Source organism: Bacillus sp. Hm123 (assembly GCF_051842975.2).
Taxonomy (GTDB): Bacteria; Bacillota; Bacilli; order Bacillales; family Domibacillaceae; genus Bacillus_CE.
Map to the genome: position 1 here is coordinate 147,253 of NZ_CM200277.1, position 56,622 is coordinate 203,874.

58 protein-coding genes, 8 tRNA genes, 3 rRNA genes and 2 pseudogenes (1 of these 71 only partly in view) are annotated in these 56,622 nt (G+C 39.0%); 58 read left to right on the forward strand and 13 right to left on the reverse strand.

The window, feature by feature from the left end; translation table 11 throughout:
- Window positions 1-10 precede the first annotated feature (10 nt).
- The 4 genes from ACSVDJ_RS00875 to ACSVDJ_RS00890 form a co-directional block, all read right to left on the reverse strand.
- Window positions 11-139, reverse strand: a complete 129-nt coding sequence (locus ACSVDJ_RS00875) for a hypothetical protein (RefSeq protein WP_439170821.1) — start codon at window positions 137-139, stop codon at window positions 11-13.
- Window positions 136-891 (reverse strand): hypothetical protein, encoded by a 756-nt coding sequence (locus tag ACSVDJ_RS00880; RefSeq protein ID WP_439170823.1) that lies wholly within the window; start codon window positions 889-891, stop codon window positions 136-138. The genes ACSVDJ_RS00875 and ACSVDJ_RS00880 overlap by 4 nt, the downstream gene beginning before the upstream one ends.
- 71 nt (window positions 892-962) lie before the next feature.
- Window positions 963-1,310 carry a hypothetical protein gene (locus ACSVDJ_RS00885; RefSeq protein ID WP_439170824.1) on the reverse strand — a complete coding sequence of 116 codons (348 nt, stop codon included), beginning with the start codon at window positions 1,308-1,310 and terminating at the stop codon, window positions 963-965.
- A gap of 195 nt (window positions 1,311-1,505) precedes the next feature.
- Window positions 1,506-2,138, reverse strand: a complete 633-nt coding sequence (locus ACSVDJ_RS00890) for a hypothetical protein (protein WP_439170825.1) — start codon at window positions 2,136-2,138, stop codon at window positions 1,506-1,508.
- 106 nt (window positions 2,139-2,244) lie between these two features.
- On the opposite strand from ACSVDJ_RS00890, the gene ACSVDJ_RS00895 reads away from it, so the two are divergent.
- From ACSVDJ_RS00895 to salA, 14 genes are all read left to right on the forward strand, one after another.
- The gene (locus tag ACSVDJ_RS00895; protein ID WP_439170826.1) at window positions 2,245-2,553 is read left to right on the forward strand and encodes an IS1/IS1595 family N-terminal zinc-binding domain-containing protein; all 309 of its coding nucleotides are present in this window, start codon (window positions 2,245-2,247) and stop codon (window positions 2,551-2,553) included.
- A gap of 179 nt (window positions 2,554-2,732) precedes the next feature.
- Window positions 2,733-3,839, forward strand: a complete 1,107-nt coding sequence (locus tag ACSVDJ_RS00900; protein ID WP_518619766.1) for an IS4 family transposase — start codon at window positions 2,733-2,735, stop codon at window positions 3,837-3,839.
- 337 nt (window positions 3,840-4,176) lie between these two features.
- Complete coding sequence (locus tag ACSVDJ_RS00905; RefSeq protein WP_439171290.1) at window positions 4,177-4,560, forward strand: DUF1413 domain-containing protein; 384 nt, start codon at window positions 4,177-4,179, stop codon at window positions 4,558-4,560.
- Window positions 4,561-5,569: 1,009 nt separating this feature from the next.
- Window positions 5,570-6,739 (forward strand): acyltransferase, encoded by a 1,170-nt coding sequence (locus tag ACSVDJ_RS00910; RefSeq protein ID WP_439171291.1) that lies wholly within the window; start codon window positions 5,570-5,572, stop codon window positions 6,737-6,739.
- 112 nt (window positions 6,740-6,851) lie between these two features.
- Window positions 6,852-7,975, forward strand: a protein-coding gene (locus ACSVDJ_RS00915) for an IS3 family transposase (protein ID WP_518619624.1) whose coding sequence is annotated in 2 segments (ribosomal slippage) — window positions 6,852-7,131 and window positions 7,131-7,975 — 1,125 coding nt in all. Because the reading frame shifts where the segments join, the coding sequence is not laid out codon by codon here.
- A gap of 52 nt (window positions 7,976-8,027) precedes the next feature.
- Window positions 8,028-8,792: a LytR/AlgR family response regulator transcription factor gene (locus ACSVDJ_RS00920; RefSeq protein ID WP_439171264.1), complete on the forward strand. Its 765-nt coding sequence runs from the start codon at window positions 8,028-8,030 to the stop codon at window positions 8,790-8,792.
- A 106-nt stretch (window positions 8,793-8,898) separates the two neighbouring features.
- Window positions 8,899-10,128 (forward strand): GHKL domain-containing protein, encoded by a 1,230-nt coding sequence (locus tag ACSVDJ_RS00925; RefSeq protein ID WP_439171266.1) that lies wholly within the window; start codon window positions 8,899-8,901, stop codon window positions 10,126-10,128.
- A gap of 78 nt (window positions 10,129-10,206) precedes the next feature.
- Entirely contained in the window at window positions 10,207-10,902 is a 696-nt protein-coding gene (locus tag ACSVDJ_RS00930) for a YhfC family glutamic-type intramembrane protease (protein WP_439171268.1), read from the forward strand.
- Complete coding sequence (locus ACSVDJ_RS00935) at window positions 10,899-11,288, forward strand: DUF3887 domain-containing protein (RefSeq protein ID WP_439171269.1); 390 nt, start codon at window positions 10,899-10,901, stop codon at window positions 11,286-11,288. The genes ACSVDJ_RS00930 and ACSVDJ_RS00935 overlap by 4 nt, the downstream gene beginning before the upstream one ends.
- A 144-nt stretch (window positions 11,289-11,432) precedes the next feature.
- Window positions 11,433-12,263 carry a GNAT family N-acetyltransferase gene (locus ACSVDJ_RS00940; RefSeq protein ID WP_439171270.1) on the forward strand — a complete coding sequence of 277 codons (831 nt, stop codon included), beginning with the start codon at window positions 11,433-11,435 and terminating at the stop codon, window positions 12,261-12,263.
- A 179-nt stretch (window positions 12,264-12,442) separates the two neighbouring features.
- On the forward strand, window positions 12,443-12,937 hold the full coding sequence (locus ACSVDJ_RS00945) for a PH domain-containing protein (RefSeq protein ID WP_439171271.1): 495 nt from the start codon (window positions 12,443-12,445) through the stop codon (window positions 12,935-12,937).
- Window positions 12,934-14,442, forward strand: coding sequence for a PH domain-containing protein (locus tag ACSVDJ_RS00950; RefSeq protein ID WP_518619774.1), 1,509 nt, complete (start codon window positions 12,934-12,936; stop codon window positions 14,440-14,442). Before ACSVDJ_RS00945 ends, ACSVDJ_RS00950 begins: the two co-directional genes overlap by 4 nt.
- 105 nt (window positions 14,443-14,547) lie before the next feature.
- Entirely contained in the window at window positions 14,548-15,252 is a 705-nt protein-coding gene (gene cwlD / locus ACSVDJ_RS00955) for an N-acetylmuramoyl-L-alanine amidase CwlD (RefSeq protein WP_439171274.1), read from the forward strand.
- Between the two features lie 86 nt (window positions 15,253-15,338).
- On the forward strand, window positions 15,339-16,391 hold the full coding sequence (gene salA, locus ACSVDJ_RS00960) for an iron-sulfur carrier protein/transcriptional regulator SalA (RefSeq protein ID WP_439171275.1): 1,053 nt from the start codon (window positions 15,339-15,341) through the stop codon (window positions 16,389-16,391).
- Between the two features lie 49 nt (window positions 16,392-16,440).
- Here the strand turns inward: salA and gerD are convergent, their stop codons facing one another.
- On the reverse strand, window positions 16,441-17,016 hold the full coding sequence (gene gerD / locus ACSVDJ_RS00965) for a spore germination lipoprotein GerD (protein ID WP_439171277.1): 576 nt from the start codon (window positions 17,014-17,016) through the stop codon (window positions 16,441-16,443).
- Between the two features lie 142 nt (window positions 17,017-17,158).
- Between gerD and ACSVDJ_RS00970 the strand changes: the two genes are divergently transcribed.
- On the forward strand, window positions 17,159-17,770 hold the full coding sequence (locus ACSVDJ_RS00970; protein WP_439171278.1) for a KinB-signaling pathway activation protein: 612 nt from the start codon (window positions 17,159-17,161) through the stop codon (window positions 17,768-17,770).
- Between the two features lie 14 nt (window positions 17,771-17,784).
- Here the strand turns inward: ACSVDJ_RS00970 and ACSVDJ_RS00975 are convergent, their stop codons facing one another.
- The gene (locus ACSVDJ_RS00975; protein ID WP_518619777.1) at window positions 17,785-18,513 is read right to left on the reverse strand and encodes a polysaccharide deacetylase family protein; all 729 of its coding nucleotides are present in this window, start codon (window positions 18,511-18,513) and stop codon (window positions 17,785-17,787) included.
- Window positions 18,514-18,644: 131 nt separating this feature from the next.
- On the opposite strand from ACSVDJ_RS00975, the gene ACSVDJ_RS00980 reads away from it, so the two are divergent.
- The 13 genes from ACSVDJ_RS00980 to rocF all read left to right on the forward strand — a co-directional run bounded on the left by ACSVDJ_RS00980 (window position 18,645) and on the right by rocF (window position 25,892).
- The gene (locus ACSVDJ_RS00980) at window positions 18,645-18,887 is read left to right on the forward strand and encodes a hypothetical protein (RefSeq protein ID WP_518619780.1); all 243 of its coding nucleotides are present in this window, start codon (window positions 18,645-18,647) and stop codon (window positions 18,885-18,887) included.
- A gap of 247 nt (window positions 18,888-19,134) precedes the next feature.
- Window positions 19,135-20,689 (forward strand): 16S ribosomal RNA (locus ACSVDJ_RS00985).
- Window positions 20,690-20,857: 168 nt separating this feature from the next.
- Window positions 20,858-23,790, forward strand: a 23S ribosomal RNA gene (locus ACSVDJ_RS00990).
- Between the two features lie 194 nt (window positions 23,791-23,984).
- Window positions 23,985-24,100: ribosomal RNA gene (gene rrf, locus ACSVDJ_RS00995) — 5S ribosomal RNA — on the forward strand.
- Together the 16S, 23S and 5S rRNA genes with 8 tRNA genes alongside form the textbook arrangement of a ribosomal RNA operon.
- A gap of 6 nt (window positions 24,101-24,106) precedes the next feature.
- Window positions 24,107-24,181: transfer RNA gene (locus tag ACSVDJ_RS01000), tRNA-Asn, on the forward strand.
- Between the two features lie 2 nt (window positions 24,182-24,183).
- Window positions 24,184-24,256: transfer RNA gene (locus ACSVDJ_RS01005), tRNA-Thr, on the forward strand.
- 18 nt (window positions 24,257-24,274) lie between these two features.
- Window positions 24,275-24,349 (forward strand) — tRNA-Glu (locus tag ACSVDJ_RS01010).
- Window positions 24,350-24,354: 5 nt separating this feature from the next.
- Window positions 24,355-24,430, forward strand: a tRNA-Val gene (locus tag ACSVDJ_RS01015).
- A 16-nt stretch (window positions 24,431-24,446) separates the two neighbouring features.
- Window positions 24,447-24,522 (forward strand) — tRNA-Thr (locus ACSVDJ_RS01020).
- A 13-nt stretch (window positions 24,523-24,535) separates the two neighbouring features.
- Window positions 24,536-24,620, forward strand: a tRNA-Tyr gene (locus ACSVDJ_RS01025).
- 64 nt (window positions 24,621-24,684) lie between these two features.
- Window positions 24,685-24,759 (forward strand) — tRNA-Gln (locus ACSVDJ_RS01030).
- A 4-nt stretch (window positions 24,760-24,763) separates the two neighbouring features.
- Window positions 24,764-24,836: transfer RNA gene (locus ACSVDJ_RS01035), tRNA-Lys, on the forward strand.
- A gap of 156 nt (window positions 24,837-24,992) precedes the next feature.
- Window positions 24,993-25,892 carry an arginase gene (gene rocF / locus ACSVDJ_RS01040; protein WP_439170735.1) on the forward strand — a complete coding sequence of 300 codons (900 nt, stop codon included), beginning with the start codon at window positions 24,993-24,995 and terminating at the stop codon, window positions 25,890-25,892.
- 27 nt (window positions 25,893-25,919) lie between these two features.
- Here the strand turns inward: rocF and ACSVDJ_RS01045 are convergent, their stop codons facing one another.
- The gene (locus ACSVDJ_RS01045; protein ID WP_439170734.1) at window positions 25,920-26,108 is read right to left on the reverse strand and encodes a Spo0E family sporulation regulatory protein-aspartic acid phosphatase; all 189 of its coding nucleotides are present in this window, start codon (window positions 26,106-26,108) and stop codon (window positions 25,920-25,922) included.
- 147 nt (window positions 26,109-26,255) lie between these two features.
- On the opposite strand from ACSVDJ_RS01045, the gene sigW reads away from it, so the two are divergent.
- The 9 genes and pseudogenes from sigW to ACSVDJ_RS01090 all read left to right on the forward strand — a co-directional run bounded on the left by sigW (window position 26,256) and on the right by ACSVDJ_RS01090 (window position 36,589).
- Window positions 26,256-26,819: an RNA polymerase sigma factor SigW gene (gene sigW, locus ACSVDJ_RS01050; protein ID WP_439170732.1), complete on the forward strand. Its 564-nt coding sequence runs from the start codon at window positions 26,256-26,258 to the stop codon at window positions 26,817-26,819.
- 20 nt (window positions 26,820-26,839) lie between these two features.
- Window positions 26,840-27,448 (forward strand): anti-sigma factor family protein, encoded by a 609-nt coding sequence (locus ACSVDJ_RS01055; protein ID WP_518619784.1) that lies wholly within the window; start codon window positions 26,840-26,842, stop codon window positions 27,446-27,448.
- 137 nt (window positions 27,449-27,585) lie between these two features.
- Window positions 27,586-28,422, forward strand: a complete 837-nt coding sequence (cdaA, locus tag ACSVDJ_RS01060) for a diadenylate cyclase CdaA (RefSeq protein WP_439170730.1) — start codon at window positions 27,586-27,588, stop codon at window positions 28,420-28,422.
- Window positions 28,415-29,398, forward strand: a complete 984-nt coding sequence (locus ACSVDJ_RS01065) for a CdaR family protein (protein ID WP_439170729.1) — start codon at window positions 28,415-28,417, stop codon at window positions 29,396-29,398. Before cdaA ends, ACSVDJ_RS01065 begins: the two co-directional genes overlap by 8 nt.
- Before the next feature lie 37 nt (window positions 29,399-29,435).
- Window positions 29,436-30,785 (forward strand): phosphoglucosamine mutase, encoded by a 1,350-nt coding sequence (gene glmM, locus ACSVDJ_RS01070; RefSeq protein WP_439170728.1) that lies wholly within the window; start codon window positions 29,436-29,438, stop codon window positions 30,783-30,785.
- Window positions 30,786-31,210: 425 nt separating this feature from the next.
- A complete protein-coding gene (gene glmS / locus ACSVDJ_RS01075; RefSeq protein WP_439170726.1) occupies window positions 31,211-33,013 on the forward strand; it encodes a glutamine--fructose-6-phosphate transaminase (isomerizing) in 1,803 nt (600 codons plus the stop codon).
- 246 nt (window positions 33,014-33,259) lie between these two features.
- Window positions 33,260-34,039: an alpha/beta fold hydrolase gene (locus ACSVDJ_RS01080; RefSeq protein ID WP_439170725.1), complete on the forward strand. Its 780-nt coding sequence runs from the start codon at window positions 33,260-33,262 to the stop codon at window positions 34,037-34,039.
- A 434-nt stretch (window positions 34,040-34,473) separates the two neighbouring features.
- A pseudogene (locus ACSVDJ_RS01085) lies at window positions 34,474-35,656 on the forward strand (multidrug effflux MFS transporter).
- A gap of 534 nt (window positions 35,657-36,190) precedes the next feature.
- Entirely contained in the window at window positions 36,191-36,589 is a 399-nt protein-coding gene (locus ACSVDJ_RS01090) for a RidA family protein (protein WP_439170724.1), read from the forward strand.
- A gap of 213 nt (window positions 36,590-36,802) precedes the next feature.
- On the opposite strand, the gene ACSVDJ_RS01095 is transcribed toward ACSVDJ_RS01090, so the two are convergent.
- The gene (locus ACSVDJ_RS01095; RefSeq protein WP_439170723.1) at window positions 36,803-37,813 is read right to left on the reverse strand and encodes an alpha/beta fold hydrolase; all 1,011 of its coding nucleotides are present in this window, start codon (window positions 37,811-37,813) and stop codon (window positions 36,803-36,805) included.
- Window positions 37,814-37,947: 134 nt separating this feature from the next.
- Between ACSVDJ_RS01095 and ACSVDJ_RS01100 the strand changes: the two genes are divergently transcribed.
- Window positions 37,948-38,829 carry a LysR family transcriptional regulator gene (locus ACSVDJ_RS01100; protein WP_439170744.1) on the forward strand — a complete coding sequence of 294 codons (882 nt, stop codon included), beginning with the start codon at window positions 37,948-37,950 and terminating at the stop codon, window positions 38,827-38,829.
- Between the two features lie 234 nt (window positions 38,830-39,063).
- Here the strand turns inward: ACSVDJ_RS01100 and ACSVDJ_RS01105 are convergent.
- A pseudogene (locus ACSVDJ_RS01105) lies at window positions 39,064-39,219 on the reverse strand (DJ-1/PfpI family protein); the annotation flags it as partial.
- Between the two features lie 275 nt (window positions 39,220-39,494).
- Here ACSVDJ_RS01105 and ACSVDJ_RS01110 point away from each other — a divergent pair.
- Entirely contained in the window at window positions 39,495-40,931 is a 1,437-nt protein-coding gene (locus tag ACSVDJ_RS01110; RefSeq protein WP_439170721.1) for an alpha/beta hydrolase family protein, read from the forward strand.
- A 53-nt stretch (window positions 40,932-40,984) separates the two neighbouring features.
- On the opposite strand, the gene ACSVDJ_RS01115 is transcribed toward ACSVDJ_RS01110, so the two are convergent.
- Window positions 40,985-41,986: a MerR family transcriptional regulator gene (locus ACSVDJ_RS01115; protein WP_439170720.1), complete on the reverse strand. Its 1,002-nt coding sequence runs from the start codon at window positions 41,984-41,986 to the stop codon at window positions 40,985-40,987.
- 407 nt (window positions 41,987-42,393) lie between these two features.
- Here ACSVDJ_RS01115 and ACSVDJ_RS01120 point away from each other — a divergent pair, with 407 nt between their 5' ends.
- The 13 genes from ACSVDJ_RS01120 (at window position 42,394) to ACSVDJ_RS01180 (ending at window position 50,696) form a co-directional block, all read left to right on the forward strand.
- Complete coding sequence (locus ACSVDJ_RS01120) at window positions 42,394-43,050, forward strand: uridine kinase family protein (RefSeq protein WP_439170719.1); 657 nt, start codon at window positions 42,394-42,396, stop codon at window positions 43,048-43,050.
- Between the two features lie 75 nt (window positions 43,051-43,125).
- The gene (locus tag ACSVDJ_RS01125; protein WP_439170718.1) at window positions 43,126-43,296 is read left to right on the forward strand and encodes a YfhD family protein; all 171 of its coding nucleotides are present in this window, start codon (window positions 43,126-43,128) and stop codon (window positions 43,294-43,296) included.
- Window positions 43,297-43,534: 238 nt separating this feature from the next.
- A complete protein-coding gene (locus ACSVDJ_RS01130; RefSeq protein ID WP_439170716.1) occupies window positions 43,535-43,855 on the forward strand; it encodes a DUF1700 domain-containing protein in 321 nt (106 codons plus the stop codon).
- Between the two features lie 42 nt (window positions 43,856-43,897).
- Window positions 43,898-44,059: a hypothetical protein gene (locus ACSVDJ_RS01135; protein ID WP_439170715.1), complete on the forward strand. Its 162-nt coding sequence runs from the start codon at window positions 43,898-43,900 to the stop codon at window positions 44,057-44,059.
- A gap of 331 nt (window positions 44,060-44,390) precedes the next feature.
- Complete coding sequence (locus ACSVDJ_RS01140) at window positions 44,391-44,927, forward strand: copper resistance CopC family protein (RefSeq protein WP_439170714.1); 537 nt, start codon at window positions 44,391-44,393, stop codon at window positions 44,925-44,927.
- Entirely contained in the window at window positions 44,924-46,021 is a 1,098-nt protein-coding gene (locus tag ACSVDJ_RS01145; RefSeq protein WP_518619793.1) for a CopD family protein, read from the forward strand. The genes ACSVDJ_RS01140 and ACSVDJ_RS01145 overlap by 4 nt, the downstream gene beginning before the upstream one ends.
- Before the next feature lie 298 nt (window positions 46,022-46,319).
- Complete coding sequence (locus ACSVDJ_RS01150) at window positions 46,320-46,994, forward strand: Crp/Fnr family transcriptional regulator (RefSeq protein ID WP_439170711.1); 675 nt, start codon at window positions 46,320-46,322, stop codon at window positions 46,992-46,994.
- 67 nt (window positions 46,995-47,061) lie between these two features.
- On the forward strand, window positions 47,062-47,730 hold the full coding sequence (gene pnuC / locus ACSVDJ_RS01155; protein WP_439170710.1) for a nicotinamide riboside transporter PnuC: 669 nt from the start codon (window positions 47,062-47,064) through the stop codon (window positions 47,728-47,730).
- A gap of 17 nt (window positions 47,731-47,747) precedes the next feature.
- Window positions 47,748-48,464, forward strand: a complete 717-nt coding sequence (gene deoD, locus ACSVDJ_RS01160) for a purine-nucleoside phosphorylase (protein WP_439170709.1) — start codon at window positions 47,748-47,750, stop codon at window positions 48,462-48,464.
- Window positions 48,465-48,710: 246 nt separating this feature from the next.
- Window positions 48,711-49,076 carry a VOC family protein gene (locus ACSVDJ_RS01165; RefSeq protein WP_439170708.1) on the forward strand — a complete coding sequence of 122 codons (366 nt, stop codon included), beginning with the start codon at window positions 48,711-48,713 and terminating at the stop codon, window positions 49,074-49,076.
- Window positions 49,077-49,143: 67 nt separating this feature from the next.
- Complete coding sequence (locus tag ACSVDJ_RS01170) at window positions 49,144-49,806, forward strand: ankyrin repeat domain-containing protein (RefSeq protein WP_518620572.1); 663 nt, start codon at window positions 49,144-49,146, stop codon at window positions 49,804-49,806.
- 41 nt (window positions 49,807-49,847) lie between these two features.
- On the forward strand, window positions 49,848-50,417 hold the full coding sequence (locus ACSVDJ_RS01175; RefSeq protein ID WP_439170705.1) for a DUF4256 domain-containing protein: 570 nt from the start codon (window positions 49,848-49,850) through the stop codon (window positions 50,415-50,417).
- A 69-nt stretch (window positions 50,418-50,486) separates the two neighbouring features.
- A complete protein-coding gene (locus ACSVDJ_RS01180) occupies window positions 50,487-50,696 on the forward strand; it encodes a hypothetical protein (protein WP_439170704.1) in 210 nt (69 codons plus the stop codon).
- A 130-nt stretch (window positions 50,697-50,826) separates the two neighbouring features.
- Here ACSVDJ_RS01180 and ACSVDJ_RS01185 read toward each other — a convergent pair whose 3' ends face one another.
- Entirely contained in the window at window positions 50,827-51,753 is a 927-nt protein-coding gene (locus ACSVDJ_RS01185; RefSeq protein ID WP_439170702.1) for a helix-turn-helix transcriptional regulator, read from the reverse strand.
- An 88-nt stretch (window positions 51,754-51,841) separates the two neighbouring features.
- Here ACSVDJ_RS01185 and ACSVDJ_RS01190 point away from each other — a divergent pair, with 88 nt between their 5' ends.
- Together ACSVDJ_RS01190 and ACSVDJ_RS01195 are read left to right on the forward strand one after the other, a co-directional pair.
- On the forward strand, window positions 51,842-52,285 hold the full coding sequence (locus ACSVDJ_RS01190) for a VOC family protein (RefSeq protein WP_439170701.1): 444 nt from the start codon (window positions 51,842-51,844) through the stop codon (window positions 52,283-52,285).
- A gap of 118 nt (window positions 52,286-52,403) precedes the next feature.
- On the forward strand, window positions 52,404-52,559 hold the full coding sequence (locus ACSVDJ_RS01195) for a DUF1540 domain-containing protein (protein WP_439170700.1): 156 nt from the start codon (window positions 52,404-52,406) through the stop codon (window positions 52,557-52,559).
- Window positions 52,560-52,671: 112 nt separating this feature from the next.
- On the opposite strand, the gene ACSVDJ_RS01200 is transcribed toward ACSVDJ_RS01195, so the two are convergent.
- Window positions 52,672-52,923 carry a hypothetical protein gene (locus ACSVDJ_RS01200; protein ID WP_439170699.1) on the reverse strand — a complete coding sequence of 84 codons (252 nt, stop codon included), beginning with the start codon at window positions 52,921-52,923 and terminating at the stop codon, window positions 52,672-52,674.
- Window positions 52,924-53,087: 164 nt separating this feature from the next.
- Between ACSVDJ_RS01200 and ACSVDJ_RS01205 the strand changes: the two genes are divergently transcribed.
- From ACSVDJ_RS01205 to ACSVDJ_RS01220, 4 genes are all read left to right on the forward strand, one after another.
- Window positions 53,088-53,642, forward strand: coding sequence for a cupin domain-containing protein (locus ACSVDJ_RS01205; RefSeq protein WP_439170698.1), 555 nt, complete (start codon window positions 53,088-53,090; stop codon window positions 53,640-53,642).
- A 409-nt stretch (window positions 53,643-54,051) separates the two neighbouring features.
- Entirely contained in the window at window positions 54,052-54,987 is a 936-nt protein-coding gene (locus ACSVDJ_RS01210) for a DUF5692 family protein (RefSeq protein WP_439170696.1), read from the forward strand.
- 303 nt (window positions 54,988-55,290) lie between these two features.
- Complete coding sequence (locus tag ACSVDJ_RS01215; protein WP_439170695.1) at window positions 55,291-55,752, forward strand: VOC family protein; 462 nt, start codon at window positions 55,291-55,293, stop codon at window positions 55,750-55,752.
- 118 nt (window positions 55,753-55,870) lie between these two features.
- Window positions 55,871-56,353 carry a hypothetical protein gene (locus tag ACSVDJ_RS01220; protein ID WP_518619802.1) on the forward strand — a complete coding sequence of 161 codons (483 nt, stop codon included), beginning with the start codon at window positions 55,871-55,873 and terminating at the stop codon, window positions 56,351-56,353.
- A 78-nt stretch (window positions 56,354-56,431) separates the two neighbouring features.
- On the opposite strand, the gene ACSVDJ_RS01225 is transcribed toward ACSVDJ_RS01220, so the two are convergent.
- Window positions 56,432-56,622 carry the 3' portion of an amino acid ABC transporter permease gene (locus ACSVDJ_RS01225; RefSeq protein WP_439170692.1) on the reverse strand. It continues 532 nt past the right edge of the window, so only the last 191 of its 723 coding nucleotides appear in the window; its start codon lies off the right edge, out of view; its stop codon occupies window positions 56,432-56,434.

Here is a 56,622-nt window from a genome sequence, read left to right on the forward strand (position 1 = left end):
CTTGCAATACCTAACGATTCAATGCTTGCTTGATATAATGCTCTAATTTAGCGATGTCCTTAACCTGTGGTACTTTAATGCTAAAGAGTTCCGCCCCATTTGTCATGAATCCAGAGCCTTGCCCATGTTTTTCTTTCATTTCATCTTTGAAGTCGTTGAATAACATGCTTTTTCCTTTACGTAGTTATAGCTAGATTCACTATTTACGTACACTATTGTAATTTGAATATAGTCGCCGAAATCAGTAATATAATCCACCACTAAACATGGAACGTCGTCGTAAAAGAAAGTGCGATTCTCTAATATTTGTTTTTTATGTAATTTGGATGTAATGAGAGATTGTAACATCTTTTCACTAAATAAAATTTTGTCATTTTCAATCGGTTCGGAGGACTTTTTAAGTAATTTAAAATGTAGCTTTGCCACCCGGCTTTCTATATTATATGATGGATGAATAGAAATATCAGTTAATCCTTGGAGGACTTTTACGTCTAAGCATTCGTCCATTTGCCTTAGAGGATTGAATATGAACTTTGATATTTCATAATACATAAATTCTATTTCTTGCTGCTGTTGAATTACGTTACCTCGATTTTTTTCTTTAAAATCACACCATACAAGATAATATATAAACCCGACAGCTAATATTGGAATGAAATATTTCACAGCTAATGAAATAGTCAAAATAATTACTGCTAGTGGAACTAATATATTGATTAGCCAATTTTTCAAAAAGAAATAAAGCAAAGTATTCTTCGCCATATCAATATTGACTTTGTCTCCATTGGCTCTTGAAAGCTGTTTTTGGTAAATATCAATTGCTTTCGTTGTTTCTTTGGGTAATTGAATCAAAAAGTTTAAGATAGATTCAATTATTTTTAAGAATTTCATATATTTTTTCTCCTTTAATATTAGCTCCACTATTAAGCTAATAAATAGTTTAATAGTGGAGTTTTATAGTTTTAAGCCTTAGCTACTTGTCGAATGATTAAAGCTTTGCTCGCTTTACATGTGAGTTCAAATGATTTACTTCTATCAGAGAAATAGAACTTCCCTACGAAATTTTCGAACGTCATGTAAATAGGTTCTTTTAGTGCTGATAGTTCCTCATCAGTCAATAATGGAGGGTGATTTTCTACCTTGATTTGAATTTTCTCAAATCCATTATCTTCTAGTAAAACTTCGTATGTGTAACCTTTTTGTACTTTGGTATTAAAATCTACCAAAGGTTTGATACCGATAAGCCTACCTTTGTCAGTCTTAGCTATACTTTCAAAAGAAAGGTTTACGTTGTTTGGCTTAATGCTCATGTTTTCTCCTGCTTTCTTTATTTATTTGATTTTTGGACATTGTTGCTTTACAACCATTATTAAATTTTGGTTGCTTCATAATAACCCTTTACGACTCCTTTCTTATTACAAGAAGAGTGCAATAGATTGTATTCGATTTATTGGCTCTTCCTCTTGTTAACAGATTAAGGTAGTTAATGTTGCGAATAGAGACATTTAAAAATCATCACAACTGATTGTCGTGCATTTTAGTTTTTTAAGCCTTCTACTAACGGTACTTTTGTTGAAAGTGCTTTTTCCTGGTTGCTCACTACTTGCTCTTCTAAAGGTATTAATATTAATCTCTTTAGCTATCTGTGTTTGATTTTTTTTATCGAAAAGAACTTTTCTAAGGATAATTCTATCTAAGCTATCCTCCAAATCAGAGATAACCATTTCTAGCTCTTCAATAGTTAATATAAGATCGTTATTTAAAACTTTGCTGATTTGTCTTTTAGCAATAGCTGCCTGTTGTATAGCCTGCTCACTAAGATATAGTTTTGGAAATTTACGGCTTTTTAACTTTCTTAAATCATGTTTAATAAATGAATTTTCTTTTTTATCAATGTAATAGGTAGTTAAGTGATATTTAAGTGAAGGGTCATCAATTTCTTCTATAATCTTTATTAGGTCTGTTTTTTTGTTAATGGCTTTTTCTAATGAAGAGGGAGAATTCCTATTATTTAAATCTTTAATTTCGTAATCTAGATATAGGAGTTGTCCTAGTGGATTATTAAAGCTTTGTAACAACACCTTTTCTTGAAGTGATTCATTAGAATTACTAAGATTAGTTTTTTTATTTTTATTCATAAAAAAGCCCCCAAATTTTTTAGATTTGAGGTTGATAAAGAATGTCAGTTAAAATGTGTTGAAAAGTGTGGGAAGTGTTGAAAAAATGTGGGTTCTAAACAAAGAAATGGAAGCGATAAACTTGAAATGTATTTATTGTGGTTGTCTAGCACATAAACATGGAAAGACCGATAATGGAAAACGGAGATATAAATGCTCGAATTTAATACATTGTGGTAAAACTTTTACTGAGGTTGGATATAAGAAAGTTTTTATTATCGAGTGCCCAAAATGTAAAAAAGAAATAGAGGGATTTAGATCTGGACGAGTGTGGTATGTTGATGCAAAGGGGATCAGGAAACATAGATATCAATGTTCCGTATGTGGGGTAAAGACAGTTAAATTTTGTAGGGTAGAAGAAAGAGAAAAAAACTAACGACCTATACAGGATTACTGTTTCTCTTTAGAGGTGCAAAATTAAAAAAGTCATTAAAAAGTATCTGAATGATATCAGGCGTGTTGATTATGCATAATCTTCCATAAAAAGACGACAAAAAGGGACACCTTCTTGTAAAATGTAAGTACGACCAAACATAAACGAGAAGAGGTGTCCCTATGAAACAGAATACCATGTTCCCGAATTTGATTCAAAAGTTTATTTCCGATGAAGAGCTAAAACTATTGATTGAACTCGTTGGTTATGAAGATACCGCACGAAAGCTGGATGTCAAAACGTTAATTCAGTACCTTGTGATGGCGGTTGCTTGTGAGTGGAAAAGCTTGCGTTACTGTGCCGATGTCGGATCATCGGCGGGACTTGTCGATGTCAACTATTCCACTCTTTCAAAAAAGATGAGTCAGCTTGATTACGAATTAATGAAGAACGTATTTGATTTAGTCGTTCGTAAATGTAACCGTGCCACTCGTCGCACGTTGAACATGCCTAAGCACCTACTTCTCGTGGATTCTACTACGATCACGGTCGGAAAAACTCGACTTCCTTGGGCCGTTTATCATGGCGAACGCTCAGGCATCAAGCTTCATGTGAGTTTTTCATTGGAGACACAAATGCCCTTGAAAGTCGTTGAATCCACTGGTCTGACACACGATGGGCCTATCGGCGAGCATCTGGCGGACCCTCGGTTTATCTTAGTAGAAGACCGTGCCTATTTTAAAATTCAACGGATCGATCGCTTTCTTGGAGAAGGACAAGATTTCGTGATCCGGATGAAGGAAAACGTGGAGTTGTCTCAGATCAAATCCTTACAACGCTTGCCACAAGAGGGTTCAAACGTGACCCAAGATAGGACTTGTCTACTTGGTTCCGTTCAATCTCGTTCGGAAAAACGTCATCGAGTGGTGTTTTTTAAAGATGATGAAGGACGAGAAGTTCGTGTCGTGACCAGCTTACGTCATGTGTCGGCAGAAGAAATCGCCAACATGTACAAAGCGCGCTGGGGCATCGAAACCTTTTTTCGCTGGATCAAGCAAAATTTAAATGTGCCTGTTTTATTTGGTACGACCGAAAATGCGGTATTCAACCAGCTTTTCGCCGCCTTAATTGCCTATGTGCTGCTTCATTGGTTATATAAACAGACAAAATCCTCCATTTTCAAATCGAACCTGTCGTCAGTGGCTTTTCAGCGCATGCTTTTGACAGGCGCATTACCCTTACAGTGGTGGGATCGGATGGTCTTATTTCTGTATCACTATTTTGATTAGAGTAGGAGAAGTCTGTCTAAATTTGGTTAATCAACACGCTTGATTTTGTATTGTAAAAGAAATATCACGCAAGAAAAAAGCATAGAACTTACAAATAAAATATTTGAAATAGTTCTTTAATTAACGTTCCCAAATGACACATAGGGAACGTTCGATTCAGCAGCTAAGATTTTTAATAGTTCTTAGCTGCTTTTTTTGCTGTATTAATCACCCTTAAAGAGAAAGCAAATATTTTTTAAATTCCTCTTGTTTTTGCTTTTAAAATAATGTACACTAATTTTAAAGTGGAAGCTAAATAATTGTTTGCTTCCGAAATAAAAAAAGGAGAGGATTAATTATGTCAACTAATCCAGATAAGCAGATTTCACTTCGTTTTACAGAAACAGAATATCAGCAACTTTCAGCTCTAGCTACAGCGCAAGGGTTATCAATCACTGCTTTTATGAAACAACAATTAGCAAATTCTTTAGGGTTACAATTACAAACTTTAAATGCTGTAACGCTAAATGATGTAGATCAAGCTGCTGAAAAATTAACGGCTGGTCAACAATTTAAGATTAAGCAATTATTCAAACTTGATGATTGGAAAGCATTTACTAAAGCTTCTCGTTTATCAGTTGGACGTACCTTCTATACGAACGTAGCCAACGGGAATTTCAAAGATAAATACATTTTTGTACAAAAAGATTCTGATAATGCAGCTATATATGAGCGTTTATAATTGAACTATCAAAAAAGAGCCACCTTTGTATACAGGCTGGCTCTTTTCAGTAATTTATAACAATTACATAATCATATACACACAATCTAAATAACGTTCCCAAATCAAAGTTTGGGGGCACTTTAAAAAAGCACGAACGTTGTGAATTCAGCGTTTCGTGCTTTTTCTTATGAATATTATTTATGCGGAATTTTATACAAATGGCTGATGTAGCTGTATTTATGCTAGGGAGGAGGGTTCTTCATATTGTATAAAATCGTGAATATTTCTTTTTAGTTTACAGCCACATTTTTCTGATGGAACCCTATTTCTAGTTTTTATTATCTTATGCAGCGAGTTCTTCAATTAAATCTACCTATCATTAAACACTATTTTCAACCATGAAATAAACATATGAGAATATCTATTCGTATTGAAATAAATAAGCATCTATTTGTGTTGATATTTCAGTAGTTAAACTTTTAGAAATCCCTTTATATCAACAAAAATAGCCTACTAAATCTTTAGTCGAATTAATAAGCTATTTCTACTGTTACTTAATAAATTGTGATTCAAAAGAGAACCCGTAATATACAGGATGATAACTTCTTTTATCTACATATTCTAAACAGCAGTTTTTGTATTCAACTAACAACTATTATATTGGTTCAAATTGGTTCAAGTAATATATTTTCTAATACTTCAACATACATTTTCACCCACTTCATATTTTGTGAAACGTTGATGTAAATGGATTATGATGTATTCAATGTAATTGGATTTTGTCTGTATATTTCTCAAAACGTTAATTTTGGTGCTATATCAGTGTTTCAAAGCCCTTTCCCGAATCTCAGGAGAGGGCTTTTTTGTGTTTAAAAACCTTTTTAGAAACCCGTATGTTCTTTTATTATTATGCTTATTTATATTGCACTGCATTGTTTTATTAAGAGTTTGACATGAGCGTGATAGGAAAAACATTACCAAATTTGATTGATCAACGTGCATTTATGCTAGAATAATAATTGAGATTATGAAAAGTCGATTAAAATCGACCAGCGAAAATGAAAAGGGAATGGTTAAATTGAAAAAGGAGATTTTATCAATATACTATCTGAGAGTATTTGCTATGCTTTTTGTTGTATTTGTTCATACAACTGCTCAATATAGACACTTGTTTGAGGTGAACTCCTTCCAACACCAGTTGTATAATTTTTTGAACACTATTGTTCGTGTTGAAGCAGGAATTTTTATTATGTTAGTAGGTATTGTTTTTTTCTATATTTATAGAGATAAACCTTTTACACCGAGAGAGCTTTTAATGTATGGGAAAAAGCGTTTTATATTTATATTAGTTCCGTATATTATTTGGTCCTTCATATATGAAATAGAGCAATCGTATTACGGAGTACGGGTTTTTGATATCGGTGATATATGGGAGCGGCTTCTAACTGGAGACAGCAAGTATCAGTTGCATTTTATTTATTTAGTTGTTCAATTTTATCTGATACTTCCTATAGTAATCGTTATTGTCAAAAGGTCGAATCTGCTAAAAAAATATCTTTGGGTTATTGGAATTGCAATCGAATTCTTTTTTCATATGATGAAAGTAAACTACGGTTGGGATTACTTCCTGTTTATTGATTCTTTTGGTGCATTTCTGCTTGGTGGTTGGATAGGTCTCCATTATGAGAAGATTAAAGGTAAATTAACAAATAAAAAACTATGGATTAGTGCTAGTTTATTCGTTTTAACAAGTGTGCCATATGTGTTAATTCGTTATCAAAATATGTTTAATGAACGGGTTGATATCCCTGAAAGTCTATATAAATTACTCTCTATAGGCTTTTATATAGGAGGGAGTTTCTTTTTCTTTTATATGTCAGAAAAATTCACTACCCGATTTAGTGAAACAACGACAAAGAAGTTTAAAAGTGTAGCATCTTATTCATTTGGTTTTTACTTACTTCATCCACTTGTGTTATATCAAGTAATGAATGTACTGCCTACTAAAGACACTGGGTTATCGTTTCACGTAATGATTTCCTTACAATATATAGTTACTGTGATTTTGTGTTATTTGATTATCTGGTTTGTTCATTCATACGTGCCTTTTGCAAATTATTTATTTGGAAAGTTGCCTAAAAAATCACAGCTAGTTTGGCGAATAAAGAGTAGAGAAGGAGTAAGTGAATCCATTTGATAATGGAGAATTTTGATATTGTCATGTGGGAAATTGGATAGGCTACACTAAGTTAGACAACTCTTATAAGGGGTAGTACACTAAAAGGACTAACCTTAAGGAGCGGGTCAAAATGAGAAGAGAACGTCGAACGTTTACAGCCGAATTTAAACGGCAAATGGTGAAGCTCTATGAAAACGGAAAATCGCGAGCGGATATTGCGAGAGAATATGAGATTACGCCTTCTTCATTAGATCGTTGGATTAAAAATCATCAGGAAACAGGATCTTTCAAGGCAGAAGACAATCGTACGACAGAAGAAACAGAATTGCTTGAACTACGCAAAGAAGTGCAACGCCTACGAATGGAAAATGATATTTTAAAGCAAGCCGCGCTGATCATGGGACGAAAATAGATGTGATTCGTAACAACGCTCACAAATATTCGGTATCAGCCATGTGTGACGTCCTACAAATTCCAAGAAGTACTTACTACTATCACCTTCACAAGCGTGAAGATGACGAAAAACAAGCGGAGGAAGCAGACTTACAAGAGCGTATTTATACGATTTTTAAGCAAAGCCGCAATAACTATGGGACACGTAAAATTAAGAAAGAATTAGAGAAACAAGACCTGACGGTTTCTAGACGACGTATAGGTGGAATCATGAAGGATTTAGGTCTTGTCTCGAATTACACGGTTGCTTATTACAGACCACAAAAGAAACAAAGTAACGAGACGGCAATCGCCAACGTATTAAATCGTGAATTCCAACAAGAGAAGGAATTATCGGTATTAGTTAGTGATTTAACGTACGTGCGTGTCGGGAAAAAATGGCACTATGTGTGCTTGTTTGTCGATCTTTTTAATCGTGAATTAGTCGGTGCCAGTGCAGGTCCAAGTAAAGACGCAGCACTTGTCTACCAAGCTTTAAGTAACATTAAAGGTAACCTGACAAACGTACAATTATTCCACACAGACCGTGGCTCAGAATTCGATAATCAACTAATGGCCGAAGCAACAGAAGCATTTGGCATCCAGCGTTCACTTAGTGCAAAAGGATGTCCGTATGATAATGCCGTGGCCGAAGCGACATACAAGAGCTTTAAGATCGAATTTGTGTACCAACGCACTTTCCATTCCCTTGAACAACTAGATCTTGAACTACGGGATTATGTGAACTGGTTTAATCACATTCGAATTCATCAAACACTAGGATATCTGACACCAACTGAATTTAAGCAGCAGTCCTTATAAAGATTGTTCAGGTTAGTGTTGACATTCCAAATGGGATTGAAAGAGTGATAAAATGAGTGTTTTTATTTTAGAAGATGACGCGATTCAAGCGGAAAAATTAAAGCGGATGATCAAAGAAACTTGTCAAAAACATCATATAGAGGATGGCTCTGTTTTTTCTACGAGTAAAGGCGAACGCATTATCGAAAGAATCGCTCATTCTTCCGGGAATAACATTTATTTTTTAGACATTGAAATAAAGAATGAGGAGCAAAAAGGATTTAAAGTAGCACAGGACATTCGTGAAGTGGATGAACGAGGGATTATTGTGTTTATCACTACTCATTCGGAGTTTGCTCCCATTTCATATCAATATATGGTGTCTGCTTTAACGTTTATTGACAAACATTTAAATCAAGAAACGCTTTATGCTCGTATTGAAAAATGTTTATTGAAATATAAACAATCGAATCAAGGCTTTGCGCCAGTGGATGATTTCATTTTAGAAAATACTCATGCGACGATACGAGTTCCTTTTGCGGATATTGAGTATGTGATGACAGCCGAGCCTCACCGCCTAGAACTAATGACAGCTAATCGAGTCATTCGTTTTTATGGGAAGTTGAAAGAGGTGGAGGATCGTGACGAGCGTTTAATCCGCTGTCATCAATCTTATGTCGTGAACGTAGAGAAAATTGTTGAACTCAATATGAAAGAGAAAGTAGTTGTTTTAACGAACGAGGCTCGTGTACCCGTATCTCGTCGTTTGTTCAAAAAAGTGAGCACAAAGTGGCAGCACTATCTTTCTGGCAATGGTGGGTTACACGCCAATGATTGATATACTAGCTCTTTTCATCATTGGGTTATGTCACGTTGTTTTTTATGTATATTTAATTGGCTATCATAAGTTTTCTTGGGGTAGTTTTATACTGTTGTGCTTCTTCATGACTACTTTTCTTGCTTTCTTAATTAGTTATACGGGCTATCCTGAGTTTAATGCGATCATTCCTATTCTTTTTTTACTTTGTATAGGATTGCTCAAATATAGGCAAGGATTGACGATCGTTCAAAGTTTTTACTTTGCGAGTATGAGTTTGTTTGTTATTTCGCTGGCTAAGACGGTCATTCTAAAGCTTTTATTAGAGTTATGGCTATTGTCGGATTTAAGTCTATATGTATCGAGCTTTAGTATTATTCATTTGTTATCGGCTTCTTTTATTTTGTTGATTATTGTTTTGAAAAGAGAATCCATCAATCACATAGCCGACTACTTAATTCAAAGTTCTTTCTACTACATCAGCTATGTTTTTTTGTTGTTAGGTAATTTTTTGCTGATTATTTTATCAAGCCCAAGTATGAATGTATTAGATACCTTTCATCAGAAATACAGTGACTTAAGCTATGTGATTTCTTTGTTACTATTTTTAGTCCTCTTATTCTTTTTCTTTTTAAGCTCTCATTTATTTAAGGAAAAAGTGATTCAAGCTCGTAAAGAAACCGCAGAACAAGAATTGCTTTCTTATACGGAGAAATTAGAAGTGATGCATGAAGAGTTAGCTAGTTTCCGACATGATTATTTGAATTTACTACTATCGTTAGATGAAGGTGTTCGCGCTAGAAATATTGATTTGGTGGAACAAGTATACAATGATATCATCAAACCTACTTCTACGATTATGAATCATAAAGAGCTAGAACTCGTGAAACTTGCTCGAATTAAAGTGCCAGAAATCAAAAGTATCATCAGTGTCAAAGTGATTGCAGCTCATCAAAAGAATGTATCTGTGATCATTGATGCACCGCATGATATTGACCGCATCTATATTGCGCTTGTTGATTTTATTCGCGCCATTTCGATCATCCTTGATAATGCGGTGGAAGAAGCGAGTTTATCAGAGAAACGAGAGTTGACGATGGCCTTTTTTGAAATGGACGGTGAACAGAAATTTATCGTAAAAAATAGTTGTAGTCAGAAAAACATCCATCTCTCAGAAATTTATCGAAAAAATGTTTCAAGCAAATTAAACGATACGGGCGATAGAGGATACGGTTTATTCTCATTGAAACGAATCGTTGATAATACACCGACTATTAGTTTAGAAACAGTGTTTGAGTATCCTTATTTCACTCAAATTTTATCTGTAAAATATGGACCACTTAAGAAGGAAAGCTGACCAATTTTGAAATAAATACATACAAATGCACTCCTGAATCTTTATACTCAATGCATAACGAGTGAGGAGATGTAAGTGGTGGCAGGAGTCGTTTTTGGATTGTTGATAGGGATCATGTTTCCGTTAGCTGCTCTATTTTATTGTCTTATTAAAAAGCGCTATTTCAAGCCTTATCTTTTAGGCGTATTGGCTTTTATCATTTCGCAAATGTTACTTAGGCTTCCTCTGCTTCAATGGTTAAGCGGAAATGTGATAGCGTATGATATGTTCCAAGCAACACAGCCTTTCCTTTTCGCCTTAGGCCTCGGTTTTTCAGCAGGTATGTTTGAAGGGGTGGCTCGTTATATCGCCATGAAATACTTCATGAAAAATCACCGAGCTTGGGGAGATGGTATCGTTTTTGGCATTGGACATGGTGGAATTGAAGCGGTGTTATTTTTGGGCATGAGTGCTTTAACGAGTTTGTTCTCCCCCACCATGTGGCTCATGCATGGCACGGATTATTTTATAGGCGGTATCGAGCGACTATTTGCTATTTTACTTCATGTTGGGTTATCTATCCTTGTGTTAAAGGGAGTGACTAGCGGGCAAATCAAGTACTTGTGTTATGCCATCTTTATTCACGGCATGATCGACTCATTCGTAGGCATTGTCCCATTGCTTATCACGAGTTCAACTTCCATCATTGTGATCGAAGGACTATTAATAATTACGAGCATTCTTCTCTTTGCTTATTGTATGAAATTAAGAAAAAATTGGAGTGTTGTAAAATGAAAAAGTACATCGTGTCGATCGTAAGTACGTGTATGCTTTTGCTGCTTTTAAGCGCCTGTGGAGGGGCTAAAGTGGATGAGGAAACGTCAGAAAAAATGATTCAGCAAGCGGAAGATGTTGTTCAGCTTCTGAATGATCAACAATACGAAGAGTTAAGGGAAGCTTTTGATAGTACGTTGAAGAAAGAGTTGACGGAAGAAAGGCTAAAGGAAATCGAGCCAATTCTTGAGGATTCTGGTGCAGTTGAAAAATTTGAGAAATCTTCAGTTGAGGAAAAGGACGGCAATTATATCGTTGTGTTAGTCGCGAAGCATACTAATGATCAGCGTATTTTTACGGTGACTATAAACAAGTCTAATCAAGTCAGTGGACTTTTTGTGAAATAAGGGAATATAACGAGTTTTTAAAAAGGGATTTGGAATGTTTTCATTTCAAATTCTTTTTTTATGCCTTAAAAAGACTTTGAAGTGTTTGATTTAAATTTTATAGGGTAAATCAAGTGAATATTCCAATTCGCAGGAGGGAGACGAATGATTTATAAACTACAGAAGAAAGATTATCAGAGGGTAAGGGCATTGCTACAAACACCGGAGCAAAAAAATGATTGGACACTTAATGCGATAATTAACGGTACGAATAGAGGAATGATTTACGTTGATGATATTGAAAAGCCTCGAACAGCGATGATCGATGTAACGGGAGTCATCACTATGTTTATTGGAGATGCTACCAATGAAAAATTTATAACCCCTTTACGTGATTTCATTGACAATCAGTTAAAAGAAGATACGTATGAATCGTGTGAAGGCACGCACTTTTTGACGGTTGTTAAGGAGGAATCTTGGGAGAAAGCTTTACTAGAGGTTATTTCTCATAGAGATTTTGAAATAGATTATGAGTGGTATTATCAATTTAACGAAAGTTGCTTCTATTCTTTGAAAGAAAGCCACAAACTTTTACCAAGGGGATATGAGATTAGAAGAATAGATGCGGATGTTATTAGTAATGATCCAGATGAAATGATGATTGATGTTTTAAATGAATGTTGGTATTCGGTGGATAAGTTTCTTGAACAGGGTTTTGGGTACTGTGTCATGAAAGAAGGTAGAATCGTCAGTGCTTGCTTGTCTTGTTGCGTTAATGGGAAAGATCATGAGATTAGTGTAGAGACATACAATGAAGAAGAACAAAATAAAGGGTTAGCCACGTCGGTATGTGCAGTATATTTGGAGCATTGTATAGAACAGGGAGTTGTTCCGCACTGGTCTACGTTGGAAACAAATATAGAGTCGAAGCAATTGGCAAAGAAATTAGGGTTTGAGTTTGAATCGAAGAGTAAGACAGTGGAGTTTGAATTTTAGTAGTAGAGTGACGGTTTCGTTATGTTTGCTTTGATGAAATTAAAGGTATTTCTTGGGCTCTCGAATCTTTTGTGAGTTAGGGAGCTTTTTTCGGTATTTTAAATGCTTTTTGAAGTTACGAGTTTTATAATGATTAAGACATAAATAGAAAAATACTTTTTAAGGAGGATTTATATTATATGTATTCAACAATCAAGCCTCCGCAGAGAGTCATTTCACCGGATGCTGTAAAGGTTTGGCGGATGACAGAAATCGTATCCGATATCATTATTCTTGCGGTATTAGGCGGGCTTTACGGTCTTTATAGCTATTTTGATTGGAAGGAATGGATTAGTTGGATTTTAATTGGTTTAGCTATTGTAACAGTTATGGCAGCTATTTGGGGTATTGTCTTTGCGCCGAAGCTGAAGCAGAAATATTGGCGTTATGATGTAAGCGAAGAGTTTATTCAGCTAAAGTATGGTGTGTGGAATGAAGTACATGCCTTAGTTCCGATGACGAAGGTGCAGTCTGTTGAGTTAAATCAAGGTCCTTTTTTGCGGAAATATGGGCTGTATTCGATCAGTGTTGGGACGATGGGAACGACGCATGAAATTCCGGCAGTTCCACAGGCGGAAGCTCATGAGCTACGTGATCAAATTGCCCACTACGCGAAAATTAAGGAAGTGGAATGATGGGGCAGCCATTAAAGAAGCTACATCCGCTGAAAATAGTTTTAGATATATGGAAGTTGATTAAAGAAAATGCTTTCTTTTTCATCCTTTTATTTATTCTCAATTTCAATTCTGACAAGACATACATAGAGGTTTTGCAAATTGTTTTTATCGTCTATATTGCAGCGCGTTTAATATGGACGTTGCTCGATTGGTTTACATACAAATATGAAATTAAAGAGAATAACATTTACGTTCAGTCAGGTGTTTTTTCGAAATCATATCGTACGGTTCCTTTTAGTAAAGTACAAAATATCCAACGTCGGACAACGATTTTTCATAAGCTTTTTCGTGTGACCTCTATGACAGTAGAAACGGCAACAGCAGGGGATGAGAGTTCTGTGACGTTTGATATTCTTCTAAGGAAAGAAGCCGATCAGTTAGAGCAGCAAATCAATAGGGTTCGTGCTAGAGAGCCGTTGGCAAATGAAGAGGGGCTAGACCGACAAGAAGAAACGACATTTGTGGCACCTGCTACGGAAGAAAAGACGATACATTTTACTCCGACTAGAAAAGATTTATTGAAGGCGTCTTTTATTTCGCTCAGCTTTTTTATCTTGTTCCCTATTGTCTTTAAATTGGATGATATTTTTCAAATAGAAACGTTTGCGAAAGACTTTTTTGAGGTGATATCTAAATCATGGTGGATTATTTCACTTGTGAGTGTAGTGCTGATCCTGTTGTCTATTGGTATTGGTATCGTACGGACGTTTATGAAGTATGGTAAATACGAAATATCTTCTGACAGTCAAAGTATTTACATTAAAAAAGGCGTGTTAGATGAGTCCTCATTTATGATTCAAAAAGAGAAGGTGCAAGCAATCGTTATTACCCAGTCTTTTATGAAACGACTATTAGGTCTTGCGGAAGTGGAGCTGATTAGTGCGGGGCGAACGGATTTTGAAGAAATGGAGACGAATTCGTTGTATCCGTTTCTGCCGGTTCAGCGTGCATATGAAATGATTGAGGAGATTTTGCCAGGTTATCGGGTAGAGAGGAATATGGAGCGGCTGCCGAAAGAAGCGTTTTGGGTACGAATGATTAGACACAGCGTCTTCTGGTTGGTCGTAATAGCTGCGGTTTTCTATTTCAAACCATCCTTCTGGTATATTCCTGTCGCACTTACTGCTTTTGCCTATTTGATTAAAATCTTTAATTATAAAAATAGTCGATATCGAATAACCGAGGAATTTATTCAAATGAAGACCGGGGCCTTTAATACAAATTTGTTCATTACGAAGCGAAGTAAAGTGATTGAAATAGAAGCAACGCAGTCGAAGCTTCAGAGATCGTTCGGTTTGGCAACGATTAAAACAGTGAATCGTGCTCAACCTGTTCATCATGAGGAACTGGCTGATGTACCTGCTGAAGTGGCGGATGAATTTTATTCATGGTATGCGATGAGAATGAATGAAGTGAAAATTCATCATGAGGAAGTGTCTACAACAGAAGTTACGCAAAGCTAATAATATGAACAAACTTGTGTGGATCTAATCTGCACAAGTTTTTTTCATATTCTTGATCTTTGTCCCATAAGTTAGCTACAGAAGGAAGATAAAGGTGGGGACGAGATGAAGAGGTGGAAGAAGCTTAGTGCTATTTGTTTAGCAGTTGCCGTTTGTATTTTTCTCTTTCAACATTTTATCGCAGACCGGAATTCGTGGAAGCCGTGGAATCTTCCTCTTTCCGGGAAAACGATTTATTTAGATCCGGGGCATGGCGGGCCTGATGGAGGAGCGGGAGATGACGAAGTGTTGGAGAAAGATGTCGCTCTTGCGGTGGCGGAAAAGGTTCGTGATTATTTACAGGGGCAGGGAGCGATTGTGCTGATGACGAGGGAAAGTGACAAGGACTTGGCCGACCCAGATACAAAAAGATATCGGACGAGAAAAACGGAGGATTTAAAAGAGCGGCTACGGTTAATTAATGAGTCTAAAGCGGATTTGTTTGTTAGTATTCATTTGAATGCGATTCCTTCTCCTAGGTGGAGAGGCGCACAAACATTTTTTATGCCGACCTTGCCAGAGAACACAAAGTTAGCGAAAGCGATTCAGGATGAAATGGTATTGAATTTGGAAAATACAACGAGAATGGCCAAGGCGATTAATCATGTGTATTTAATGAAATATGCCAATAAGCCGGGAGCGCTCGTAGAAATTGGTTTTTTGTCGAACCCTGATGAGAAGCAGGATTTGATGGCAGAGGAATACCAAGAAAAGGTGGCGGCTTCGGTTTATAAGGGGGTTATGAAGTATTTAGATGAGGAGCAGAAGTGAAAGCATGCCCGATCCTTCTTTTGCATCGTGAGAATGTGGTATACTAAGTGAGATGAAACGATGACAGAAGAAGGATGGTGTATGTTTTGGTAACAGTAGAACAAGTTCAAGAAATTTTAGCGAAAATGGAAGATCCTTTTTTACATAGAACGTTAGCAGAAACAAACGGTATTATCGACATTAGTGTCAAGGAAGAGAAGCAGCATGTTAGTGTGAAGGTAGCGATTGCGCAAACAGGAACAGCAGAACAGCTACAGCTGCAAATGCAGATTGTCGATGCGTTGAAAGAAGCTGGCGCACAAACAGTCGGTATTCGTTTTGCTGATCTTCCAGAAGAGGAGTTAGCGAAGTACCGTGGCGCAGAGGGTGATCAAGAGGAAGGACTACTTTCTCCGAATAGCAAGACGACGTTTATTGCGATTGCTAGTGGAAAGGGTGGCGTTGGTAAATCAACAGTATCCGTGAACCTAGCTGTAGCACTAGCTCGCCTTGGTAAAAAAGTAGGGCTTGTTGATGCGGATATTTACGGCTTCAGCGTGCCAGATATGATGGGAATTATGCAACGCCCAGTCGTTCGTGGAGATAAAATCATTCCGGTAGAACGCTTCGGAGTTAAGGTGATTTCGATGGGCTTTTTCGTTGATGATAACGCACCTGTCATTTGGCGTGGCCCAATGCTTGGAAAAATGTTGACAAGCTTCTTCCAAGAAGTAGAGTGGGGAGATTTGGACTACTTGCTGCTTGATTTGCCACCAGGAACAGGGGATGTCGCATTAGATATTCACTCGATGCTTCCTCACTCTAAAGAAATTATCGTCTCTACTCCGCATCCGACAGCGGCATTTGTTGCTGCTCGTGCCGGAGCGATGGCACTCCAAACGGATCATGAAGTGATCGGTGTCGTGGAGAACATGGCTTATTTTGAAAGCAAAGTAACGGGTGAGAAGGAATATGTCTTCGGTCGTGGAGGCGGAGATAAGTTGGCAGAAGAGCTTCAAACAGAAGTGTTAGGCCGCTTACCGTTGAAACAGCCGGATTGGGATGAAGCCGACTTTGCTCCGTCTGTTTATGCAGAAGATCATCAATTAGGTTTAATTTATAAAGAAATGGCGGCTAAGGTAATTAACAAATTAGGTTAATTTTCTTCAAAAAAGATGGACAACGGCAAAGAGCCGCGTCCATCTTTTTTTATTTCCCACCTTCTTTTTCTTTGTCCTTTCCTTGTTCTTCCGCAGCTTTCAATAAGATTTCTTGGATTTTCGCTTGATACAACGGGCTTTCAAATGTTTCACTCATGACGGTTTGTAGATGTTTCCGGTATTCTTTACTTTTTAACAGCTTCGTTACGTTTTTTTCGTAGTCTGGGTCCTTTAAAATGTCGAGCATCATCGCTTGGTATTGTGGATCTTTCATTAAAGACTTCAATAATGCTTCATGTTCCTTCTTCATACTTTTGGCGACGGCTGCAGCGAAGGCAGGGTCTTTAAAGGATTCTTTCCAAAACTTTTCTCCTTTATCAGATAAGATCGTTTGTTCAATCGATTGCGAGACAACCTTTTGATCCATCACTAGCTGCTGTTTCACTTTTTCATCCTTCATCATTTCTTGTAATGCTTTCTTGCCGTCATCTGTTTTCAATATATCAACGACCATTTTCTTCGTCGCTTCATAATCCATTTGGGCGTTTCCGGTAGGTGGTGTGCCTCCTCCACAAGCTGATAACAAACATACGAGTAAGAGGAGCGGCAAAGTCATTTTTAACATGGAGAAGCTCCTTTCAATGCTTGGCTTTATCATTAATATGAGCAGAGCGGTGGAAAATATACGAGGCTTAGCTTTGCCTAGATTTTTTTAACTGGCGTTGATACAATCAAAAGAGCATAAATATATTGTTAGGGGTGGGGAAGTGACGATCCGGAACTGGGTAAGATTTTTTGTACATACATTAATGATTGGCGGAGCGGCCGCAGGTATTATCGGATTATTTATTCGTTGGGGTGAGTTATCTCCGCTAATGACTCAAGGGGATTGGAAAGATGTATTTTCCATCGTTACTTGGCATGTTGCTGTTGGTTTTACGTTTAGTGTGATTAGTCAAATGGGGTTTTTCGCTTATTTAACCGTGCATCAATTTGGAGCAGGGATGTTCCGCTCGTTTTGGAATAGTGTTCAGCTACTGCTGATTGCATTTGTTCTCTTCGATCTTGTATATTTCCGTTTCCAAGCGTTTGGTGATCAAGGTGAGTCGCTATGGCCATATTTTCTATTGGCAGGCTTTTTGTTGTTAATGGGTGTTGGTACAGCGGCGGCGAAAGCAAAATTAACGAACAAAAATGTATTTATTTCCGCTTTATTCTTTATGGTCGTCCTTACGGTGCTAGAGTGGTTACCTGTGTTACAAGTTAATGATAAAAAATGGCTATATATTATGTTGTTCACGTTATTGCCATGCAATGCATTTCAGCTATTAGCTTTACCTAAATATAATCAACGTCCGACAGAGAAAAGCAGAGCGTGAAGAACTCTGCTTTTTCAATTCACTAATTTTGTTTCAGCAACGCCATTATCAATTAATTGTGAAACGGTGACCATTCGATCGGTTTTTGACACGTGCTGAATCACTTCTGGCAGCAGTGTATTTGTTTGCTTGGCTGAATCAGACGCATGCATAAGAATAATATCTCCTGCTTCTACCTCCTTTACTTTCGATAAAATATGCTCAGAACCAGGGTTTTTCCAGTCATCGGTATTAAGGCTCCAATGAACATAAGTTAAGTTCATTTCCTCCGCCACATTGATGACTTCTTTGTTAAAATGTCCGGTCGGCGCTCGAAGTAGTTCGATATTTTCGATTTGTAGCTTTTTAAATACTTCCTGTGCTTTTAAGAGGTCCTTTTTTATTTCTTCGTTCGTTAAAGTTGTATAGTCCACATATTGATATCCTAACAATCCAATTTCAAAATGATGTTCTTTCATCTTTTTGACTAAGTCGGGGTGTCGCTCGGCCCATGATCCTGATAAAAAGAAGGTCGCCTTTGTCTTGTGGCGAATGAGAGTTTGAACAACCTTGCTCGCTTTTTCATCCCCCCAACCGATATCGAATGTTAAAGCAATTCCTTTCTCACCTTTATATACTGCTGTAGGTGTCTCCTTAGAAGAAAAGACGGGCATACTTATGGAATTTTTTGAAAACAATAAAAGGGCAGTAAAGAACGAAACAGCTACTAAAAACAAAAACTGCTTTGTTTTTTTTGTATTCAAGGTATAGAAGTAAATCATGCTCTCCCTCCGGTCATGTAGTCTTAGTGAATTTTATGAGCATGTACATAAATATTATGACAAACAAATCAAATCGCTGAATAGCATAGAAGTATGAGCAGAATAAAAAAATAATGGGTGATGAAATGCTAGCACTTTTAATTAATGAGGAAGAGAAAAGAGAAATTTACTATTTGCTTAAAAGAGAAATGGATGAGATTTTATTTGACTTGGGTGATACGAGAATCGCAGAAGCGGTAAAATGCTCCATGAAAACAAAATATGCACGATTATTTGAGCTGTTTAAACGAGTGGCCCCTGAAGGAGAATGTATGCAGTATTTAGCTTATCAAAAAACTTTTTTGAAAAAGTTTTAAATTAGCGTTGACTTTATTAGTTGTTTCGTGATAGATTATTACTTGTCGCCGCGATGGTGGCGATAACGAAAAAAAGAAATTCAAAAAACATGTTGACTTTTACTGAGTCATTATGGTAAGGTTAAAAAGTCGCTGAAAACGACATTAAGTTGAAATTGATCTTTGAAAACTGAACAAAATAAACGTCAACGTTAATTCTAAATGCTTAGTTTATCTAAGTGAAACAATTTATGAGCAATCAAACACTTTATCGGAGAGTTTGATCCTGGCTCAGGACGAACGCTGGCGGCGTGCCTAATACATGCAAGTCGAGCGGACTTGATGGAAGCTTGCTTCTATTCAAGTTAGCGGCGGACGGGTGAGTAACACGTGGGTAACCTGCCTGTAAGACTGGGATAACTCCGGGAAACCGGGGCTAATACCGGATAAGTTCTTTCTCCGCATGGAGAAGGATTGAAAGATGGTTTCGGCTATCACTTACAGATGGACCCGCGGCGCATTAGCTAGTTGGTGAGGTAACGGCTCACCAAGGCGACGATGCGTAGCCGACCTGAGAGGGTGATCGGCCACACTGGGACTGAGACACGGCCCAGACTCCTACGGGAGGCAGCAGTAGGGAATCTTCCGCAATGGACGAAAGTCTGACGGAGCAACGCCGCGTGAGTGAAGAAGGTTTTCGGATCGTAAAGCTCTGTTGTTAGGGAAGAACAAGTATCGGAGTAACTGCCGGTACCTTGACGGTACCTAACCAGAAAGCCACGGCTAACTACGTGCCAGCAGCCGCGGTAATACGTAGGTGGCAAGCGTTGTCCGGAATTATTGGGCGTAAAGCGCGCGCAGGCGGTCTTTTAAGTCTGATGTGAAAGCCCACGGCTCAACCGTGGAGGGTCATTGGAAACTGGAAGACTTGAGTGCAGAAGAGAAGAGCGGAATTCCACGTGTAGCGGTGAAATGCGTAGAGATGTGGAGGAACACCAGTGGCGAAGGCGGCTCTTTGGTCTGTAACTGACGCTGAGGCGCGAAAGCGTGGGGAGCAAACAGGATTAGATACCCTGGTAGTCCACGCCGTAAACGATGAGTGCTAAGTGTTGGAGGGTTTCCGCCCTTCAGTGCTGCAGCTAACGCATTAAGCACTCCGCCTGGGGAGTACGGTCGCAAGACTGAAACTCAAAGGAATTGACGGGGGCCCGCACAAGCGGTGGAGCATGTGGTTTAATTCGAAGCAACGCGAAGAACCTTACCAGGTCTTGACATCCTCTGACAACTCTGGAGACAGAGCGTTCCCCTTCGGGGGACAGAGTGACAGGTGGTGCATGGTTGTCGTCAGCTCGTGTCGTGAGATGTTGGGTTAAGTCCCGCAACGAGCGCAACCCTTGATCTTAGTTGCCAGCATTTAGTTGGGCACTCTAAGGTGACTGCCGGTGACAAACCGGAGGAAGGTGGGGATGACGTCAAATCATCATGCCCCTTATGACCTGGGCTACACACGTGCTACAATGGATGGTACAAAGGGCTGCAAGACCGCGAGGTTTAGCCAATCCCATAAAACCATTCTCAGTTCGGATTGTAGGCTGCAACTCGCCTACATGAAGCCGGAATCGCTAGTAATCGCGGATCAGCATGCCGCGGTGAATACGTTCCCGGGCCTTGTACACACCGCCCGTCACACCACGAGAGTTTGTAACACCCGAAGTCGGTGGGGTAACCCTTACGGGAGCCAGCCGCCTAAGGTGGGACAGATGATTGGGGTGAAGTCGTAACAAGGTAGCCGTATCGGAAGGTGCGGCTGGATCACCTCCTTTCTAAGGATAGAACGGAAAGTAAGAACGTTGTTCTTACTCAAATTAACGCTGCGTTTTATTTTGTTCAGTTTTGAAGGATGAATTCCTTCTATAACTATTACTTGTTCTTTGAAAACTGGATAATATCGTATAAAGTAACCAAGCAATAACCGAGTAATCGCCATTTTAGGTTAAGTTAGAAAGGGCGCACGGTGGATGCCTTGGCACTAGGAGCCGATGAAGGACGGGACTAACTCCGATATGCTCCGGGGAGCTGTAAGTAAGCTTTGATCCGGAGATTTCCGAATGGGGAAACCCACTGTTCGTAATGGAACAGTATCTCTATCTGAATACATAGGATAGTTGAAGGCATACCCGGGGAACTGAAACATCTAAGTACCCGGAGGAAGAGAAAGCAAATGCGATTCCCTGAGTAGCGGCGAGCGAAACGGGAACAGCCCAAACCAGAAGGCTTGCCTTCTGGGGTTGTAGGACACTCTACACGGAGTTACAAAAGAACGGGATAGGCGAAGAGGTCTGGAAAGGCCCATCAGAGAAGGTAACAATCCTGTAACCGAAATTTCGTTCTCTCCAGAGTGGATCCTGAGTACGGCGGAACACGTGAAATTCCGTCGGAATCCGGGAGGACCATCTCCCAAGGCTAAATACTCCCTAGTGACCGATAGTGAACCAGTACCGTGAGGGAAAGGTGAAAAGCACCCCGGAAGGGGAGTGAAAAAGATCCTGAAACCGTGTGCCTACAAGTAGTTAGAGCCCGTTAATGGGTGATAGCGTGCCTTTTGTAGAATGAACCGGCGAGTTACGATTTCATGCAAGGTTAAGTCAGAAAGACGGAGCCGCAGCGAAAGCGAGTCTGAATAGGGCGAATGAGTATGAGGTCGTAGACCCGAAACCAGGTGATCTACCCATGTCCAGGGTGAAGGTAAGGTAACACTTACTGGAGGCCCGAACCCACGTACGTTGAAAAGTGCGGGGATGAGGTGTGGGTAGCGGTGAAATTCCAATCGAACCTGGAGATAGCTGGTTCTCTCCGAAATAGCTTTAGGGCTAGCCTCAAGGGAAGAGTTTTGGAGGTAGAGCACTGTTTGGACTAGGGGCCCCCATCGGGTTACCGAATTCAGACAAACTCCGAATGCCAAAAACTTATCCTTGGGAGTCAGACTGCGAGTGATAAGATCCGTAGTCAAGAGGGAAACAGCCCAGACCACCAGCTAAGGTCCCAAAGTATACGTTAAGTGGAAAAGGATGTGGAGTTGCTTAGACAACCAGGATGTTGGCTTAGAAGCAGCCACCATTTAAAGAGTGCGTAATAGCTCACTGGTCGAGTGACTCTGCGCCGAAAATGTACCGGGGCTAAACGTATCACCGAAGCTGTGGATTGACATCTTTGATGTCAGTGGTAGGAGAGCGTTCTAAGGGCTGTGAAGCTAGACCGTAAGGACTGGTGGAGCGCTTAGAAGTGAGAATGCCGGTATGAGTAGCGAAAGAAGGGTGAGAATCCCTTCCACCGAATGCCTAAGGTTTCCTGAGGAAGGCTCGTCCTCTCAGGGTTAGTCGGGACCTAAGCCGAGGCCGAAAGGCGTAGGCGATGGATAACAGGTTGATATTCCTGTACCACCTATTTACCATTTGAGCAATGGGGGGACGCAGGAGGATAGGGTAAGCGCGCGAATGGAAATGCGCGTCCAAGCAGTTAGGCCGATGACGAGGCAAATCCCGTCATCATCAAGGCGGAGCTGTGACGGCGAGGGAAATATAGTACCGAAGTTCCTGATTCCACACTGCCAAGAAAAGCCTCTAGCGAGGTAAAAGGTGCCCGTACCGCAAACCGACACAGGTAGGCGAGGAGAGAATCCTAAGGTGAGCGAGTGAACTCTCGTTAAGGAACTCGGCAAAATGACCCCGTAACTTCGGGAGAAGGGGTGCTCTTTGGGGTGAATAGCCCCGAGGAGCCGCAGTGAATAGGCCCAGGCGACTGTTTAGCAAAAACACAGGTCTCTGCGAAGCCGCAAGGCGAAGTATAGGGGCTGACGCCTGCCCGGTGCTGGAAGGTTAAGGGGAGCGCTTAGCGTAAGCGAAGGTGTGAACCGAAGCCCCAGTAAACGGCGGCCGTAACTATAACGGTCCTAAGGTAGCGAAATTCCTTGTCGGGTAAGTTCCGACCCGCACGAAAGGCGTAACGATCTGGGCACTGTCTCAACGAGAGACTCGGTGAAATTATAGTACCTGTGAAGATGCAGGTTACCCGCGACAGGACGGAAAGACCCCGTGGAGCTTTACTGTAGCCTGATATTGAATTTTGGCACAGCTTGTACAGGATAGGTAGGAGCCTTTGAAGCGTGAGCGCCAGCTTACGTGGAGGCGTTGGTGGGATACTACCCTGGCTGTGTTGAACTTCTAACCCGCACCCCTGATCGGGGTGGGAGACAGTGTCAGGTGGGCAGTTTGACTGGGGCGGTCGCCTCCTAAAAAGTAACGGAGGCGCCCAAAGGTTCCCTCAGAATGGTTGGAAATCATTCGCAGAGTGTAAAGGCACAAGGGAGCTTGACTGCGAGACCTACAAGTCGAGCAGGGACGAAAGTCGGGCTTAGTGATCCGGTGGTTCCGCATGGAAGGGCCATCGCTCAACGGATAAAAGCTACCCCGGGGATAACAGGCTTATCTCCCCCAAGAGTCCACATCGACGGGGAGGTTTGGCACCTCGATGTCGGCTCATCGCATCCTGGGGCTGTAGTCGGTCCCAAGGGTTGGGCTGTTCGCCCATTAAAGCGGTACGCGAGCTGGGTTCAGAACGTCGTGAGACAGTTCGGTCCCTATCCGTCGCGGGCGCAGGAAATTTGAGAGGAGCTGTCCTTAGTACGAGAGGACCGGGATGGACGCACCGCTGGTGTACCAGTTGTCTTGCCAAAGGCATCGCTGGGTAGCTATGTGCGGACGGGATAAGTGCTGAAAGCATCTAAGCATGAAGCCCCCCTCAAGATGAGATTTCCCATAGCGCAAGCTAGTAAGATCCCTGAAAGATGATCAGGTAGATAGGTTCGAGGTGGAAGCGTGGCGACACGTGGAGCTGACGAATACTAATCGATCGAGGACTTAACCAATAAAGCAGAGGCGACTGTTCAGACATGACAAGCAAATGTTCTGACGCTGGAAAGACGTTAGTCTTGTAAGCGGCAGGTTATTTGACTCGAATGTCTAGGAGCCGGAGCTAGAAATAGATACACCAATAGGCGATTTGCAAGGTTACAATACTTATTATCCAGTTTTGAAAGAACAACTCTTTCAAACTTTATAGTCTGGTGGCGATAGCGAAGAGGTCACACCCGTTCCCATACCGAACACGGAAGTTAAGTTCTTCAGCGCCGATGGTAGTTGGGGGTTTCCCCCTGTGAGAGTAGGACGTTGCCAGGCAAGCATTCCGCAGTAGCTCAGTGGTAGAGCTATCGGCTGTTAACCGATCGGTCGCAAGTTCGAATCTTGCCTGCGGAGCCATTGCTTCCATAGCTCAGCAGGTAGAGTGCTTCCATGGTAAGGAAGAGGTCACCGGTTCGAGCCCGGTTGGAAGCTTATTATTTGTCGTTTTATGGCCCGTTGGTCAAGCGGTTAAGACACCGCCCTTTCACGGCGGTAACACGGGTTCGAATCCCGTACGGGTCACCATTAACGGAGGATTAGCTCAGCTGGGAGAGCACCTGCCTTACAAGCAGGGGGTCGGCGGTTCGATCCCGTCATCCTCCACCATGAATTACTTACGTATGCCGGTGTAGCTCAATTGGTAGAGCAACTGACTTGTAATCAGTAGGTTGGGGGTTCAAGTCCTCTCGCCGGCACCAGTTTCAGATATGTGGAGGGGTAGCGAAGTGGCTAAACGCGGCGGACTGTAAATCCGCTCCCTCAGGGTTCGGCGGTTCGAATCCGCCCCCCTCCACCAGTTTTTATATGATATGAATTGACATATGTATCATACATGTCTTTTTTTTCTTTTCACATAATGTTGGGCTATAGCCAAGCGGTAAGGCAGCGGATTTTGATTCCGTCACGCGAAGGTTCGAATCCTTCTAGCCCAGCCATTTCGAGCCATTAGCTCAGTTGGTAGAGCATCTGACTTTTAATCAGAGGGTCGAAGGTTCGAGTCCTTCATGGCTCACTTTCTAAAAAAGCTGTGTCTTTAGATTGTTTAAACGATCTAAGGACACAGCTTTTTTTAATGTTTGATACGAATAAATATTCAGAAAAATGTTGAGTTGAGTCATATAATTTTTTTTAGTAAAATAACAACAGCAACGATAGAGGAGTGGTATACATGGAGAAAAAAGTATCAATTATTGGGGTTCCTATGGATCTTGGTCAGCTTCGTAGAGGAGTAGATATGGGACCAAGCGCTATTCGTTACGCAGGCATCTGTGAACGGCTGCAAAATTTAAGTATTGAAGTAGAAGACTGCGGAGATATTGAGATCAGCAGAGATTATCCGGCTGAAGATGAAAATACAAATTTAAAGAACTTGAAAGCGGTTACGGAAGCGAGTGGAAGATTAGCTCAAAAAGTAGATGAAGTCATCGAAGCAGGTAGCTTTCCTCTAATGCTCGGCGGTGACCATAGCATTGCGATTGGATCGCTCGCTGGGATTGCTAAGCATTATAAAAACCTCGGTGTCATTTGGTATGATGCTCATGGTGATTTAAATACAGCGGAGACATCTCCAACGGGAAATATTCATGGTATGCCATTAGCAGCAAGCTTAGGCCTTGGACACCCAGATTTAACTGACTTATACGGCTACGCACCAAAAGTGAAGCCTGAAAACATCGTTATTATCGGTGCTCGTTCTCTTGACGAAGGAGAGAAGGAACTGATTAAAGAGCAAGGTATCAAAGTTTACACGATGCATGAAGTAGATCGCCTTGGAATGACAGCAGTGATTGAAGAGACGATCGCATACTTGAAGGACAAAACGGATGGTGTTCACCTATCTTTAGACCTTGACGGATTAGATCCTAATGATGCACCAGGTGTAGGTACGCCAGTACTCGGTGGAATTAGCTACCGTGAGAGCCATTTAGCGATGGAATTGTTAGAGGAGAGTGGAATCATTACTTCAGCTGAATTTGTTGAGGTTAACCCAATCTTGGACGAAAAAAATAAAACAGCTGCCGTAGCAGTTGCTCTAATGAGTTCACTATTTGGAGAAAAGTTATTATAATTAAAACCGGGAGCTCTGGCTATTAAGCTAGACTTCCGGTTCTTTGTTTAGTTCATACTCATTTAATAATTGATCTAGCTTTGTACTAATTTCAAGCACTTTTGTATTTGAAAAAGATGTTTCCATAGCTAATAAGATCATTTCATTTCGCCAATGCTCAATTTCGTTTAAAATATCCTTATTTAGTAGAATCATCCTTATTTCAACTCCGATCATAAAAAGTCTTCTATGTACATTTTACCAGTTTCCAAAAAAGTGTAAACTTATTTTAGAGAGTTTCAATAAAAAAATATGCTTTTTTTGAAACCTTTTCAAATACATAATCGTATATAATGGTACCTGCCAGGGCGGAGGTAAAAAGTAATGGAGTTAATTGTCCAAAGAAGAATAAAGCAAGTATTAAAAGGCGATCAAAACGCCTTTGGAGAGATTGTAGAGCTCTATAAAGATCAGGTGTATCAAATTTGTTTTCGAATGCTGTGGGATCGTCACGAGGCGGAGGATGCGGCTCAGGAGGCTTTCATTAAAGCTTTCATTAACATACACTCCTATGATCCTAAGAAAAAGTTCGTGACTTGGCTTTATAGAATTGCGACGAATCTGTGTATCGATCGCATTCGTAAAAAAAAGCCGGATTATCATTTAGATGCAGAGATTGCTGGAACAGAAGGACTCAATATGTATTCTCAAATCTCCTCAGCAGAGAATCTTCCGGAAGAAGAAGTTGAAAATTTAGAGTTGCAAGGGACGATTCAAGAAGCAATTTTAAAGCTTCCTGAAAAGTATCGTTCGGTGATCGTATTAAAGTATATTGAAGAACTGCAGCTACAGGAAATTGCAGATATTTTGGAGCTGCCTTTAGGCACTGTGAAAACGAGAGTGCATCGAGGCAGAGAAACGCTCCGAAAATATTTACGGAATTTGTAATCGAAGGGATGTGTGCGATAATGACTTCTTGTCCAAAACAGATTGTACAATTTATGCATAGATACCTAGATGGAGAGCTCGATGCCGAACAACAGAGAGAATTAAAGAAGTATTTAGATGAGTATCCAGACTGCAATCAGCACTTTATGGAGTTGAAAAAAACGATAGCCCTCGTTCAAAGCGCTTCGCATATTAAGGCACCAGAAGGATTCACGGAAAAAGTGCTTTTTGCTTTACCGAAAGAAGGAAAATCGGTTGGAGTGAAACGCTGGTTTCAACAGCATCCGTTTTTCACGGCGGCGTCTCTGTTCCTTGCGTTAATGACAGGGGGGTTTTTCTCCATGTGGCAACAGGAAACAGACAATTTCGCTTTTACGAAGCATGATCAGTTAAAGGTAGAAAATCATACGGTCATTGTTCCGGAAGGAGAGACGATCAAAGGAAATCTCGTTGTGGAAAATGGGGACATCCGGATAGAAGGAGAAGTTGAAGGAAACGTTACGGTGATTAATGGTGACAAATACATGGCATCCGCTGGAAAGGTTTCAGGAGAAATTGAAGAAATAGATGAAGCATTCGGATGGGTATGGTACAAAATGAAGAAAACTGTAGCTGCGATATTTAATTAAGAAATAAGCATCTCTCAATGTAAGAAGCGGTTTCGCTTCTTTTTTCGTTTTAGAATAGACTATGCTATAATAGATTGGCTAAGAGAAACATACAGCCCTTATACGGCTAGAGTAATTACATTATTGGAGGATGTAATATGCCGTTTTCAACTTACTTTGATAATTTTTCATTGTTAGATTCTTTGTCTAACATATTAGATATATTGCTCGTATGGTTTGTTGTTTATAAATTGTTAATGATTATAAGAGGAACAAAGGCGGTTCAATTATTAAAGGGAATTTTCGTCATTGTGATCATTAGAAGCGTGAGTGGCTTGCTAGGGCTTGATACATTGAGCTGGATTATGCAGCAAGCGTTAACGTGGGGATTTCTAGCGGTGATCATTATCTTCCAACCAGAAGTGAGGCGGGCGCTTGAGCAGCTTGGGCGAGGGAGATTGTTTTCTCGAACGATGTCGCAAGAGGACGAAGATCAGCTGAATATGATAGACGCACTTGTGAAATCAGTTGGTTACATGGCGAAGCGACGGATCGGTGCTCTCATTTCCATTGAAAGGGAAACCGGTATGAACGATTATATTGAAACAGGAATTGCGATGAATTCAACGATATCATCGGAGCTGTTAATCAATATATTTATTCCGAATACACCCCTTCATGATGGAGCGGTTGTTATTCAGAAGAACCAAATTGCAGCAGCGGGTTGCTACTTGCCGCTTTCAGAAAACCCTTTTATCTCAAAAGAATTGGGGACTCGCCATAGAGCAGCTTTAGGGGTGAGTGAGGTAACAGATAGCATCACGATTGTCGTCTCAGAAGAAACGGGTGCGGTATCTATCGCCAAAAATGGGGATCTCTATCGCGACTTATCTGCTGAGGATTTTAAGAAGCTGTTGCAACATGACCTATTAACTGTTGAAAAAAGCGACTTCTCGAACCGGTGGAGCTGGAGGGGGAGAAAGAGCAATGGATAATTTTATCGATAGCCCGTGGTTTATGCGTGTCGTTGCTTTCTTACTGGCGATTTTATTATATACATCTGTCAACTTTGATGATTTTGAATTAAAGAAGAAAGTGGACGAATCTGCACAGGGAAGTACAGAGACCATTACGGATGTACCTATTCAGGCTTATTATGATAATGAAAATTTATTCGTATCTGGTATACCTAAAGCAGTCCAAGTTGAAATCGTTGGTCCGAAAAGCATCGTTCAATCGACGAAGCAAAATCAGGATTTTGAGTTGTTTATTGATTTAACGGATTTGAGTATCGGTGAGCACGTTGTACCAATTAAGCATAAGAATTTGTCAGATAAGCTAGACGTGACGATTCATCCTGAAGAAGTGGAGATAGCGATTGAAGAAAAGGTATCTAATCACTTTATTGTCGATCCTGAGTTTAATGACAATATGCTAGCGGAAGGGTATCAAGTAGAGGATTTATCCGTTGATCCGCGCCGAGTTAAAATAACGGGTTCAAAAGAAGCGGTTAATAAAATTGTTTATGTGAAAGCGACGCTTGATGTAAAAGAAAAGGTTGATAAAGAAACAACAGGTACAGCTAAAATTAGGGTGCTAGACAATGAACTGAATAAGCTCGACGTCAAAGTAGAACCAGAAACTGTACAAGTTTCGATCGCTGTTAAGAACCCAAGTAAGAAGATCAAGCTGAATGTATTTCCAAAAGGAACTCCACCAAAAGGAGTAACGGTCACATCCATCGAACCAGAAACAGATGAATTAACGATTTATGGGAAAGAATCTATTCTGAGTGATATGGAAGAATTAATGGTGCCGATTGATGTGTCTGCTGTAACAAAGGATACGACGATTAAGGTACCGATTGAATTAGGCGAAGGGTTAAACTTTGTCTCGCCGCAATTAGTGAAAGTGAAAGTATCAGTTGAAGGAAGCCCGGAAACGAAACCGGAAGAGAAAACTGATGAATAAGCTTTTTATTTGATGAAATAAAGGAGAGAATCTATCAATGGGTAAGTATTTTGGCACAGATGGAGTCAGAGGAGTAGCGAATACTGAACTAACTCCAGAGTTGGCGTTTAAGTTAGGAAGATTTGGTGGATACGTATTAACAAAGAACGCGGAACGTCCAAAGGTTTTAGTAGGAAGAGATACTCGTATTTCAGGGCATATGCTTGAAGGTGCTCTAGTTGCCGGCCTTTTATCCATCGGGGCAGAAGTGATGCGACTAGGCGTCATTTCTACTCCAGGTGTAGCTTACTTAACGAAAGCAATGGATGCACAAGCCGGAGTAATGATCTCAGCCTCTCATAATCCCGTAGCAGATAACGGTATTAAGTTTTTTGGATGCGACGGCTTTAAGCTGACGGATGAGCAAGAAGCAGAAATCGAAGCGCTACTTGATAAAGTAGACGATACATTGCCGCGTCCAACAGGCGGAGACCTCGGTCAGCTGAACGACTATTTTGAAGGTGGTCAAAAGTATATTCAGTACTTGAAGCAAACAGTGGATGAAGATTTCTCTAACATTCATATTGCTTTAGATTGTGCACATGGAGCGACATCTTCTTTAGCGACTCATTTGTTTGCGGATCTTGAAGCGGATATCTCGACAATGGGAACGTCTCCGAACGGACTAAACATTAACGACGGTGTCGGCTCTACGCATCCAGAAGCGTTAGCTGCTTTCCTAAAAGAAAAAGGAGCGAACATCGGTCTATCGTTTGATGGTGATGGCGATCGTTTAATTGCAATCGACGAAAAAGGAAATGTCGTGGATGGCGACCAAATTATGTTTATTTGTGCAAAATATTTAAACAAAGAAGGTCAATTAAAAGATTCTGTCGTTGTATCAACCGTGATGAGCAATCTTGGCTTCTATAAAGGACTTGAAGAGCTAGGCATTAACAGTGTACAAACAGCTGTTGGTGATCGCTATGTCGTTGAAGCAATGAGAAAGCATAATTATAATCTTGGTGGAGAGCAATCAGGTCACATTATCTTCCTTGATTACAACACAACAGGTGATGGCTTATTAACAGGTCTTCAGCTAGTTAATATTATGAACATGACGAAAAAGCCGTTATCTGAGCTAGCGGCAGAAATGAAGAAGTATCCGCAAATTTTAGTGAATGTGCGCGTATCAGATAAATATAAAGTAACAGAAAACGAAAGAGTAAAAGCAACAATCGAAGCGGTAGAAGCCGAAATGAACGGCAATGGCCGCGTCTTAGTTCGCCCGTCAGGAACAGAGCCACTCGTTCGCGTAATGGTAGAGGCAGTCACAGAAGAGCACTGCACAGCATACGTTGAACGAATTGCTGCTGTTGTCAGAGAAGAAATGGGTTTAAATGAGTAATTTCACAGTGAGAAAAAGGAAAAGGGGCGCACTGGCGCCTCTTTTTTCATATGCTGTTAATAGTATGCATTAACTTCAAGAAAATGCAGAAGAAGTTAGTTGACTAGAGGAATTTGAGTAGTGTATGATTATCGTGTTTTACTTCTATTTTTTTGAAAGGGGTGAAACAATGACGAAAAAATTTTAAAAAAGCGCCTGAACTAGCGGGAGAGAGCCTAGCTAGTTGACGAGGAGGAGGTTTATCGAACGTTCGGCGGATGCCTCCCGGTTGAAGGTTGTACAATCGTTAGTCCTTCCTTAAAACATAAGGGTAACCTTATACACAAAGGGAATGGGAAAACAACCGAGAAAAAAAGAGAGAAGAGGAGAGCGGCAACGGAGCGCTCTGCTTGATTGCCTGCTTTCCTCCAAGGAGGAAACAACCCATGTGCGGAATTGTTGGATATATCGGATTAAACGATACGAAGGAAATTTTATTAAAAGGTTTAGAAAAGCTTGAGTACCGTGGCTACGACTCAGCGGGAATTGCTGTAAGAAACGAAGAAGGCATTCATGTGTTCAAAGAAAAAGGTCGCATTGCGGATTTAAGAAAAGTTGTCGACCTAAACGTTGAATCTACGACAGGAATTGGACATACTCGCTGGGCAACGCACGGAGCACCAAGCAAGCACAACGCCCATCCTCATCAAAGTGTATCTGGTCGCTTTACTCTTGTTCATAACGGGGTCATCGAAAACTATGAACAATTGACAAAGGAATACTTGTTAGATGTGGCTTTGCAAAGTGATACGGATACAGAAGTGATCGTGCAGCTAGTGGAGATCTTCGCAAGCGAAGGCTTAGACACAGAAGAAGCTTTCCGTAAAACATTAAATCTATTAAAAGGCTCGTACGCTTTAGCCCTTTTAGATAGCGAAACGGAAGAAACAATCTTTGTCGCAAAGAATAAAAGCCCACTACTTGTCGGACTTGGAGAAGACTTCAATGTCGTTGCTTCAGATGCGATGGCGATGATTCAAGTGACGGATCAATTCGTCGAACTAATGGATAAAGAAATGGTCATCGTCACAAAAGAGCAAGTAACGATTAAGAAGCTTGACGGTGAAGTGGTCGAGCGCGCACCTTACACAGCGGAACTAGATGCGAGCGACATCGAAAAAGGCACATATGCTCACTACATGATGAAAGAAATCGATGAGCAGCCACTTGTGATGCGAAAAATCATTCAAGCTTATCGAAACGACCAAGACAAACTGACAGTCGATGAAGAGATCCTTGCGGCGTTAAACAAAGCGGATCGCCTTTATATTATTGCTTGCGGAACAAGCTACCATGCCGGTCTTCTCGGTAAGCAATATATTGAAAAATTAGCGAAGATCCCAACAGAGGTACACGTAGCGAGCGAATTTGTTTACAATATGCCATTACTATCTGAGAACCCATTATTCATCTTCATCTCTCAAAGCGGTGAAACAGCAGATAGTCGTGCCGTATTAGTCAAAACGAAAGAACTTGGCTACAAATCATTAACGATCACAAACGTACCTGGATCTACACTATCTCGTGAAGCAGACTACACGCTATTGCTTCATGCAGGCCCAGAAATCGCTGTTGCCTCTACTAAGGCCTACACAGCCCAAATCGCTGTCCTTGCGATCCTAGCGAATGCAGCGGCTCAATCACGCGGCGAAAACGTACCATTCAACCTCGCCAAAGAAATCGGCATCGCAGCTAACGCGATGGAAGTACTTTGCGACGCCAAAGACGAATTCGAACAAATCACGCGTGACTACCTAGCAACAACACGCAACTGCTTCTTCATCGGCCGCTCCATCGACTTCTTCGTCGGCCTTGAAGGCGCACTAAAACTAAAAGAAATCTCTTACATCCAAGCAGAAGGATTCGCTGGTGGAGAACTAAAACACGGCACCATCGCCCTCATCGAAGACGGCACACCAGTCATCGCTTTAGCGACACAAGAAAGCGTCAACCTAAGCATCCGCGGAAACGTCAAAGAAGTAGCCGCGCGCGGTGCCAACCCATGCATCATCTCAATGAAGGGCCTAGAAGCCGAAGACGACCGCTTCGTCATCCCAGAAGTGCATGAACTACTCACACCACTCGTTTCGATCGTTCCGCTGCAGCTAATCGCTTACTACGCAGCATTACATCGTAACTGTGATGTCGATAAACCACGGAATTTGGCGAAGAGTGTTACGGTGGAGTAAGAGAGAGATTTGATAAAAACAACCTGTGGATTTAAAATAAAGTCGCGATGTTTGTAAAAAAGATGCGATGTTTAAAATAAAGTCACGATGTTTATAAAAAAGATGCGAAGTTTTGCCCCTTTGGATTTCGAATTGTCCAAAGGGGCATTTTGTGGTAAAAATAAGATAATGATCTTCCGCAAACGGGTCAGATTGTTTAACATCAAATTAGTAGATTCGTGTGACGGTAAAGAGAGGTGAAACGACATGGATTTGTATTATCGGGAATACGGTGATAGAGATGCCTCGCTAATTGTATTTTTACATGGTGGAGGAGTAAGTAGTTGGATGTGGGATAAACAAGTTCAATACTTAACTAATTACCATTGCGTGACTGTTGATTTACCAGAACAGGGACAAAGCGCACAAAAAGATGAGTTTTCGATTGAGAACAGTGCATATAGGATCATTGAATTGATTAATGAATTAGCAAATGGAAAAGATGTCATTGTTATCGGTTTTTCTTTAGGGGCGCAAATTCTTGTTCAAATGTTAAGTTATAGATCAGATTTAATTAATTATGCAATCATAAATAGTGCCTTAGTGAAACCAAATAGACTCGGGGAAAAGGTAATTAGCCCTTTAATTCGTTTAACATTCCCATTGATTAAAAATAGGACTTTTTCACAGCTTCAAGCGAAAACACTCTTTATCGGTGAAGAACACTTTGAAAGATATTATAACGAAAGTTGCCAGATGGAACGAAAGACTCTTGTCAGGATACTAAAAGAAAATATGTCATTTGAAATACCTGCTGAGTTCAGCGAAGCAAAAGGAAAAATACTGGTGACTGTGGGAGACAAAGAAAAAGCTGTTATGAAAAAATCAGCATCTGAAATCGTGAATTGTAACGAAAATTGTACTGGTGTGATTATTTCTAAAATTGGTCATGGCGTGCCGTTGTCAAAACCAGATTTATTTAATCAAATCATTGAAAAATGGATAAATGGTGAGAAATTGCCGGAGGAATGTAAGGAGATAGTTTGAAATCTGACTATACCGCAATCGGGCGCGATTGTTGAACAACAGAAGTAGAAAATGAGCAAACTTTTTTTATAAAAGTTATATAGTGCTTCACAAAGAATGAACCTGTTTTGATCAATCTTTTTTCAAAATAGGTTCTTTTGATTTAACGTAAAATGTGGGTTTTCAAGGTGTTTTTAATCAAACTTTATTTTAAAGCTACACCCCTTAGGATAATATTTCCTTAAGAGGTTTTTTTGGTTTGGAATAAAGTTCGATCGTTTATAAAAAAAGTCGCACCGTTTTATCCCTTTGGATGGTATAATTTTTTACGTATTTTTAATTTAGAAGGAAGTGAATTCATGAGTGATTTAGAAAAAATCAAACTCGTGAAGCCACCATTTCCCAAGCTACGATGTTTTTCTTTCAAACCTATAATTATCTAGGAGAGGATTATTTTGAAGAAAAACATCGGAAACAAAACACCTAGCTTATTATTACTGATTGTATTAGTAGGCTTCCCACAAATTAGTGAAACTATTTTTAGCCCATCATTACCTTCTATCGCAGAAGCGTTTGAAACTTCTATGAGTGATGCACAGCTTACGATGAGTGTGTACTTTATCGCTTTTGCCTTCGGAGTATTTTTCTTTGGGCGTTTATCTGATAGAATCGGTCGTCGCAAGGCAATGCTTTATGGGCTGTTTTTATATTTTGTTGGTAACGTACTTTGTTTAGTAGCAAATGAAATGGCGGTTTTATTAGTCGCACGCTTTATTCAAGCGTTTGGTGCAAGTGTTGGCTCTGTCGTAACACAAACGATTTTACGCGAAAGCTTTTCGGGTGTTGAGCGTCATAAATTGTTTGCTCAAATTTCAGCTGCCCTTGCCTTCACACCAGCCATTGGCCCGTTAATCGGTGGTTTTACCGATTATTATTTTGGCTTTAAAGTTGTATTTTTGGTGTTAGTTGCTATGAGCGTTATTGTATTTTGCTATGCGTTTTTACGCTTACCTGAAACAATGCTTGCTACAATCGAAATGAAGCCCATACTACCAATAGTGAAGCGCATGATTACAAATGCTCGTCTATGGCGCATTAATTGGCGGTATTAACGGTGTATTATTTAGCTATTATACTGAAGCACCGTTTATTTTTACGCAATACTTTACACTAACAAGTGCGATGTATGGTTTTTTAGGCGTTATCGTTGCGCTCGCTTCTATCGCAGGTGCTCTTGCTTCTAAACGACTCGTTAGCCACACAAGACCTGAGAAGATTATCGTACGCGGGTTAGCCATTATGCTCATCGGTACATTGTTCGCTACATCGGTACATTTTTTACCGATTTCATTACAAATGCCAATCATGATTGTTAGTGTGTTCATTATTTTATTTGGTACAGGTACCGCTTTACCAAATTGTTTAAGCTTAGCGCTCAATGATTTTCAAGACGTCATTGGTTCTGCGGGTGCGATATTTAGCTTAGGTTATTATTTACTCGTCAGCGCTATAATCTATGGTATGAGCGTTTTCCATAACGGAACAATCCTTGCGATGCCACTATATTTTTTAGCACTAGGGATTGTTATGCTTTTAATAAGCTTACCGTTACTTTATAAAAAAGATGCGATGCTTTAAAAAAGTTGCACCGTTTAAAAAAGATAAATACTTGACCCTCATGCCACGTAATAGAGGTCACTATATCATTTGTAAGTCAAGTCGAAAATATTTAGGCACCTTGAAAGTGATTAAACTTTTTTATAAAAACTAAATTTAAATCTGTTGGGTAAGAATCCATTTTGATCAATCTTTTTTCAAAATGGATTCTTTTTATTTTGTATAAAATCTAGGTTTTTATGGTATTTTTAATCAAACTTTATTCTAAAACTACAATTATAAGCCTTGTTTGAAGATTTGCGGAATAAACCTTAGATTAGTATTTAAGTTGCGTAAAGAACCTATTTCCTATAAAATAATAATTATCAAAAATCTTGTCATTTTAAGAGAGAGGAGTGTTCACCCATGAAGAAAAAATCACTTAAGTTTTTATCTTGCGGATATGGATACTCCACTGCTGTTTTTTTCTAGAAATCTTTTCAAGGGTGAAGTGTGTCCAAATTTGATTTTCTAGGCAAAACTGCAGAAAAATCTTTTAAATGGCGAGGTAAATAAATGGAAAACGAAAAAATCACAAGAAAAAACCCAACAAGTGCGCCTGCACCAGTTGGCAATTACACACATATTACAAAGATTCCAAGGAATGCAGAGTTATACGTGACATCAGGTCAAATCGGTGTAGATCGAAATGGACAATTTCCACAAACTATGAATGAACAAGTAAGTAATACGTTTATCAATATAAAAACAGTAATAGATTCTGAGGATTTAAGCGCTGAAAACATTATTAAAGTGAACGTATGGGCTACTGAGAAAATTGATTGGGAGTTCTTATATTCAGAGTGGGAACAATTATTTGGAAATGATTATCCGGCAATGACGATTGGATATATTGCTGAGTTAGGTTTACCTGAGATAAAAATTGAAATAGAAATTTGGGCAGCTAAAGTATAAAACTTAAACGCACTTCATCAAAACCATGGAGCATCTAAACTAGATGATTCCATGGTTTTTAATATGAGCATATTTTAAGAAATTTGTATTATAAAGCTACACTTAGTCAAACTTCTTTGATGTACAATCAGCTCTATACGGTAAAACGAAGTGTCATGCAAACTTAGAAGAAGTATAAGCTAATTCTCTGTTATTAGATAAGGACATTCACTATTACAACTGTAAAAATTGTTTCAGATGGTTGTCTATCACGAGAGAATCTTGTTCGTTTTGTCCGATTCCAAAGCAATGTCCCCACTTGGATTCTACTGGTCTAAAAACAGCGTTAGGCATGTGTTTCACTTCATATGCATTATCCTCTGGAGGAAAAAATAGATCGGTTGATCCGGGCATAACGAGGGCATTGGCGGTGATACGGTTTAATGCCTGTTCAAAATTGCTGTTGTCACGGGGATTGGCGCTAATGTCGCCGTTAATCCCTGTACGGAGCATGGCAATTAAGTCGTTGGCATCGAAGGTGAGGAATACTTGATCCCAATAGTCTTCCAAATAGGCCTTTAACGTCGAGTATCCTTCTGCCTGATAGAGCTGCTCTAAATAATAAGCTTGAGAAAACCCCCACGGAGCATAGGCGCGTCCCATTGCGGCAAGTCCTGCTGTAGGCTGATGGGTATAGAAGCCTTTCTTCCAGTTGGAGTCCGCTTGCAATGATGCGATAAGGCTTTCAAAGACAACCTGTGCATGTGGTCTAGTCTTTGCTGTTCCGCCAAACGGTGCAATCCGCTCGACCATCTCAGGATAGCTTGTTCCCCATTGAAAGGTTTGCAGCGCACCGAGAGACCAGCCAACGACTAGAGCAATTTTCTTAATATCAAATTTCTCCGTTACGAGTCGATGTTGTAGCTGAACATTATCATAAATCGTAATGAGCGGGAAATTTCCTTTATTAAAAGGGGCTTGTGTATTGCTTGGAGAAGATGATAGACCATTTCCCAACATATTAGGCACAATAATAAAATATTTGTCTGGATCGAGTGCTTTGCCGGAGCCAATTAACCACTCATTATCAGTGTGATGGCCAGCAAACCAGGTAGGATAGACAATTACATTTGACTTCGTTGAATTTAGAGTTCCGTAGGTTTTATAAGCAAGAAAGGCTTGAGGCAGTTTTTGCCCCGATTGCAGCACAATATCTCCTAACGAATAAATTTCGTAATCTTTCATGATTCAACTCTCCTTTATTATAAAAGAATTTATAGTGAAACTTGATCTTTACTTTACGATACTGTTACCATCAAAACAACGAAACGTTTTTGATTATAATGTTCAATTTTTTTGAATTGAAAGGTGCTGTTCTAATGGAAATTCGCCAACTAAAAACATTTTGGACACTTGCTTCCACACGCAGCTTTAGCCGCACTGCTGAAGTATTGAACTATGTTCCGTCTACTGTAACTATGCAAATCAAGGCTTTAGAAGAAGAGTTGGGGGTTAAGTTACTGGATCGCTTAGGCAAGAGTGTCGTATTAACAGATGCAGGTCATCAATTGTTACCCTATGCTAACAAAATTTTAAATGATATAGAGGAGGCTCGGTATGTCTCAAGTCAGAGCGGAGAATTAACTGGTACGATTACTATTGGTGCAGACGAAGTACTCTGTACATATCGGCTACCCGCGTTACTCCGGCATTTTCGTGAACAATATCCGCACGTTCGTCTTTTGTTTAGGCCTCTATCTAGTCACAATTTGAAGCAGAGTCTGAGAGAAGGAAATGTTGATGTGGTCTTTATACTGGATGAACCGATCCTATCTACGGACCTTCATACAGAGCTTTTATTGGACGAATCATTTCTTATGGTCGTTTCCCCTGATCATCCATTAGCTTCATGCTCTACATTAAGCATAGAAGATTTTAATAGGGAGCATATGCTATTAAGTGAAAAGGGTTGCTCTTATCGGACGTTCTTCTATCGCACGTTATTGCGAAAAGGTGCTGATAGCTTGACGGAACTAGAGTTTAATAGTGTAGAGGCCATTAAACAGTGTGCAATGGTTGGGCTTGGTATTGCCTTATTACCTGAAATGGCGCTAAAGGGAGAGTTGGAGCGGGGGGAACTAGTTACTTTGCCTTGGGATTTATCTGAAATCCGATTTGCTACTCAAATGTTGTGGCATCAAGAGAAATGGATTTCACCATCGTTAAGGGCCTTTATAGAATCGGCAAGAAATTTGTTATAGTGAGTTTCTGTAGCTTTGAAACAAAGTTTGATCAAAATCCTGTACTAAAAAGTATGGGGTTTTTCTTTAGAATATGGATTACGCTTTTTATCAAGACCTAATTCATAAAAAGTCTTATAAAATAGAGGTTGGTACATATTAGTCATGACTAATATGTACCAACCTCTTACTTCTTTTTCAAAAATCGCACCGTTTGTTCAATAATGATTTAAATTACAATATCATATTCCATTCTACTAAGTTTCCTTTTTCTGATACCGTTTCAACAACAAAAGGTTTTTCATCATTTTCTAATGTTGTTACTGAAAAAACTTCAAATGGTCCTGCAAAATCTAAAACCTCTACATCATCAAATAGAAAAATTCCTACTCTCCACTGTTTGTTATTCATTTGAGATTCCCTCTTTAGAAAATTTATTTTTAGTTAATTTTACTATAAAAGCTCTTCAGCGGATATCTGTGTTGACGTCGGACGATACTTTTTGGTGATGTTGGAACGAATACTAGCATGAAAATAAATCAAAAGACACCTTAAATATTTCTGATTCGCTTTTTGGATAAAGGGCAGTGAATGGATCAATAGGATAAGGCTTGAATCTTCACCTACTGGATATTGTATCGTTTAAGTTAGCAAGAAGCTAATGTGAACGAGGAGGTTCAATTCTTATGAGGTTTTTTGAGATGATATTTATTGTCTTCAATATTTTGATGGTTGGATGGATCATATTTTCCAAGAGAAAGCTGCTACGTGGGCTGCTTATTGGTTTCAGCGTTTCTGCCATCATTATGCTGCTGCATGGGATTATAGAAGGAATACGCTGGCAGATGATTCCGGCTTATGCGATGACCGTAGTTCCGTTAGCGGTTGTAGTTGGCAGATTGATGTCCAATCCGGCGAAGTCTGATGAGCGGGTGGGGAAAAAAGCATCCCGTGTAAAACTTATAACGGTGACAGTGCTAGCGATAATTTATTCATTCGTGACCGTGGCGTTGCCGCTCATACTTCCGGTATTTACCTTCGAAAAGCCAACGGGTCCGTACAAAATAGGCACGGTTACATATGAATGGATAGATGAACAGCGTGAAGAAACGTTTACGCCTGAGTCTGGTGACAAACGAAAGGTAGTAGTACAAATTTGGTACCCTGCCGATTCGAAAGCGAAAGGCAAGCTAGTCCCTTATCTATCCGACGGGGATGTATATGCAGAGGGATTGAGTAAGGCTTTGAATATGCCGGAGTTATTGTTTACCACTTTTGGTCATGTGAAGACGCATGCCATCGAAAACGTAGAGATTTCCAATCTGGAATCTGTCTATCCGGTACTACTGTTCTCTCATGGATTTACTATGTTTAAGAACCAGAACACCTTTCAGATCGAGCAATTAGTCAGTCAGGGCTATATCGTGGTAGGGATCGATCACACTTACAGTAGTGCAGCAACCGTTTTTGCCGATGGGCGCGTAGCCTACTATGTGCCGCAAGATAAAGATTCAGCCGACTATTTAGATCAAGCCAATGAGGGATGGGTAGAGGATGCGAAGTTCGCACTCGATCAATTGGAGAAGCTGGCCACAAATGATCTGAACCAACGTTTTACGGGACGAATGGATATGGAGAACGTGGGGATGTTCGGTCACTCTTTCGGTGGGGCAACAAGTACCCAAATGCTCATGAGAGACGATAGAATCAAAGCGGCCATTAATATGGATGGGGTCCTCTATGGTAAGCTCCGAGTTCTTGAAGAAGGTTTGAAGAAGCCTTTTCTATTAATGAGTGCTGATCACTCTTTAAATATTGCTCAGCAGATGACAGATCAGGAGCAAGCTCAGATGATGGAACGTGTGCTTGCCCGGTACGATCATGTGACAGAGGGCGGGAATTACTGGTTGACAATAAATCAAAATGACCATGTGGGCTTCACTGATTTCTACTTGCTCTCACCGTTATTCGAGCGGATGGTAGACGTCAATATACGAAAGGTTCACCGTATCATTAACGATTACTCGCTGGACTTCTTTAATCATTATTTGAAACAGCAGCCCTTTAAGCTATTGGAGAAAAATATTGGCGAGCATCCTGACTACACGCTGCAAAAAGATTAAGCCTTATATATGAATCGTTGAGGGCCTTAAGCCCTCGATGATCCGTGAAGGGCTTATTGACGCTGAAGTCTCCATTGGACACCTTGATATAATAAGAGATTTCCTTTATACAGCTGGTGATATTGCGGGCTAATGATGGCGCATAACGTATTACATCGTTCGAGAGGCTTTGTTCGAGTACTCTCACAATATTCGACAAAGCGATGGAAGAACTCTTCTTTAGGGCCCAATTGCTCTGAATTCGCAAACAGCATGGCCATATCCTCGACAATGCTCTGTACAACTTGGCTTCCCGCTGAACATTTTTGCTTCAATGCATTATTCAACCGATCCTGGATATTTTCAAGCTTTCTGATCCATATAGACGCATGATCTCGAGGCTGATGGACGACATGAGAGAACAACAACTCGACATTTTTGAGATCCGCTACAAACTGAGGGTCGTTCATGAGCTCTTGCAGCTCTTGCCATGCAGCCGTTTGTTTAGCGGTTGTTTTAGGCTGATGGACGACATACTTGTTGAAAAAAAATAACATTGGATTTCTCCATTCAGAAGGAATCCTGTCAAACATGTTCAAGGCCTCTACTTTCTCAGAAATGAACTGTTTCCGTTTTTCGATGGTTAATGCTTTTTCATGCACGAGATCGTAAAGGTATCGTAGGGAATGCTCTTGGTGCTGTTTCGCTTGACGTAAAATCGTAATCATATTCGTAAGCGCGCTAACCTGCGTCGTGAGTGATTCGATCTGCCAGTCAAGTGCTTTTTCAACCGGTAATTCTCCAGAAATGAGCTGGCTTATTTCATCAATGCCAAAATCCAGATAGCGCAAAGTAATAATCAGCTCTAAACGCCAGATATCTTCTTCCGTATATAATCGATGTCCCCCTTCTGTGTAGCTAGTAGGTTTGACTAATCCAATTTCATCGTAGTAACGGACGGTTCTGACCTGAATTCCAACCATTTTGGCCACTTCCCCAATCGAAAAGGTACCAGCCTCAGCTCTACAATCAGAAACATATTGTTTCTGAAAATCCATGTTGCTGTTTGAATGCAAATGACTCACCTCCAACACCTTATTTTACTATCTCCAGTACATGGAGATTCAATCCGATTATACTGCATAAGCGCGCTGATTGCTTAATCTGCTACTAAGCATAGCTAACTTCTGCTATAATGTTATCTACATAATATTTATCCCGCATTAACGGGCTGTAAGATTTCCACCTCAACATGGCAGGAGAATGAACTGAAGCGCAAGCGTGTAGGTGGGGGGATCAACAGCCGGTAAACGCCCGATTGGTTCGGGTCTGCACGATGCAGGTTACAAAGGCGTTGCAACATTAGCCTTTGTCCCTCTTGAGAAGAATGGACCAATGAGGTTCATTTTTTTGTTAGAAAATAGCTGGCTTTAAGTTGGCATTATTGTTGCGCTGCATGATTGCATATACGAGGGGGAGCATAATGGATAAATTATTACAAGAAATCATAAATTGGATCGGTATGACAGATAAACAGATTATTATTGGCATTTCGGGGCATGGTGCTGCTGGAAAAACAACGTTTGCTAATAGGCTCGTAAATCAACTAAATCAAAATGAAGTGAGTTATATTAATACAGATCCATACATTGTGGATTCAAACATACGAAAGCATGCAATTATTCACTATACATATCAAAATGAAGATCATCATTATAAAATGACGGCTTGTCATCCGTCAGCGCATCATTTGCCTGCTTTAGAAAGAGATGTTCAGATGGTTAGAGCTGGTTTAGATTTATATACGATAGATACGCATTATATGAAAAGCGAGTTAATTTCTTCAAAAAACAAAGTAACGATTGTAGAAGGAATGAATGTCGCATTTATTAATCCCGATTTATTTGATTTGAAAATTTACTTTTATACAGATAGCGAAACGGAATTAATGAGAAGATCTAGTCGTGATATCGTTGAAAGGGGAGCCGATATCAATTATTTAAGGCAGTCTCATCAAGAACGTCGGATTCAGTACGAAGTGTTTATGCATCCGTACAGTCAGCGTTTTGATATTATTATCAAAAATTCCGATGAAGCAATATGTTTAGAGAAAAATACATTCGAGTTTTATGAATCCTAAGCAAAAAATGAATGAAGTTAATTTAAATTACACATTCTATATGAGTATTACATTATAATGGGAGGTTTTTTTAACATGTTCAAAAGCGATAATGATCGAGTGACGAATACAGCTGGAGCTTTTCAATCAGATGGTCGAGATGTTGAATTTTCGCAAGAGCTGGCTGATCGGGATGATTTAGTTGCTCAAGAACGTTCAAAAGCAGCAGATCAAAGAGCAAAAGCAAGAAAAAATAATAACCAGTAATAGTTCTCTCACTAAAGTACAGTATGCTTGAATAACCGCGTACTGTGCTTTTTAGTGTTTAATTTGATAAGGCAAAATATAAAGAGAACATTGATATATCAAGTCATTTATCTAAAAATAGGAATGTGAAATCGGTCTAGAGTCTGATTTTATCTAAAAAAGTTTGATTATAATAAAAAGTGAGTGAAAAAGAAAATTTTTACAATGAACAATTTTTCGGAAATTGGAGGTGATATTTATGAAAAGAATTAATTATTTTGCTTTGTTCGGAGTCATATTCTTTAATATTGTCATATTTTTAGGAATTGCAATAACGTTAGTTTCACTATTATTTTCTTTGTGGACTATTGTTGTTTCGTTTGTGTTATCTCCAATTATTTTAATAGTAGTCAATCAAATGGGCCTACAAGAATTTGATATTATTCAAACAATTAGTAGCGGTATTCTTTTTATTATAGGTATTGGGTTAGCGCCATTAGCAATGAAAGCTACTCGATATTTGGGTGCTTTTTTTATTAAATATATTCAGTATAATAAAAAGGTTATTTATTCCAAATGAAATACTTGCTTATTGCACGGTGTCCTTAATTAGGAGGATTAGTTGAATATGAAATTGATTTTTCTTCATGGATTAGGTCAGTCCTCTGATGATTGGCAAGCTGTTATAGATGAACTTCCAATATCAAATACCTTGGCGATCTCATTATTTTTAGGTATTTCTCAAACAGATTCAGTAAATTTAAATAGATTAACTCCATTTTGATCAATCTTTTTTCAAAATGGAGTTTTTTAATCGTTGTTAAATAAAGATCGAAGGGGACTTTTTATTCAAACTTTCCTCTGAAATTACACCTAATGGTTAAATAATCCAGCTTGTAAAATATATTGAGTTATTAAGAAAAAGATACTAAAATACATTGGGTGTTAATAATTTTTGCAGTATAGTAACAGTGTAGCTCACGAACCTTATAGGGTTTGTCGTGGGGGTGATACACGATCGTTGTATCAATAAATGACTAAGAATCAAAAAATTGTTATGTATAGGGAAGTGAAATGTTTTGAGGAAAGCTATGTGTTTATTACTATGTCTGTGGATGGCATTTTCAACAACGGTCTCTGCTCATACTGGATTGCAAAGTGCTGATCCGGCAGAGGGAGAGACGGTCAAAGGAGAAGTGAAAGAAATTACAATGGAGTTTAATACATCCATTGAAAAGGGTAGTTTGTTCACGCTATTTGACGAAAAAGGCACAGAAATTGCGCTTGAAGATATGCAAATCGATAAAAATAAACTGATTGGAACGACAAGTGAGTCGTTGATAGAAGGACTCTATACGGTAAACTGGAGCATTGTCGGAGAAGATGGACATCTCATTAAAGGAGAATACACATTTACTGTTGCACAGAAACAGGGCAATAAAGCTGAAGGGCAACCGAGTGTCATAGATGAGTCAAAAGAGGAAGTAGCTACTATTGATAAAACAGAGAAAGAAGCCAATCAATCATCAGTTGTCGACAAAGAAGAGCAAAGCAAGACAAATCCGAGTATTGTTATCTCGATTATAACCGGCTTTTTACTTTTTGCGGCCGTTCAAACAGCTGTCTGGTTGATTAGAAGAGGGAAAAAATGATCTATGTTCTCTATCTAACCGAATTGTTATTGTATGTTTGCTTTGCTTTTTTAATGGGAGTTTTTATTATCCAATTGATTCCAGATGGTAAAAAACCGATGATCAATCTCCCTAAAAGAGGAGTTCAACTAGCCATATTAGGGGTTGTCTTTTTCTCCTTAATGCCCGTTGTCTATTTAATTTCCATGCTTCAAGAAAACATAGGCTTATCGTTATCGATTCAAAATGTGTTCTCCAGTTTTGAAGTGGGACAAGCTTGGATTCTAACATTTATTGTTTCGTTTTTCCTTTATATATTTGTTTCTATTTTCCCGATTTTCGAGAATAAACGCTATTCGCTTATTGCTCTTGTCTTTACGGTTTTTCTCATCTTTATATTGAGTTGGGCTGGGCATTCTGCGTCTTTAGACAAAATAGCGGGCTCTATTTATCACGCTATTCATTTTCTTTCTGTTAGTGTTTGGGTGGGCATTTTGTTGGTGGTCAGCTGGTTCTCAAAAAATAAAGAAAACTGGCTATCATTTTTGAAATGGTTTACACCTGTAGCGATCATCTGTTTTCTTCTTACGATCCTAACGGGATTTGTGATGATGACATTAGTGATAGAGGTGAAAGATTACGCCAATGCTTGGGTGTTGAATTACGGACAATCAATGTTGCTTAAACACTTAATTATTATTCCGATCTTCTTTTTTGCCTTCATCAATGGCTTTTGGGCGAAGAAACAACTTCAAAAGGATCTTTCCTTTCAGCTTATTCCATGGGTGAAAGCGGAAAGTGTAGTATTGTTGCTCACCTTCACAGCTACTGCCGTTCTTGGTCAACAGCCCCCGGCTTACGGAATTGATGCAACTTTAAAAAGTAACGGGATGACTCCTCTTTTTCAATATGTCTATGGTGGTACGTTACAAACTCCTGTAGCTGTTGAGTTTGGACTAAATGCGATGAGTGGACTTTTGTTTTCTTTAGCTGTTGCCTTCTTAGTACTACTTTTATGGTCATTTATGAAGAAAGCACCTGCAATTTTAGCATTTGGCATGAGTCTATTCTTTGTTATTTCCATGTACTTAGCATTGATGTTGAGTATTCAATAAACAGATTAAAAAAGTTGGCAAATCCCCCTTTTTTATTGATTTGGAAAATAAAAGGGGAGGAATAGAAAAAGATCCATCTTTAATAGTCTGATAATATAAGATAAGCGCGTGTTTTGATCGATCTTTTTTCAAAACATGCGCTTATCTTTGTCATTATACGTGTGCTCAAAGAAAGAATATTAGGACGTGTGTCCCGATTTCTTTTTTTTGAAACACTAATAGAAGGATTTTATGGAAAATATAGAGATGAATGTCCTGTCTTTATGATCGAACAAAAATATATAATGAAGGTGAGTTCATGAAAATACAATTGATTAGTAATTATGTGGAAAGTAACAAAAAAATATATGAAATGCTTAAGTATTGTCCATATGAGATATTAAAAAGTTGGTGTGTAGAACATTTTGAAAGCGGTTCAAAAATTTTTCATCAAGGTGAGGTTTACAATACGTTCAGCATTATCGTTGAAGGTCTAGCGAACATTTATGTTGTTGCTGAAAATGGAAAAAAGTATGTGCAAACTACTTATCAAACGGGTGACATGATTGGAGAGCTAGAGATCTTTCATCAACAAGCTTTTATGAGCAATGTCGAAGCAGTCACAGATGTTACGATTATTTCTTTGAAACGTGATGATTTCTTAGAGTGGTTAAAGTTAGATCAGAATTTCAACCATTACTTCATTCAAAAAACAGTGGAACTTTCCTATACCATTACGAAGAAAGATGAAAATCATAAGCTGTATTCTTTACAAGATTTAATTTGTAAAAATTTAATAGAACAGATTCCTAAAGGCAGAAGGGGTCCTGAAGGGATAGCGGTGACAATCGACAAACACGAACTTAGTGAAAAGCTCGCAGTGACACAAAGAAGCATTAACAGGGTGTTATCTAGCTTGAAAGAAAAGAAGATTATTGATATACAAAATCACGTTGTCATCATACGAGATCAAGAAAGGTTAAAGCATGATTGACTGGAAAAAATGAAAACCCTTTCGAAAGGATTTATTCATCACCATAATTAGTAAAGGAGTGTTAAAAATGATCAAAAACCCTTTGTTTGTTGTTGTTTCAACAATTGTATGTATAGTAGCGGGTTTGTACATGAACTCATCCTATATTGAAATATTTGCTTCCGTAATGGGCGTGCTGAATGTTTGGCTATTGGCACGTCAAAAAGTAATTAACTTCTTATTTGGTGCGATCACCGTGACTAGCTTTATGTATATTTACTTTCAAACCGGTTTATATGCCATGGTCGTCCTTTCGTTTGTTCAACTATTATTTAATGTTTATGGATGGTACTACTGGATTAAAAATAAAGGTGAAGAAGATGTGGCGCCAACAAGGAAATTATCTAGGCAAGGGATTATGGCATGGTCGTTTGTCATCCTGATTGCTACGGCAGTTTGGTCATTCTTTCAAATTCGATATACAGATGCCACTAGTCCGTATTTAGACGCTCTTGTAGCGGTTCTGGGGCTAGTTGGACAATATTTATTAAGCAAGAAGTTTATTGAAAACTGGTATACATGGATCGCTATGAACATTATCTTAACAGTCATTTGTGCAACAACTGGATTATACGTCATGATTATTCTTAATTTAATTAATCTATTTATTAGTATTGATGGATTATTAGAGTGGAAAAGAGACTATAAAGAGGCGAATGATCCAACAAAAGGATTAGAGAAAAGCATCGTTAGCTAGAAAGGAGTAGAGGGAAGATGAGTTTTCATATTGAAGCGAATCAAGGCGATATTGCAGAAACGGTCTTAATGCCTGGAGACCCTAAGAGAGCTAAATATATAGCGGAAACGTATTTAGAAGATGTTGTTTGTTATAATGACATTCGCGGTATTCTTGGATTCACAGGGAAGTACAAAGGGAAACGTATATCTGTACAAGGAACAGGAATGGGCATGCCGTCTATATCGATTTATTCAACTGAATTAATTCAAGAGTACGGTGTTAAGCACTTAATTCGTATCGGTTCTAGTGGAACAAAGCACCCAGATGTGAAGCAGATGGATATTGTCTTGGCGATGGGGGCATGTACGAATTCTAATATGTATAAGCATCTTTTTGGAAATTATTCTTATGCCCCATTAGCTAATTTTGAATTACTAAAAAGTGCCTATGAAATGGGGATGAAACTAAATCAATCGATTAAAGCGGGTTTAGTAGTAACAGATGACCAATTTTATGACGGGGATGAGGAAGCACGAGCCAATCTAGCGTCTTACCAAGTGTTAACGAGTGATATGGAAACAGCCGCTTTATATACAGTTGCTGCTAAATTTAATGCGAAGGCACTTTCTATTTTAACGGTTACAGACCACGACCTAACCAATCAAACTATTACGGCAAAAGAACGAGAAGTGGCTCTTAATGATATGATTGAACTAGCGTTAGAGACAAGTCTGACTTTAGATGCTTATTAGAGAAGGCCGTAAAATCGAAGCCGAAAGAATCCATTTTGATCCATTCAAAATGGATTTTTTTCAATTACTACGCCAATCCGTTCTATGCGCTAGAGGCTTCCTTTCTACGCCTGGGAAGAACGATTGTTAAGTTATAAAATATCTGTATACGATGTATGTAAGGGGAGTAAATAAGCTCCTTTTCTGTTTATAGAAAAAAGATTATAGATGATATACTGAAACTAAAGAACAAAGGGAGGTATTAAAATGAGTAGAGTTTTAAGATTTGAAATTCAAGTGCCTAACCCTGAAGAAGCAATTGAATTTTATACAAATAGTTTTGGGTGGAAGTTTGAGAAGATGCCTGGCCCACAAGATTATTGGTTTATTATTACGGGCGAGAGCAGTAAACATGGTATCGATGGTGGGTTAATGAAGTCTCCTGACGGTGCTACGAGAACTACTAATTCTATCGAAGTACCTTCAATTGATGAATACTTAAAAAAAGTGACTGAAAATGGTGGACAAATAGTTGTACCTAAAACCGCTATTCCCGCTATGGGGTACTTTGCTTATTGTTTAGATAATCAAGGGCTTCTTTTCGGAGTATCTGAAGCTAATACGGAAGCATGAAAAAACAGAATATAGGAGGGTGTATTTCGTGTGGGGGCGACTAATAATAGTCCTTGGATATCTTTTCATCCTTCAAGGCTGTGTGTCGGATAACGAAGGAGAGGGAAATAAGCAAGAAAAGGAGAGCGAAAAGGGTGTGAATGAGCAACTGATTCAAGCTGTAGAACGTAAAGAAACAGCCATGATCAACAAGCTTATTGAAGAAGGGGCAAATATTAATACCCAGGATTCAGAAGGACGTACGGCTACGATGATTGCTACTTATAATAATGATGTTGAAACAGCCAAACTTCTAATTGACGCGGGTGCGGACGTTAATATCCAGGATAACATGGGAAATAATCCCTTCTTGTATGCTGGTGCAGAAGGATATATTGATATTCTAAAACTAACGATCGAAGCAGGTGCCGATCCAGCGATTACTAATCGCTATGGAGGAACGGCTTTGATTCCTGCTTCAGAGCATGGATATGTGAATGTGGTCAAAGAACTTCTTACTAATACCGATACTGATGTGAACCATATCAATAATCTCGGTTGGACAGCCTTACTAGAAGCGATTATATTGAATGATGGAGACGAGAAACAGCAGCAAACGGTGCAACTATTGATCGATTATGGAGCAGATGTGAACATACCTGATAAAGATCATGTCACTCCTTTACAACATGCACGCGAGAAAGGTTTTAAAGAAATTGAACAAATTCTGTTAAAAACAGGAGCAAAGTAGTCGGGGGATATCAAATTGCACGACAACAAGGAGGACGTAATATGACGAATAGTAATAAAAAGGAATTGTCATTAGAACAACTTGAAGAGTTACTTAAAGCATTACAAGACCGTTTTGAGAAAAATATGCATCGTCATCAAGGGCTTGAATGGGCTAAAATCCAAGAAAAGCTAGAGGCTAATACTGAAAAGCTATGGTCGCTCAATGAAATGGAAACGACCGCTGGAGAACCGGACGTTGTTGATTATGATGAAAAGAAGGACGAATACATTTTTTATGATTGTTCAGCGGAAAGTCCTAAAGGTCGCAGAAGTGTTTGTTATGATCGTGAAGCGCTCGAATCAAGAAAGAAACATAAACCAGAAAATAATGCGATCGATATGGCAGCTGCCATGGGCATTGAGCTATTAACGGAAGAACAATATCGAGCGTTGCAGACGCTTGAAAGTTTTGATAAGAAAACGTCGAGTTGGGTGCAAACACCTTCTGATATTAGAGAACTCGGTGGTGCCCTTTTTTGCGATTATCGCTTCGGGCATGTTTTCGTGTATCATAATGGAGCAGACTCCTACTATGCCGCTAGAGGTTTTCGCGGCTCGCTAAGGGTCTGAACTGTACACAGGAAGCTGAATTCTTTTTATTCAGTGATAAAATATAGAGGGGAATAACGGTGTAAGAGAATGAATAAAAGATGGACGATCGAAAAAATTAAAGAATTTGTTGAGAACAATTCGGAAAGTAAGTTATTAACGACGGAATATCATGGTTTTTCTCAAAAGTTATTATTTAAATGCGCATGTGGCAGCAATTTTGAAAAAACATTTACGAAATTCAAGAAAAATAACCAACGTAAATGTGACGTATGCCAACCACCAAAAGCATCACGCTAAACGAAGTGCCGATTTCTATTAAAAAGAAGTCGGCGCTATTTTTATCCCGCATTAACATGATAGAAGAAGCGTAAGACGTAGGTCGCAAGGTGCAGGTTACAAAGGCGTTGCGACATTAGTCTTTGTTCACTTAAATAGTATCAATTAAATCTCTATAATATTGTCTTAATTCTTCTTTCAAAGTGATAGGCTCTATTATTTTTAGCGATTTTCCAAAGCGGGCAAGATAGTTAATGATGAAGTCAATTTCGGTTGGCTCATACGAACCGACCACATATGTATTTTCTGTCTCGTAGATTAACTTCATTGAAGGGTAGTGTTCTTGTTGAAATTGCTCTATACCAGCTTGACTAATTAGACATTTAAAAGGAACCCCTTGTTCAGATGGCTGCCAAAGTGAATGAGCATTTTGGATAGTAATTTCTTTTAAATCCACTAATGGATCGATATTTGTTGTTTCAGCTGAGGTTATACGATCGCAACGGAAAACACGGTAAGCCTCTTTATTGATATCATAAGCTTGACAATACCAATAGCCTTTCATCGAGTAAATAGCGATTGGTTGAATGGTACGAGTGCTCTGTTGATAATCTATTTTTAATACGCTATTTTTCACAGCGGCCGTTAGTAAAGTTTCTAAATGTGCACTATCTTTGACTTGTTCTGTATGTCGAAAGGATATTCGATGTTGCATTCTCTCTATATCTTGCCTTTGGCTTTCCGATAATTCATTGATAAATTTTTCATGAATGGAATGAAAAGATACTTGAAACGGTAAATTTGTAAAGCTTTGAAGGGCTTGCATGGCGAAGTAAAGTGCATAAATTTCTTGGCTGTTAAAAGAAATAGGAGGAAGCTGCATTGGATTAAGTAAACGATAACCCCCATTTCGGCCGTATTCTGCATAAATCGGTGCGCCTATTTCCTCTAATGAAGCGATGTCTCTTAATGCTGTTCTTTTTGAAATTTGAAACTCATGCATTAAATCTTGGAGGGTAAAATGTTGTTTTTGGTTGATGAAGCGTAGCATTTGATGGATACGTTCTGATTTTTTCATAAAAAACCCCGCTTAATGGTGCCTTAATTTGTCACCTTTATTGACTATACTTGAAAGTGTAATCAATATGGATGAAGGAGGCAACAAAATGAAGCTTGAAGTTATCCCGTTTTTATCTTTGAATGGGGACGCTGCGGCAGCCATTGCATTTTATGAAAAATATTTAGGTGCTAACGTTCTCTTTAAGAAAAATTACAAAGAAATGAAGGAAATGAGCCCTAATTTTCATTATGAAGAGGGTCAAGATGAATATATTACCCATTCTGTTTTGGAAATCGGTGCTAATAAATTAATGATTGCGGAGGAGGAGATGGACACTTCACAGCCTTGGCAATTAGGTAATAGCTCTTCATTGTGTATTCAATCTAAAGATAAGCATGTAATTAGTAAGCTTTATGAAGTTCTTGTTCAACACGAGCAGGTGACCGTTCTAGTACCATTTGAAGAAAATTCGTTTAGTCCGGGCTATGGGATTATACGAGATCCGTTTGGAATTGTTATACAGCTTTGTGTAACAGTGCATGATTTTTAATATGGTAGGTTCCACTAGTTAATAACGGCATTCGACAAGGATCATACGACAATAAATAAAAAAACAGTATCAACCACCTCATATTTGTTAATGATAACAAAAGAGGAGGTGTGATACTATGGCTCAAGATGTTCTTTGTGAAGTGAACAACTGCAAATTTTGGAATTCTGGAAACAAATGCAATGCTGATGCTATTTATGTAGTCAGTCATAAGGGCAAGCAAGCATCCAATAGTGAAGAAACGGATTGTAAAACATTTGTACCAGAGGCTTAGTTTTTTAGGGTAACCATCAAGGTGGTTACCCTTCCTTAATTATATTATTGATAATAAATATCATTTTCATTCATAATTGCTAAATTATTTTTATGTTTCTTTTCAAAAGGAGTTAAGGGTGAAACTGGATCTTTTTTTTATTTTTGAATAGCTGGTAATGAGCATTTTCTACTTTTTCCTCTACATAGTCGATTGAATAATGACCTAATGGATCTGCCAAATCGCCGATTGCCCGAGATAAATTGTCAATCATCAGCTTTAGTGGATCAGATGGTTTTAAATCTTCCCTGAAGCTCATCTCATCCATAATTTCATGAGCAAGGTGCTGAATTCGCCGTAAGCGAATTGTTTTTTTCTGTCTCATCTACTCATCCTCCCTTAGGTGCCCGTTTATATTGTTTAAATATATGGTTAATAGCAGGGAATTATGAGTGGATTCACTTGGCTTTGGATAAGCTTCTTCACGTACATCGTCTAAACAGAGTGCATAGGATAATGTTATATATCATTATGAAGGGAGTGTGAACGATGTACTATGTTCCTTGTATGTATCCACGTCCGTATTATACCTACTTAACTGTAGATAACTATGGAAGGCAATTTATTTATTGGGCGGAAGTACAGCCTGTCAATCGATTGGCTTCTCTATACTTTTCAAACGATGGAGGCAACATTGTATTGAAAGATTACGGTACAAAACCATTTGTTGTGAATATTGATGAGGCAACTAAGCAAAATCGTACATTTCGTACAGCTTTATGGACGGGAAATCATTTGCAAGTGACTGTGATGAGCATCAATGCTGGAGAAGATATCGGTTTAGAAATGCATCCTACAGTTGATCAATTTTTACGCATTGAAGAAGGGCAAGGAATAGTTCGAATGGGGAATACGAAGGATCATTTATCTTTTGAAGAACGGGTTTATGATGATTATGCCATCATGGTGCCTGCTGGTACATGGCATAATATTATCAATACGGGAAATAAGCCACTTAAACTTTACACGATCTATGCACCGCCTGAACATCCATTTGGGACAGTTCATAAAACGAAAGCAGACGCAATGGCTGCAGAGTATTAAAAAGTATTATTCATTTCTAGTATTTTGAAAAGCAGTTGCCTTCAATTAGCACGAAAATAAAATGATTAAATACTTTTTCCAAAAAAACTCAAATTGGAATATATTCTTCTCATACGTCATTCAAATTTCACTAACTAATTAATAAAATAATAATTTAAGGAAGGATTCTGTCGTTAATTTTTTCTTATAATATTGTTTATGAGAACGTGTCCTTTTTAATGGATTTGGTCAGGTCACTACCTGACTAATTCATTAAAAAGGACTTTTTCTTTATGTGGAATTAGTATGAATTATTAAAAAATAACTTTATTGTGAATAAATTCACAAACTTATATAAAAAAATTAACTTTATTGTTATAATTTATCTGTAAAAAACAAATTTTACATATCATATTGGAGGTAAAATGTTATGGGCATATTGTATGAAGAAATCGGATTTATAGGGTGGGGAATAGCTCTATTTATCCTCTTAGCTTTGATGGCGTTTAATGAGCTTGGTCGCACTACTAAGTGGGGTGGACTGGTATTATTTTTAATTATTCCTACAGTACTGACTATTTTTGTTTGGCCAACTACGGCAGCTCCAGGTAATGAGTATGGCACAGGGAACTGGTTCAACTGGGTCAAGACCTACTCAGCTCTTGCAGGGTGTCTTGGGTTTATGGCTCTGCGGTATATTCCTTCATTAGCTAAAAAAAAGTGGGTATTATTATTCCCACCATTAATTTTAGCCATTAATATTTTGGAGGCGGTTATTCGTGACTTTCAAGTATATACGTATGGAGAGTGGAACGGCGCATTTATAGATAACCTTTGGTTGATGTCAGGTCCTTGGAATATCATGAACGGTATTGCAGGGCTGCTTAATATTATCGCTATTTGTGGATGGGTTGGAATTTATATATCTAAAGATAAATCAAAGAATATGATCTGGCCTGATATGATCTGGCCGTGGATTATTGCTTATGACTTATGGAACTTTGCTTATACCTATAACTGTATTTCTGACCATTCATTTTACTGCGGTGTCATACTGCTATTCTCTTGTACAATACCTGCTTTCTTTATCAAAAAAGGAGCATGGTTGCAGCACCGTGCACATACGTTGGGATTATGGACGATGTTTATTATGACAGTTCCACAGTTCGCAGATGTTACAGCGCCTGTACCTACTACTCATAACCCAACTGCATTCTTTATTGTAAGTTTTATAGCCTTAGTTGCTAACATTGCGCTTGTAGTTTATCAGTTTAATAAAATCCGTAAAAATAAACTTAACCCGCTTACAGCAGAAATTTATACAGATACATATGCATACAAAAGAGTCAATGCGGAGAATATGTAATCAATTAAAAATGTGATAGCCGCTTTCTAATAGGGCATGAAAAAACAACGAGATCCGATATATAGTCGTTTCCCGTTGTTTTTTTGTTTAGGAGTAGCGGGATGAACTAGAATTCTAGGTTCTGAGGGTGGCTTTTTTTCATATCGTTTCATGTCGAATTATGAATCAACCCTAAGTTATGGTGATGAACCTAATTTTCGCTTTATCTCATTAGTACTACCGTTGCAAGAGAATTGAAGGTGGTTGGATTTTCCTGTAATGTTAATTGATAAATATATTCATATTAACTAAGGGGATGAAGACTTGATCAAGGGGCTATATGAAGCACATTTGCCGGTGAAGAGTTTAGAGAATTCGGTGAAATTTTATAAGGATTTGGGGTTGAAAGTAGCTTGGCGTAATGAAAGTACGGCGTTTTTTTGGATAGAAGAAGGAAAGAGTTGGTTAGGTCTATGGGAAGGAAATGAGTATCAAACTATATATCATCCTTCTTTACGGCAAATCGCTTTTCGAGTTTCATATGAAGATTTGAAAGCGTCATTAAAATGGTTAGATTCGATAGGCGTGGAGGCTGTTCCATTTGATGATGGGAAATCGATCCATCCATTTGTTCGACCGAATCAAGGGAATGCATCCGTCTATTTCAATGATCCAGACGGAAACAGTTTAGAATTGATGTGTTATGTGGAAGTTCCTAACCATTTAAAGCATATTACAGATAAGCTGTCTTTTGCGGAATGGGAAAAATTAATTAGTAGCAATTAAAGTGATCAAGGGCATTATGCATGTTTTGGAGCGAAGGTTATGGATGGGGAAATGACAATTGAAGATAAGAGAGAAATTTTCGAAATAAAATGGGGGATATAGAGACGGTGACAATGGAATGAAAGGAGGAGAAGGAGTGTCTGCTATCACATTTTTAGCTTCATCAACACCTTTTGAAATACCGGCTGAAATACAAGCATACAACGATCGTAGAGTATTTGAGAGAGAAGAAGACCTTCTGCATCTATATGTTATAGATGCAGAAAAATATGGTTGGAGTGGCGTTGTAAAAGGTTATTTTTCACTCCCATATATTTATGAGATTGTAGGGGCTGATACAAATCTATTTTTGCTATATCTCGAAAAGTATATGGAAATGGGAGACGTGCTAGAATTATTACATATGCCGAATCAACATAATGAAGACTATTATTTGGAGAAAATTGAAAGAAATCCGAGCGATATATACATAAATGTCGGTAGTCTAACCTATCAAAATGAATATATGACCTATCGATTAGATCCTGAAAATTGGAAAGTAGAATTAAGTAATAAAACTTATCTAACAGAGCATGGAATAACGAAAATTGTGAAGTATTAAGAGGATTTATTATCATATGAAACGTTTAGTTATACATAAGAAGGGCGTGTCTCTAAGCGGACAGCCCTATCCTTCTTTTTATTGTACAGCAGCAGTTGTTTTTCGTTTATATATGCTCACATATTTCTCTAAGTAATGGAATGCTACTTCAAGTAATAAGCAAATCACCCAATAAATAATCGAGGCGACTAAGTACATTTCTAAGAAATTATATCCTTGATTAGCGATAATTTTAGAGATAGCGATAATTTCAACTACTTTAACGGCAA

Coding starts and splice junctions, on each gene's coding strand:
- deoD (WP_439170709.1), top strand. CDS start 47,748: ATGAGTTTTCATATTGAAGCGAATCAAGGCGATATTGCAGAAACGGTC.
- ACSVDJ_RS00885 (WP_439170824.1), bottom strand. CDS start 1,310: ATGAGCATTAAGCCAAACAACGTAAACCTTTCTTTTGAAAGTATAGCT.
- ACSVDJ_RS01065 (WP_439170729.1), top strand. CDS start 28,415: ATGGATAATTTTATCGATAGCCCGTGGTTTATGCGTGTCGTTGCTTTC.
- rocF (WP_439170735.1), top strand. CDS start 24,993: ATGGAGAAAAAAGTATCAATTATTGGGGTTCCTATGGATCTTGGTCAG.
- ACSVDJ_RS00905 (WP_439171290.1), top strand. CDS start 4,177: ATGTCAACTAATCCAGATAAGCAGATTTCACTTCGTTTTACAGAAACA.
- ACSVDJ_RS01095 (WP_439170723.1), bottom strand. CDS start 37,813: ATGAAAGATTACGAAATTTATTCGTTAGGAGATATTGTGCTGCAATCG.
- ACSVDJ_RS01150 (WP_439170711.1), top strand. CDS start 46,320: ATGAAAATACAATTGATTAGTAATTATGTGGAAAGTAACAAAAAAATA.
- ACSVDJ_RS01185 (WP_439170702.1), bottom strand. CDS start 51,753: ATGAAAAAATCAGAACGTATCCATCAAATGCTACGCTTCATCAACCAA.
- ACSVDJ_RS00890 (WP_439170825.1), bottom strand. CDS start 2,138: ATGAATAAAAATAAAAAAACTAATCTTAGTAATTCTAATGAATCACTT.
- ACSVDJ_RS01120 (WP_439170719.1), top strand. CDS start 42,394: ATGGATAAATTATTACAAGAAATCATAAATTGGATCGGTATGACAGAT.
- ACSVDJ_RS00980 (WP_518619780.1), top strand. CDS start 18,645: ATGGGTGATGAAATGCTAGCACTTTTAATTAATGAGGAAGAGAAAAGA.
- ACSVDJ_RS00940 (WP_439171270.1), top strand. CDS start 11,433: ATGATTTATAAACTACAGAAGAAAGATTATCAGAGGGTAAGGGCATTG.
- glmS (WP_439170726.1), top strand. CDS start 31,211: ATGTGCGGAATTGTTGGATATATCGGATTAAACGATACGAAGGAAATT.
- ACSVDJ_RS01110 (WP_439170721.1), top strand. CDS start 39,495: ATGAGGTTTTTTGAGATGATATTTATTGTCTTCAATATTTTGATGGTT.
- ACSVDJ_RS01080 (WP_439170725.1), top strand. CDS start 33,260: ATGGATTTGTATTATCGGGAATACGGTGATAGAGATGCCTCGCTAATT.
- gerD (WP_439171277.1), bottom strand. CDS start 17,016: ATGTTAAAAATGACTTTGCCGCTCCTCTTACTCGTATGTTTGTTATCA.
- glmM (WP_439170728.1), top strand. CDS start 29,436: ATGGGTAAGTATTTTGGCACAGATGGAGTCAGAGGAGTAGCGAATACT.
- ACSVDJ_RS01140 (WP_439170714.1), top strand. CDS start 44,391: ATGGCATTTTCAACAACGGTCTCTGCTCATACTGGATTGCAAAGTGCT.
- ACSVDJ_RS01200 (WP_439170699.1), bottom strand. CDS start 52,923: ATGAGACAGAAAAAAACAATTCGCTTACGGCGAATTCAGCACCTTGCT.
- ACSVDJ_RS00950 (WP_518619774.1), top strand. CDS start 12,934: ATGATGGGGCAGCCATTAAAGAAGCTACATCCGCTGAAAATAGTTTTA.
- sigW (WP_439170732.1), top strand. CDS start 26,256: ATGGAGTTAATTGTCCAAAGAAGAATAAAGCAAGTATTAAAAGGCGAT.
- ACSVDJ_RS01175 (WP_439170705.1), top strand. CDS start 49,848: ATGACGAATAGTAATAAAAAGGAATTGTCATTAGAACAACTTGAAGAG.
- ACSVDJ_RS00935 (WP_439171269.1), top strand. CDS start 10,899: ATGAAAAAGTACATCGTGTCGATCGTAAGTACGTGTATGCTTTTGCTG.
- ACSVDJ_RS00920 (WP_439171264.1), top strand. CDS start 8,028: ATGAGTGTTTTTATTTTAGAAGATGACGCGATTCAAGCGGAAAAATTA.
- ACSVDJ_RS01100 (WP_439170744.1), top strand. CDS start 37,948: ATGGAAATTCGCCAACTAAAAACATTTTGGACACTTGCTTCCACACGC.
- ACSVDJ_RS01190 (WP_439170701.1), top strand. CDS start 51,842: ATGAAGCTTGAAGTTATCCCGTTTTTATCTTTGAATGGGGACGCTGCG.
- ACSVDJ_RS01205 (WP_439170698.1), top strand. CDS start 53,088: ATGTACTATGTTCCTTGTATGTATCCACGTCCGTATTATACCTACTTA.
- ACSVDJ_RS00925 (WP_439171266.1), top strand. CDS start 8,899: ATGACTACTTTTCTTGCTTTCTTAATTAGTTATACGGGCTATCCTGAG.
- ACSVDJ_RS01130 (WP_439170716.1), top strand. CDS start 43,535: ATGAAAAGAATTAATTATTTTGCTTTGTTCGGAGTCATATTCTTTAAT.
- ACSVDJ_RS01180 (WP_439170704.1), top strand. CDS start 50,487: ATGAATAAAAGATGGACGATCGAAAAAATTAAAGAATTTGTTGAGAAC.
- ACSVDJ_RS01165 (WP_439170708.1), top strand. CDS start 48,711: ATGAGTAGAGTTTTAAGATTTGAAATTCAAGTGCCTAACCCTGAAGAA.
- ACSVDJ_RS01195 (WP_439170700.1), top strand. CDS start 52,404: ATGGCTCAAGATGTTCTTTGTGAAGTGAACAACTGCAAATTTTGGAAT.
- ACSVDJ_RS01220 (WP_518619802.1), top strand. CDS start 55,871: ATGAAAGGAGGAGAAGGAGTGTCTGCTATCACATTTTTAGCTTCATCA.
- ACSVDJ_RS01210 (WP_439170696.1), top strand. CDS start 54,052: ATGGGCATATTGTATGAAGAAATCGGATTTATAGGGTGGGGAATAGCT.
- ACSVDJ_RS01045 (WP_439170734.1), bottom strand. CDS start 26,108: ATGATCGGAGTTGAAATAAGGATGATTCTACTAAATAAGGATATTTTA.
- cdaA (WP_439170730.1), top strand. CDS start 27,586: ATGCCGTTTTCAACTTACTTTGATAATTTTTCATTGTTAGATTCTTTG.
- ACSVDJ_RS00875 (WP_439170821.1), bottom strand. CDS start 139: ATGAAAGAAAAACATGGGCAAGGCTCTGGATTCATGACAAATGGGGCG.
- ACSVDJ_RS00910 (WP_439171291.1), top strand. CDS start 5,570: ATGAAAAGTCGATTAAAATCGACCAGCGAAAATGAAAAGGGAATGGTT.
- cwlD (WP_439171274.1), top strand. CDS start 14,548: ATGAAGAGGTGGAAGAAGCTTAGTGCTATTTGTTTAGCAGTTGCCGTT.
- ACSVDJ_RS01090 (WP_439170724.1), top strand. CDS start 36,191: ATGGAAAACGAAAAAATCACAAGAAAAAACCCAACAAGTGCGCCTGCA.
- ACSVDJ_RS00880 (WP_439170823.1), bottom strand. CDS start 891: ATGAAATTCTTAAAAATAATTGAATCTATCTTAAACTTTTTGATTCAA.
- ACSVDJ_RS00945 (WP_439171271.1), top strand. CDS start 12,443: ATGTATTCAACAATCAAGCCTCCGCAGAGAGTCATTTCACCGGATGCT.
- ACSVDJ_RS00895 (WP_439170826.1), top strand. CDS start 2,245: ATGGAAGCGATAAACTTGAAATGTATTTATTGTGGTTGTCTAGCACAT.
- ACSVDJ_RS01145 (WP_518619793.1), top strand. CDS start 44,924: ATGATCTATGTTCTCTATCTAACCGAATTGTTATTGTATGTTTGCTTT.
- ACSVDJ_RS01125 (WP_439170718.1), top strand. CDS start 43,126: ATGTTCAAAAGCGATAATGATCGAGTGACGAATACAGCTGGAGCTTTT.
- ACSVDJ_RS01055 (WP_518619784.1), top strand. CDS start 26,840: ATGACTTCTTGTCCAAAACAGATTGTACAATTTATGCATAGATACCTA.
- ACSVDJ_RS00900 (WP_518619766.1), top strand. CDS start 2,733: ATGAAACAGAATACCATGTTCCCGAATTTGATTCAAAAGTTTATTTCC.
- pnuC (WP_439170710.1), top strand. CDS start 47,062: ATGATCAAAAACCCTTTGTTTGTTGTTGTTTCAACAATTGTATGTATA.